Source organism: Bacillus sp. 123MFChir2 (assembly GCF_000383235.1).
Taxonomy (GTDB): domain Bacteria; phylum Bacillota; class Bacilli; order Bacillales; family Bacillaceae_G; genus Bacillus_A.
This window is the reverse complement of sequence record NZ_KB910949.1, coordinates 1-57,225: the sequence shown is the minus strand read 5'-3', so window position 1 is coordinate 57,225 and position 57,225 is coordinate 1. Positions and strand designations below refer to the sequence as shown.

Below are 57,225 nucleotides of genomic sequence, written 5' to 3'. Positions count from 1 at the left end.
GTTTGTTCTAACTTTTTTTGAGTGTTTTCTACATAAACAGGAAGGAGCTCTTTTTGAGAGGAAATGATGGTTTGTGCTTGTAAAACTGCATCTTCACAATAACGTTTATTTAAGGAATACACATGTTGTAATTTCTTGATCAATTCTTTATCGTGATGTCCTTCTGTTAAACGATTAAAACTATAACGTTTAGCACTTTCAAATGTACGAATCAAATCAAGAAGTTGTTCCCTTTGTTCTCCTGTGATGGTTTTTATTATCTTTTATAAATTTTTTTGAAACTGTCGAAACCTCCTCTACATACTGTATGTACATATTGTACCAAGCGCAATAAAAGGTGCAAAGGGGAGTGGTTCGTTATATGTCATGCGTTTAAGAATAATAAAAATGATAAGAAAACAAAGACCAAATAAGGATGAGAAAAAAAGTGACAACAGTATCATTTTTGTTCCAACGACAAACCCAAGTAAAGTAAATAATTTCACATCCCCTCCTCCAATTCCGTTTGGATAAATAGCTTGAATGATATATAAGAGCATAAACATAACCATTGCTGCTAACAATCCATCCCACCATAGCGAGGGCTGTATAAAAAAACGTTCTATTAGAAATAGTCCTGTAAAAAAGCATAAAATTCGATTTGGAATTACCATATAAAGAAGATCTGTAATGGAAACAATGAAAAGAAGTGATAGCAGCGTCCACACGATAATGAGCTGCTCGTTGAAACCAACAGAAACTGCCGCAAGAAGAAACAATATTCCTGCAATGCCTTCAAATAAAGGATGCAAATATGAGATTTTTATATTACAATGCGTGCACCTTCCTTTTTGGATACAAAATGATAAAATAGGGATCAACTCTTTGAGTTGTAATACGTGGGAACAATGAGAACAATATGAGCGTGGTTTTATAATGGAATATCCGAGTGGAATACGATAAGCAACAACGTGATAGAATGAACCTAATATCAAACCAGTGAAAAAAGCATATACATAAAATAGCATTTCATCCTCCCCTTTCGCGCCTAGTATAACAGGAAAAGGTAACACATTGTATTTTCAAAAATGTATCTTTCTTCATAAAAAAACAGGCCCTTATTAGGCCTGTCCTTCCATTTTATACAACAAAATAAAATGCTTTTAATGGTCCATGCACACCAACAACTAGGTTCATTTCAATGTCAGCAGAGTTACTTGGCCCTGTAATAAAATTAATACAAGAAGCTGGTGCCTCTCCATTTTCTACACGTTTATTCAAATCACATACCGCTTGTGTGATACGGGGCACGATTGTTTCACGTGGAATAATCGCTACATAAATAGTCGGTAAAAAGTGTAAGGAACGTCCTCTTCCTTTATGACTTTGCACAACAATTGTACCTGATTCCGCTAATGTATAATCACTAAACGAAATTCCGATATTTGCTTTTTCCGCTAACTTCATGTTTTCTTCTTTCTTTGCTGGATCCCAAGTATTTACTTCTACGCTTTCACCTGGAAGTTCCGTTTCAAACAATTGTCCAAGTCCATACTCTTCAAAACGATCATCTTGAGATAACATAATTGGGCCGCCGCCGTTTTCAGTGATAACACTCTTAATTGCAGCACTTAATTCATTTCGATTCGTTTCAACAACAGTCGTATGAATGTTGTTACATTGCTTTTTAAATACTTCTAATAATTCCTCTTGTGAGTAATCATTTAACGTTTCTACATTTATATTATTTTTCCATTTAGGACGCTGTACCCCTTCTGTTTTGCGTTCACGTCCAAGCTGTTTTGCGATATTTTCTAAAAATGAATCGCGGTTTTGAATCGTTCCTGCCATTAGTTATTCCCGCCTTTCTTATGCTCTTTATACCAATCGCGGAATCTTTCTTTGCTTGGCGCTGGGAACTCGCGAATTTCCGTCCAATTTTTCAGCGGTCCCACACCTTTAGAAACGCGGTTTCCGGATGTGAATGGGCTCATTGCAGCTGGCGCCATTTTCGATCCCATTTTGTATAAAGCAGCTGACGAAGCACCCATACTAAACATCTTCATCGCAAGCTTTTCTGCAAGTGGTGCACGTCCTTCTTTTTCCACAATTACTTGGCGGTGTTTTAATAACAAGTCATGTAATGGAATTTTTACTGGACAAGCTTCTGTACATGCTCCGCATAAACTAGATGCATATGGAAGTTCTTTATAATCATCGTATCCACCTAGAAGCGGTGTTAATACTGCACCAATTGGTCCAGGATAAATGGATCCGTAAGAGTGACCACCAACATGACGATATACAGGACATACATTGATACATGCTGCACAGCGAATACATTGCAGCACTTCACGGAACTCAGAACCTAAAATTTCAGAACGGCCATTATCGACAACAACTAAATGAAACTCTTCCGGTCCATCTACTTCATCTTCTTGAATTGGTCCTGCTACGGTTATATAACTTGTTAGTTTTTGACCAACAGCGCTGCGACATAGTAAACCAACAAGAACATCAAGCTCTTCCATCGTTGGAACCATACGTTCCATACCCATTACCGCAATTTGTGTTTTCGGAATAGACATAACAAGGTCTGCGTTTCCTTCATTTGTTACTAAACAAAGAGAACCTGTGTTAGCAACTGCAAAGTTACATCCTGTTACTCCGATTTCTGCATCCATAAATTTTTCACGAAGAATTTTACGAACAAATTTCGTCATTTCATATGGATCATCCGATTTTTCATATCCTAATTTTTCTTTAAATACATCACGAATTTGCGTTCTATTTTTATGTAGTGCTGGCGCAACAATATGAGATGGCGGATCATTATCTACTTGTAAAATATACTCTCCTAAGTCACTCTCAACGACTTCACAGCCAATTTCTTGAAGAACATGGTTCATACCAATCTCTTCTGTTACCATTGATTTTGATTTCACAACTTTTTTCGCTTGTTTCTTTTCAGCTACTTGTTTAATATATTCAGCTGCTTCTTCTTTCGTTTTCGCAAAGAAAACATGACCGCCTCGCTTTGATACATTTTCGCTTAGTTGCATTAAATAATAATCTAAGTTTTCTAGCGTATGCTGACGGATTTGTTCACCAAGATCTCGCCATTCTTCCCAGTTACCTAACTCTTCAGCTGCTTCTAAACGTTTTGTATATAAACGCGTTTGTGCAGATGATACTGCCCCGCGCATAAACGAATCTTGAAGATTTTCACCAACACGATCATTAAATTTTTTATCACTTGTTTTCATAGACATAGCTTACTTCCCCCTTCATCAGCGGCTATTCAATACTTCAGCAATATGCATTACTTTTACATTTTTTCCCAAACGCTCTATACGCCCGCCAATGTTTAACAAACACCCACAATCTGCTCCAATTAAATAATCAGCACCTGTTTCCATGACACTATCAACTTTTTCATCTACCATCTGTTCAGAAATTGGCGTCATTTTTACCGAGAACGTTCCGCCAAAACCACAACAATTTTGTACATTTGGTAGTTCTCTCACTTCTAAGCCCTTCACATTTGATAATAAAATACCTGGAGCTTCTTTTACTCCTAGTATACGCGTCATGTGACAAGATTTATGGACCGTTGCTACACCATCCAAACGAGCACCAACGTCAGTAACTTTTAGCACATCAACAATAAATTGTGTCAATTCATATGTTTTTTCAGCTACTTTTTGCGCACGCGGTGCCCATTCTGGATCATCTTTAAATACATGTGGATACTCGTGAAACATTGTCGCACAAGAACCAGAAGGTGTAACGATATACTCAGCATTTTCAAATGTGCTAATCATATGCTTCATTGCTTCTTTTGCCGCCTCTACATGGCCACTATTGTAAGCAGGTTGCCCACAACAAACTTGCGCTTCCGGAAATTCAATTTCACAACCTAATCGCTCTAAAATTTCAACCGTCGCTTTGCCGACATTTGTTTCAAACATATCGACTAAGCATGTAACAAACAATGTAACTTTCATATTATAGTTCCCCCTCATTTCAACTCAGCCAACATTCATATGGTCATCAGATGATTTGTTAAAAAAGAAAGAAGTAAGACATGAACTGCTCTTATTCCCCCTTTAGAAAACGCTTTCTTACACTTTCTCTATTTTATCAAATAAAGTTTTGAAAGCATAAAATTACGAATTTGTTTCTTCAATACCTGTGACCATACATTCTACATTCGTTAGGTGATCTTGCATTGCTTGTTGCGCTGCTGCAACATCATTCTCTAACACTGCTTCATAAATTTTTCGATGCTCTTCTAGAAGTCGTTCTGCTGTTGTTTGTTCACCATATAAAATAATTCGTCTTGTTTCACCGATTGCTTCAGCAATCATTTCAGAAACATGGTTCATCAATTCTAACAAAATATTGTTATGTGAAGCTTCCGCAATTGCCATATGGAAATGAAAATCTGCTTTTTCACCAGCTTGCTCATCTCCAGCCCCTTTTTGCATCTCATCTAACCAACGCTGCATATTTTGTAAATTTCCTTCTGTGCGTTTTACTGCTGCTGCACCAACCGCTCCTACTTCCAGCACTTTTCGCACTTCCAATAAATTCACAATATCTTCTTGTTTCATTAGCAACGTTGTATTTAGTGAGGATGTTAATGAAGAGGCATTAAAATTCTTCACATACGTACCTTCACCTTGCTTCATCTCAATTAAGCCCATTGCCCGCAATGCGCTTAACGCTTCACGCACAGCAGATCTACCAACTTGAAACTGCTCTGCCAATTGATGAACAGGAAGAAGTTTGTCACCAGGCTTTAATGTACCATTTTTAATCATTCCTAAAATGGCTTCCGATACTTCTTCGTAAATTTTTTTTGGTTTAATAGATTTGTATTCCAGTTGTATCACCCCAGTATCATCCAAACAACAATGACAACAATTTATTCCGCGCTAACGGACAGTAAAGCTCTCACCTTAAGATTCTGAGAAGTAAAAAAAGATAGGCAAGAGATACCTAAAGTTTCACTTTATACAGAAAATAGCATCCCTATCTATTTTAGAACTAAACGCACAGAAGTACAAACATTTTGTTCATAAAATAGACAAAAAAAAGTTATCTCACTACTTCAAGAAAAGAAAAACCATATCTCTTCATTATGATTCTGAAGAAATATATAAATACAAGTTGACTTTTTAACATCTAAGTCGCTGCTATGCAGAACAAAATATGGCCGCTACTTGCTTTCTACCTTTGTTTTAAACTTTGCACGTGGCAGGAAAAGGCCCTGACCGCTTCTATGCATGGCCAGTTGCTCTCGCCCATCTAAAAAAAGGGTTTTTATGTTAGTTTTTCAATTTGCATCTATATAACCGGTAGATAAATCAAAATCGTCGTTCCTTTTCCTTCTTCACTTTCAATTTGCCACGTTCCATCGTGAATGTGCACAATTTGTTTTACAATCGCAAGTCCAAGCCCCGTTCCACCGTTGTGACGACTTCTCGCTTTATCTACTCGGTAAAAACGTTCTCCTAACTTTTCGAGATGTTCAGCGCCAATGCCAATCCCAGTATCTTTCATTTGCAATTTACATTGCCCTGCTTGTTGTTCTAATTGAACATGTATCGTCCCATTCTCACTTGTGTAGCGAATCGCATTATCTATGATATTATGAAGTACTTGTTGCATCCTATCTTCATCAATGTTAACAATGACATCTGGATCAAGAGTTGTCTGCAATATAATTTGTTTTTCCGTCACTTGTAATTCATATGTCTCCAGTACATCTTCAATTAACTGCGCAAATACAATCGGCTGTTTTTTAAGAGGGAAACGTTCTCCTTCAAGCTGCGCTAAATCTAATAAATCATGAACAAGACGTTGCATGCGTCCTGCTTCTTTATGAACAAGCCCGGTAAATTTTAGCTGTTGCTCTCCTTTTGCTACGCCGTCAATAATGGCTTCGCTATATCCTTTAATATAACTAAGGGGAGTTCGCAGTTCATGTGACACATTTGCTAAAAATTCTTTTCGCTGCACATCCTCTTCTTCTAGTGAACTTGCCATCTTATTAAATGCTTTACCAAGCCGACCAATTTCATCCTCTGATGAAATTGTAATTCGCTGTGAAAAATCTCCTTTTGCCATATGATTCGCAACCTGCTCCATTTGTGAAAGCGGCTTTGTAATGGCAATGACAATCTTTCGGCCAATCCATACAGTTAACACAATCATGACAAGAGCAAGAGGTGCTAAAATAAGTCCCATTTCATAAATTAAATCTTTAATGCTCTTTAAAGGAATATAAGAATATACAATACCGACCAGTTTTTTATTATCTAGTACGGGAATAACAACACCCATAATGTTACGCTGAAAATGCTCTTCATATCCCATCTTTGTAATCGTCTTTCCTTCTAACAATGATTGCCGATCATCCTCGCTAATAATTGAATTGTAATGAACATCAAATGGAAGACATGCACTTAAATCGCGCGGATTATTCACAAACAATACATCAGCACTCGCAATTTTATCGAATAATTTTACTCTTTCCTCAAATACACCTATAGGTTCATCTGCTCTATATTGCGCTACAAGACGGTTTCCCTCTGCTTTTAATGTGTCTTCAATATTTTGGACATATAATTTTTCATACGAATATAATGAAACAAAATATAAAAACGAAACTGTTATACAAACCGCGCACGCAATAGTAAGCCATAACTTTTGTACCATCGTAAACATCTTACACCTCAAATTTATAGCCTACGCCCCAAACAGTTTGAATGCAATTTCCACGTTCTCCGAGCTTTAAGCGCATTGTTTTCACATGCGTATCAACTGTTCGAGTGCTACCGGCGTAATCATATCCCCAAACTTTTTCGAGCAACTGCTCCCGGCTAAATACTTGGCCGCTATGTTGACAAAGAAAATAAAGTAAATCAAATTCCTTCACAGTTAATGAAATACCTTCGCCATCTATTTCAACACGGCGACTTTTCTCATTAATAACAACTGATCCAAATTCTATTTCCTCTTGTTCCTCATATTTCGTATATCTCCTTAACACTGCTTCCATACGTGCAATTAATTCTCCTGGACTAAATGGTTTAACAATATAATCATCAGCCCCTGTACGCAATCCGTTTACACGATTCCATTCCTCTCCTTTTGCTGTCAAAAAGATAATCGGAATATCGGATGTTTTTCGGATTTCTTTACAAACTGTAATCCCATCCATTTCTGGCATCATGATATCCAAAATAACAAAATCAAAATTGTCTAGTTCAAGCATGTAAAGCGCCTGTTTTCCATTTTCAGCTTCTTTCCACTCATAACCGAAGTTGTCCAAATACATACCGACAAGCTGCCTCATATCACTTTCATCATCAACAAGTAGTACTTTATACTTACTCATTTCTTCTCCCCTACTCTTTGTGTAAATTGAAATGGACCTTTCCCAACGGAAATTGTCTGTTTTATCTTCATTTCATTTAAATCTAAAACATACACTTCATCGCTATCATAACTTGCAACATACCCTTCACTACCAATTTGCCAAAATGCAAATGGATTCGAACCTACTTCTAGCGATCCTACTTCTTTATATGTTTTCCCATCAAATTTTCTCAGCGTGTTCGACCCGTGACTAATTACATAAATAAATCGTTGATCTGTAGACAGGCTGACCGGCATAAACGGTGCATGTAACGATTGTAACATCTGCCCATCTTGTACAGAATACTCCAGCACTTTTTCATTTACTTGTTTCCCGTCACCATGTCCGCCAATAAATATGTCCTTTCCATCTTCGCTAAGAAAAGCGCCTGTTGAAGCTGGTGGAATCATAAAAGAGTTCACAACCTTCTTTTGTTTCACATCAATACTGGACAATTTCGTATCATAAAAATTAAGAACATATAACATATCATGATGTTGAACCATCGTCAGCGGACCCTTTCCAACCGAAATGCTCTCTATCTCTTTTCCAGCGGTTGTAAACATACGAATCTTTTGCTGTTCTTGATCCGCCGCAAATAACTCTTTTCCATTTTCAGATAATAAGATATTGGCTATGCCTTTTCCTGTATTCCATTTTTCAAGTTGCTTTCCATCTTTCAAAGAATATACATATATATACTCAAGCTGTTTTCCATATACAAGTAGACGATTCTTATCTGGTAACAACGTTGTTCCTGTAATTGTTTCATTTAAATGCCACGTTGTAATTGTTTTTTTCGTATCCGTATCAATAAAACTGATACTTCCTTCTTTTATATTTGTCGTTATAAGAAGAGGGGTTTTTGGATCAATAGATTGATATGCCCCTCCCTTGCACCCTGTAAGTAATAGTACGATACAAAGTGAAATAAGCCACCTTTTCAAAAGATTACCTCCATTATGGACAGTTTCGTTATACTTGTAAAATAGCAAATAATTGTGAGGAAAGTGTGAAATCTTTTTTCTTACTATATAATCTATAGATGCAAATTGAAAAACGGGCGTACCTTTCTCGATTAAAGGTACGCCCGTCTTTTTTATAGTCTACAACATTAAAAATATGTTACTGTATAATAAAAAAGAACGACAAAAAGATTACAATTGTGTTAAAAACAATCCATAATATTCCTCAATTTTCTTCTATAAACGTTAGTGTTATCCCATTCTCCTTCTCCTGAGATAGAAAATATATCCAATTGCCACTATGACTCTTCCACTATTAAAATATTAACTATCCCTTATGACATCTAATATTCCGTTATTTTGTTCCCTTTGAGTAGTTAGGATAAAAAAGGAAATCTTGTAACCTATGAATTTTTTTCCAACTTTTTTCCGACAAAATCTGTGCTACGATGGGTGTGTCAATCAAACAGGCAAACGAAAACAAATCTGTTTGATCATAAATCTATACTTACATGGGGGACAACTATAATGAAAAAACGTGCTTTACTATCTGTAGTAGCAGCAACTGCTCTTACTCTTGGAGTAACAACACATACTGCGAAAGCAGAAACAATGCAACCATCAACATCAAAAGTTCAAAACATTTCGCATTCTCCATTATTTATGCAATATATGAATCAACAAGACTTTCAATCTTTCTTCACATCTCTTTTTAATTCATATGCAAAATGGAATGTAGGTGCTTTTCAACCAGGCAACTGTGTTATTCCTGGCCAACCGACTTACACAACAATTACAACTCCTTGGGGGAATATTGTAATTACAAACCCAGTTAACAACGATGAAACAACTAAGCCGGAAGATAAACCTGCTGATAACAACGCAGCAGCTAAGCCAGAAGATAAACCTGCTGACAGCAACCAAGCAACTAAGCCTGCTGACAAACCTGCTAATAAACCTGCCGAAAACAACCAAGCAACTAAGCCTGCTGACAAACCGGTTAATAAACCTGCTGACAACAACCAAGCAACTAAGCCTGCTGACAAACCTGCTAATAAACCTGCCGACAATAACCAAACAACTAAGCCTGCTGACAAGCCAGCTGAAGAGTCAAAAGGTTCATTAAGCGCATTTGAACAAAAAGTTGTTGATTTAACAAATGCTGAACGTGCAAAACAAGGTTTACCAGCATTAAAAGTAGACGCTCAGTTAAGCAAAGTAGCTCGTATTAAATCAGAAGATATGCAAAAAAATCATTACTTCGATCACACTAGCCCAACATACGGTTCTCCGTTTGATATGATGAAACAGTTTGGTATTTCATATAAATCTGCTGGTGAAAACATTGCACAAGGACAACGTACTCCTGAAGAAGTTGTACAAGCTTGGATGAATAGTGCAGGTCACCGTGCAAATATTTTAAATAGCGGATACACACATATCGGTGTTGGTTACGTAGAAAACGGAAACTACTGGACACAAGAATTTATGTCGAAGTAAGACTTTAATCAATGGGGTTCGCCCCATTGATTATTTGTAACTACTCAGTTACTCTGTAAAAAAAAGAAAAGCATTTTTTTAGACGGTAGAGAGGGACTGGCCGTGCATAGTAGCGGTCAGGGCCTTTTCCTACCACGTGCAAAGTTTTAAAACAGAGAAAGGTAGCGAGGTGCATTACCATTTTCACCTTCATAACAACAATTATAGGTAAGCGTATTTCTGCTGGAGTTATCCCACCTACTAAACTTCTACATGCAATGTATGGCTGAATAGTTACGATTATTTTATTATATACATATTGAAAATCAGACCTAAGAACCTCTTTCTTTTTAGGTGAGCGAGAGCATCTGGCCATGCATAGCAGCGGTTAGGGCCTTTTTTTGCCACGCGCAAAGTTTTAAAACAAAGACAGGTAACAAGGTGTATGTCCATTTTTACCCCGCTATTCGTGGGCAGTAAAGACTGGGGAAGTACGGGGAAGAAAACTGCCCGTAAAAGCCCGATTGGTGAGAGCTTTCCATCAGTGAGGAAAGCGTCACTGATGGAAGTTTCACTTTATCTTCATGACAGCATGTAGTGGTCATGGTTTGTTCTGCATAGCAGCGATTTATGTAATGAAACCAATTGAACTTTCTTTTTACTTCATTTGGAGATAGGGGAGCCCGTAAATAACAAAATAAAGGGGCTGACCTAAAAGGCACATAAGTGCCTTTTGAGGTTAGCCCCTCTTTATTTTGCATTCATACAAGAATGTAAAACACGCGAAAAATCGTGAGGAAGAGAGATTTCTGCTTCCATTTTCTGTTTTGTAATTGGATGTAACATTGTAATATGAGTAGCATGCAATGCTTGACGAGAAAGCAGCCTCGTTTTACCACCATATAATACATCGCCAATAAGCGGATGACCGAGATAACTCATATGAACGCGTATTTGATGCGTCCTTCCCGTTTCTAATTGAACTTTAACAAGCGTTATGTTACTCTCTTTCGAATACTGCATGACCTCGTAATGTGTTACAGCACGGTCACCTTTTGGAGAAACACGGCGCCTTGATGCATGATGACGATCTCGTCCAATTGGAGCATCTATTGTCCCCCGCTTCTTTTGTACTTTCCCTTCAACAAGTGCCATATATGTTCTCTTAATTTTACGCTCTGTTAATAATCGGTCCATAATCACACCGGCTAAAGCGTGCTTCGCAAAAACGACTCCTCCTGTCGTGTCCTTATCTAATCGGTGAATGTGACGCACCTTTGTTTCAATTCCTTGCATTTGTAAATGAAAGGCTACATAGTTTGCTAACGTGCCTGTCCCGCCTTTATTGACAGGATGTGTGTCTACTTGAATGGGTTTATTAACAATTAATACATGATCATCTTCATATATAACTTCTATATCATAAAACTCCGGTTCTACATCATACTCTTCTTGCATAAACATATGAACTTGCAATTTATCTTCTTTTTGCAGTTGTTCACTCCACCGTTTTCCTTCTCCATTCACAAGAATACTTTTTTCCATACGATATTTATGTAATAATTTTTTGGGAACTTGCCATTCTTCTTTCAAAATAGAATCTATCGTTCGCCCAGCCCATTCAGAAGGAACCGTAATTTCACACCATTCTCCCATTTTCTTCACTTTCATATCATCACCTTATTCCTATTCATTTTCTTATTGTAACGGAAAATCGCTTCTCTTGCATAACGAAAGACAGTTCGCACTTGAACTGTCTCTCATTATCACTTTATGCATGAATCCTTTTCATTTCCAAAAGCATTTCTTCCGCCTTTCTTTCATATGATAAATCTTTAAAAAATTCAGCTAGCCGCTTGTAATCATTATAAGCATCTAATAATTGGTCTATCGTTTTATGATTATTTTTTTTCAGCGGTGTTTTTAGCTTAACAGGATAACGATATTCCCCCATATCACGAATTTTATAATACTCCTCTTCTACTTGAATCACTTTCACAAGCTCAGCTTCTTCTGCATCGAGTGTATATCCATCGAACTCGCGCAGTAATTCATAAATAATATGTGCCTCCTTTGAATAAAAACCTTTTTCTAACCGATAGCCGACAATGCGGTACATATGCCCATCATTTTCTGCAAATTGTACAGTATCATTCAATTTAAATTTAAAATAACGAAACATTGCCTTCCCCCCACTCTTATATGTAATCTCCTTATCTCATACTATTCGCTAAAAGGGGGGCAAGCTATTCATACAAGTAGCTCTCACCTACTAGATGAGAGCTGCACTTTATTACTCCATGTTTTTCTGTTTCCTTTTGCCAAATGGAAGCCACCAGTTCCACTCACCAAACATTTTCATTAAACTTGGTACAAGGATTAACCGAATAATAGTTGCATCAAGGAATATGGCTAGCGCAACGCCAAGTCCCATCTGTTTCACTGGCAAAATATCAGTAAAAGCAAATGCCCCAGTAACAACAATCATAATTAACGCAGCTGACGTAATAATCCGGCTTGTTGATACTAATCCTTCTAACGTTGCATAGTTGTTGTCTCTCGTCTCTCCGTACAATTCATGAATACGTGAAATAAGAAATACTTCATAGTCCATACTTAACCCGAATACTAATCCAAAGATAAATATCGGCAATACAAATAATACCGAGCTTTGTTCTAATCCAAAATGACCTCCTTCAAAAAGCCAAATGATAATGCCTATGGTTGCACTTAAACTAAGTACATTCATCACAATTGCTTTAATTGGAATCAGGAGCGAACGAAATGCTAGTAATAAAATCAAAAACGTTGACGCAAAAATAACAGACATCCCCACAACAACTTTATCTTTAATTTCATCTTCTAATTCTTGCTGGAAAGTTGTCATTCCGCCTAGATAATATGTTATATCTTCCGTTTTATAGTTCGTTTTAAACTCTCGGACCCATTGCTTTGCTTTTTCTGTTCTTGGCAATGCACCTAAAACAATTCCAATCGTTGTCTTATTCCCCTTCACATACGCCTCTAATGCCGGCTCTACTTGTGCACGATTTGGCGATTGCAACATTGCTGTCAGTTGTTCTGCAGACATATTTCCAAGTTGTTCATATATACTTTTCACTTCATATACATCTTTATCATTCTTTAGTTTCTGCACAACCTTTTGCAACGTCTGTAAATTCTCTTTTTCTGTTACCTTTCCTTTTGTCTCTATGACAAGCGTCACATCTGCATGAGTTTTTATCGTTTTATTAAATGCATCTTCATAACGTTCAAAGGCAATGCGTGCCTCGCTTTTCTCAGGCAATGCTTCTACACCAGGAAACTGTAAATCCGCACCTCGAAGCGGCAATAAACAAATAACAATAAATGTAAATGCCACAATCGTCATTACAATTGGATATTTCATTACAAACTGTGCAAATTTACGCCACATCGGTGCTGTGCGCTGAATATTTTGGTTCTTTCCTAATATACGTTTCCCCATTAAAGCTAACAGGGCTGGAAGCATCGTCAGTGAAAATAATATGCTCATGATTACAACAATCATCCCGCTAATGGCGACAGCTTGAATATAATCAATTTTGAAAAAGAACAAGCCGGACAAACCAACAAATACACATAAACCTGAAAAAATAATGGCACGTCCCGCCGTTTGATAAGTAACCATAATGGCTTCTTTAACAGAATGATGTGCCAACTCTTCTCGGAAACGATTCACAAATAATAAAGCAAAATCAATGGATAAAGCAAGCCCAATCATCGGCGCCACGTTCAGTACAAAAATAGAAAGTTCCTTTTGTTCTCCTACAAAATATAAAATCCCCATCGTACTAATGACACTTAGTGCTCCGTTTAAAATAGGCAAAACGGATGCAAAGAAGCTGCCAAAAGAAAGTAATAACACTAAAAATGCAATTGGCAGCCCAATCATTTCTGCTACTTTCAAATCATTTTGTGTTCTCGTATTGATTTCATCATTAATAACTGGATATCCAGTTGGAGATACTTTGACCTCTCCGTTACTTTCTTTTTGAATATCCTTTGCAAATGCTAACGTTTTTTCCATCCGCTCTTTGCTTGTTTTCCCGGAAAATAAAATTGTAGCATAAGCAATATCTTCCTTCAGCATTGTTTTATTTTCGATCGGTTCATGAAAAGACTCGTACGTTTCTTCTCTTTGAATTTTTTTTACAACCTCATCAATTCTCTCAATAAATTTTTGCTGAGATACACCTTTCTCTTTTTGAAAGACGAGTAACAATGCATCTTGTGACTGTTTAAAATCTTTATCGAGTATCTTTTTTGTCGTTTGATAATCACCTTGTGTTTGAAATCCATCTCCGCCTAATACACCAGGAAGCTTCGGTGCAAATATCCCAAGTAGCGCAGCTAATAATATTAATAGCGCAATCGTTGTATATCGGAATCGATATAACAAAGCGCCAATTTTCCCCCACATATCTACTTTATGTACAGTAGTTTTCACAGAGTCCCACCTACTCCTCTTCTCATATTCTTTCTCTTAGTGTATCATATCCACTCTTTCGTTCATGAAAAAAGCTATCCTTTTATCAAAAAGGATAGCTTTTTTTAACGCGCTGAATAGAAACGGTGTAAATAGATTGCGATAATAAGTAATACACCGCTCATGCAATAGCCTGCTAAAACATCAGTTGGATAATGCACAGATAAAATAATTCGGCTTAGTCCAATTAAAACAATGAGTACAATGGCTGCTATCGTTACAAAGTATTTTGCTGCTACACTTTTTACGTTTGCTGCGATTATATAGGCAAGAAATCCATACGTAACAATCGATAACATCGCATGTCCACTTGGAAAACTATACCCGAGCGCATCTAGCGCCTCATTAAGAGTCGGCCGATCTCTTTTCACAATCGCTTTAATTCCTTTATTAATAAGATGTGTACTAAGAATAGAAAGAGGATATATAACCATTGCTACGTAATAACGTTTCTTCCATAGACAGAACAAGCTTATTGCTAACACAATGGCCATCCCACTTCCAGAACCAAGTTTTGTCACATAACGAAAAAACGTAAGTGATGATTCTGTTTGCAGTCCTGTTACCATTCCCTTCACATATTCATCAACTGCCGTTACTCCGCCAGAATGTACTCTCCACGCAATGAGGCTAAATGCACAAAGCAAAAGTGCGATGCATACAATCTCATACAGATGTAGTTTCTTTTTCAACCTTCCGTTCCTCCTGCTATAAAAAAGCGCGATTTCCGCTAAGAAATCGCGCTTTTTATTACTTTTCTTTTCCCGTCTTCAGTTCTGTCCAGTAACGATCATAATCTTTTAATTTTCCATCCACATCAACAAGCCATTCTGTACGATCTAGCTCTTCTTTTGTTAAGAAAATCATATGATTGTTTTGATAATCTTTACTGTGAAGAGGACGAGCCTTTTCATTCGGATTACTATATCCAATGGATTCATAGTTTTTCACGCTGACTTTTGGATCCATTAAGTAGTTAATAAATTTCTCTGCAAGCTCTTTATGTTTTGCACCTTTTGGAATTGCTAATGTATCTGCCCAAATTGTGCTGCCTTCTTTTGGAACGACATATCCAACATCTTTATTTTCTTTTGCAATGTATGCCGCATCTCCGGACCATACAGTACCGATCCATGCCTCTTCAGTAATAAATTGTTGTTTAATATTATCTGTATCAAACGCTAATAAGTTTGGTAATAATTTTTGAATATCTGTAAAAGCTGTTTTTAACTCCGCATCATTTTTTGCGCTATTTGAAAACCCATTTTTCTTCAGCCCCATGCCAAGAACTTCACGAGAATCATTTAATAATGCGACGTGGCCTTTATATTTTTCATTCCATAAATCATTCCAACTTGTTGGTGCTTCTTTTACATATTTTTTATTATAAGCAATGCCCGTTACACCCCATGTATACACGATTGAATACTTATTTTCCGGATCAAACGGAGGTGTCTTAAAGTTTGAAACGAGATTCCCTACATTCGGAATGTTCTTTTTATCTAATGGTTCTAACAAATCCATTTTTGTCATTGTTTTTACCATATAATCAGACGGTTGAACTAAATCATACTTTGCACCGCCTGCTTGTAATTTCGCAAGCATTTCTTCATTACTTGCATATTTATCATAATTTACTTTCACGTCATATTTCTTTTCAAAGTCTTTAATGACTTGCTCATCAAAGTTATCAGCCCAGCTGTAAATATTTAATTCTTCTTTCTTTTCGCCGCATCCAGCTAACACACCAGCAGCAATTCCGAAAGTAAGTGCAGTACTTGCGACTACTTTCATCCATTTCATTTGCATTCCCTCCTAGTTTGAACTTAATCCTTCACCTTTTACTCGGTCATTTATTACAACGGAAGATGGCCGCCTTTATTTTCCTCGCCATCTGCACCTTTGCTACGGAACATTTCAGAAGCGAGCATTAATCCGACAATTACAACAATCAAAATTGTCGACAATGCATTAATTTCAGGAGATATACCACGTTTTACCATACTGTAAATATACAGTGGCAATGTTGTTGATCCTGGACCTGATACAAAGAAACTTATCACAAAGTCATCAATAGATAATGTGAATGTTAATAATGCCGCTGAAATAATACCTGGTGCGAGCCCTGGTAGCGTGACATAACGAAACGTTTGCCACGGCGTTGCTCCTAAATCATTTGCTGCTTCTTCTAAGTCGCGCCCCATACCCGAAAGTCTTGCTGATAAAACAACAACGACAAATGAAATACTAAATGTAATGTGGGCAATAATAATTGTCATTTGTCCAAGTTCAATACCAAGTTGACTAAACAAGATTAAAAGCGATAATCCCATTAAAATATCTGGAATGAGAATTGGTAAATAAACAAGTCCGTTAATTGCACCTTCAAAACGATATTTATAACGATGTAAAGCAATTGCGATTAACACACCTAACAGTGTAGAGACAATTGTCGTGACAACTGCAATCGTTAAACTGTTGATAAGCGCATCAATTACATCTTGTCTTTGAAATAAATCTGTATACCAATGAAATGTAAAGCCTTTCCACTCCGCATTAATACGTGAGTCATTAAACGAAAACAGCATAAGTACCATCATTGGTAAATAAAGAAACAATAAAATTAGCCAAGAATAAGTGACTAAAAACTTTTTCATCTTCGTTTATTCCCCTCCGTTTCCATAGTTATATACTTTCGTAGCTCGATAATATAAGTAAATTAACAGAACGGAGAATAACACAACAATCATAGATAGCGCTGAGCCAAACGGCCAATCGCGTGCACCTAAAAACTGATTTTGAATCACATTTCCGATTAATGCAACTTTCGAACCACCCATAACGTCTGATACAACAAACATACCAATAGACGACACAAATACTAAAATCGATCCTGTCGCGATTCCTGACATCGTCATTGGAACTGTTACATGCCAAAACGCTTTAAGCGGTGTTGCTCCTAAATCATATGCCGCTTCTAATTTTCTCTTGTCAAGTTGTTCAATCGCTGCATATACAGGCAAAATCATAAATGGTAAGAGTGAATATACCATCCCTAGAATAACAGATGGTATATTGTATAGTAAGTTTAAAGGTTCACTAATAATACCCAATTTAAGCAATAGTGTATTGACAAGCCCCTGCGAACGTAAAATAACAATCCAAGCATATGAACGGACTAAAAAGTTAATCCAAAACGGGATTGTAGCAAGAAGCAGTAAAAGAGAACGCCATTTACGATCAACAATTGTCACCGTATAGGCGAACGGATATCCAATCAATAAACAAAGTACTGTTGTTATAACGGCAATTTTTACTGTTTCCCATAACGTCTCCATATAGAGGGGATCAAATACACGTTTAATATTTTCTAAGGTAAAGCTCATTTCAACTGTTCCATACGTCCCGCGCTGCAAAAATGCAAAAGCTAACACAAACAAGAGAGGTACTAAGAAGAAGATCAGCAACCAAGCAACTGTAGGTAATGCAAGTAATTTCCCTTTTTTCAATTTAAGGTCACCTCATCCTCTTTTTCCCAGCCTACAGACACATTGTCGCCAATGTTCCACTGCATCGCTTCGTCTGCACTTTGATACGCCATAAACAACTCGCCTGTTTTCTCATCGCGAATATAAAGCTTCTCCATATTTCCGACAAATTCAATATCCTCAATATGACCAAAGTGATATCCCTCATTAGACGAATCTTCCACGGAACGTACTTTCACATTTTCCGGTCGTACTGCTACGTATGTTTCCCCTGTTTGAACAATATTATTTTCTCCAATAAACGTCGCAACGAACAACGTTTTTGGTTTATGATAAATTTCTTTTGGCGTTCCAATTTGTTCAATGTGACCTTTGTTCATAACCACAATGCGATCACTCATACTCATCGCTTCTTCTTGATCATGCGTCACATATATGAACGTAATACCCAGATTACGTTGTAAGTTTTTCAATTCACGCTGCAAATCTTTTCGAAGCTTAAAATCTAGTGCTCCTAGCGGCTCATCTAATAACAACACACGAGGATTATTCACGATTGCACGTGCAATCGCCACGCGCTGCTGTTGCCCGCCAGAAAGTTTAGATGGTTTCCGATTACGGAATTCTGTTAACTGTGTTAAACGCATCGCTTCATCAGCACGTTCTTGTTGCTCTGCTTCAGAAACCTTTTGCATCTTCATTCCAAAGCGAATATTCTTCTCAACAGTCATATGTGGAAACAATGCATAATGCTGAAACACTAAGTTCATATGACGTTTATAAGGGGGTAAATCGTTAATCGTTTCATCATCGAGCGAAATTACACCTTTTGTCGGTTTTTCAAAACCAGCAATCATACGAAGTAACGTCGTTTTCCCACAACCACTCGGACCAAGGATCGTTACAAACTCACCTTCTTTAATGTCTAACGAAAGCGGCGGAATAATAACTTGATCCCCAAAATGTTTTTCTACTGCTTCGACTTTAATAATATTTTTCATCTTCTCTTCCTATCTACCTCATATTTTTGATATTCATAAATAACCAAGTATTCTATATACAATAACTTTGTTTCAATTTAAACAAAAATGATGTTTGATCACGTAATGTAAACGTGATGAATGGTGGATGCCCACCACTGATAGAAGCTTCACTTTATGTAATATGTTCGGTTTCATTTCGTGCGATACATACCTTGAATAGAAAAACCCCTTCGTGTTGAAGGGGCTTTTATCATACGGACGAACCAATTGATAAACACCATCATCATTTTAACAATTTTCGGATGAATTTTAAAGCACTTTTTGTAGAAGAATAGCGGATTTTCATATCAAATGCTGTCGATTGAGACAAAATGCTTTTATAATGTGAAAATGTTTGAAAACTCTGCTCTCCGTGATAACTCCCCAGTCCACTTTGGCCAACACCGCCAAACGGTAAATACGGCGTTGCTAGATGATATACAACATCATTAATACAACCGCCTCCATAGGAAATGGATTGCGTTACTTGCTTTTGCACATCTCGTGCTTCAGAGAAAACATACAGTGCAAGCGGTTTCGGATGACGCTGAACAGTTGTTATCAAATCTTCTATATTCTCATACTCTAATAATGGTAAAATGGGACCAAAAATCTCATCTTCCATAACAGCATCATTCCATGTTACATCTGTAAGTACTGTTGGTTCAATTACTAGTTTATCTTGATCATAATTCCCGCCTACGACAGCCTGACCATCTTCTAAAAATGAACATAACCTTTCAAAATGCCGCCTGCTCACAATCCGAACATATTTCTCATTTTGCAGTGGCTTCTCTCCGTATTGTTCATGCACAGTTTTTCTTATCGCTTCTATAAATTGATCTTTAATTGAAGAATGAACGTATACATAATCAGGTGCCACGCACGTTTGCCCCGCATTTAAAAATTTCCCCCAGACAATTCGCCGCGCTGTAACATCAAGCTTTGCATCTTTATGTACAATACACGGACTTTTGCCACCAAGCTCAAGTGTAAGGGGCGTTAATTGTTTTGCAGCTGCCTCCATAACAATTTTTCCAACTCCGACACTACCAGTAAAGAAAATATAATCAAACGGTTCCTTCAGTAAAGCTGTGCTCACCTCGGCGCCGCCTTCAATCACAGCGACAAACTCTGGTGGAAATAACTCCGTTAACATTTTTGCAAGAACGCTCGAAACATTGGGTGTTAACTCTGAAGGCTTTAAGACAACTGTATTTCCAGCCGCAATTGCTCCAACTAAAGGAGCAATCGCTAGTTGAAACGGATAATTCCACGGAGCAATTACTAACGTTACGCCATACGGCTCTGGGATAATTTTCCCTGTTGATCCAATATGAGTCATTGCCGTTTTCACGCGCTTTGGTTTACTCCATTTCGAAAGATTTTTTATCATAAAAGAAATCTCTTTTAATGTATAACCAATCTCTGTTGTATACGATTCATGCTCTGATTTATTTAAATCCAGCTTTAGCGCTTCAAAAATTTCAGACTCATAGCGCTGAATACTTTCATATAACGCGCGCAACTGTTTCCTTCTTTCCTCTATTCCTCTTGTCTTCCCACTATAAAAATAGGATTTTTGTCGTTCCACAATAGAAGCAATCGTCATAAAGCTTCCCCCCTTTACTTCATCATATATTATAATACATTTCTTGTTTTTTCTTATTAAAAATGAACTGATATGTAAAATTTTATTATATATTATTTTATTAATAGCTTAAACTATATGTTCCTATAAAAAAACTGTTGAAAGGAATCCCCTTCAACAGCTTCTCCATCATTAACGATATAAACGACTGCACCCGCAATTCTACCTGCCCAGCTGTCGCCGTGAGCGTAGACAGCACCTTAAAAGGCCTTTTCTTTATCCCTATTCCTCCCTAACATCAAATACATTCCAACGTTTAGATAATAAAGAAAATTTAATGGATTTGCGATATATCATCTTAACTTGTAATATTTTTGAAAAAAATCCTTTATTTTAGATTGATATATATTCGGATTTAACAATGTTTTCAGAAAATATTGATAAAATTTGATAAAACTATTAAAATTTCTGTATGTAATTGCAAAATATTAGTCCTACTTGATTAAATTTCTAGAAATATACAAATTTTTCATTATTTTAACGTGATTTTATTTTTCCATACTTATGATAGTGTTAATGAATTATATAAATCAACTTTAATCTTTCGACATATAAGTTGCTGTTATGCAGACTGCAACACGACCTGCACTTGCTTGCGCCCTTTGTTTTAAAACATCGTATGTGGCAGGAAAAGGCCCTGACCGCTTCTATGCACGGCCAGATGCTCTCGTCCTCCCCTAAAAAGGAAGAGGTTTTTTATGTCGTTTTTTTAATTTGGATATATATAGTTTTCTAGCTTTTATAACCGCAATTATTAGGGAGGCGTCATTTGTGCAAACGGATAACAAAGAAATACTTGATTCAGAATGGATTGATTTATTATTAGAAGCTTTAGATATGAATATGACCAGTTCAGAGGTATCTAACTTTTTGCAACACGGAAGTCAACCCTCACAGAACTAACCGACATTGTTCTTTTTAGAGAAAAATGTGTTATAATAATTTACATCTTAAGTCGAATACATACAGTAAGAAAGGTGCGCTAATATGATTGGAGAACGTATAAAACGACTGCGTCTACAAAGAGGCATCTCCTTAACAGAACTTGCCGAAAAAGCAGGCGTTGCAAAGTCATATATTAGTTCCATTGAACGAAACTTACAAAAAAATCCTTCGATCCAATTTCTCGAAAAGATTTCTAACGTTCTGCACGTTCCTGTTGATGTACTTCTTCATGATGAACCAACTAAGGAACATACAATGGACTCTGAGTGGATTAAACTCGTTAAAGAGGCCATGCATTCCGGTGTTTCAAAAGAGCAATTTCGTGAATTTTTAGAGTTTAATAAGTGGAAACAACAAAAAAAATGATGCAGGAAGAGTGCTTTCAATGAAGGTGCTCTTTTTATTTATATATAAATGCAAATTGAAAAACCAACCTCTTTTTTATCAATGCGGACAGATAAAAAAGAGGTTCAGACATAAAAACAAGCTGTTGAAAGGAATCCCCTTCAACAGCTTTTCTATCATTAACGATATAAACGAACTGCACCTGCAGAATTATCATCTGCTTGTCCAACTACTTCAAATTTCAATCCAAGCTTTGGTACTTTACGTCCTGCATCTGGGATTAAATTGTTCATATACGTTTTAGAATCATCAAACTTCGCTACACCTGGTAACCCTTTGTAATCAAATGTTCCGCGTGATGGAGATGCAACTTTCCATGCTGGCGTTTGGTTAAAGGAGAACGCAGCATCTGCAATTTGATAACGTGTGCTATTTGCAACAGTTGGTTTGCCGTTTACTGTTCCCACAATTGCCTCTGGATGAGAATCAACAACACCTAAGAATCCATCTCCTGGGTGAACACCAACCCAGTTATCTGTGTAACTAGTGTCTGCATACCATACAACAAGACCTGTATTGTACACTGGACCACGAGCATGTTTTAATGCTTCATCTGCACCAGCGTAGTTTCTCCACTCTAAATAGTAGTTATGTTTCTTCTTATCAAAACCATCTGCTACAACGAAACCGTTTAATTTCAATTTTGTTTCGCCTTCTGCATCATCAGAGAACACAACATTTCCATCAACAGTTAATGCCGCATTATCAAGAGTAAAACCGTTTGGTGCTAAACCACCATCTGTAATGTATTCGAATACTAGTTTTACTTTTTGACCTTTAAATTGGCTTAAGTCATATGACTTATCTACCCATTTACCATCTGTTGTATCCATACCATTTTTCACATTCTTTTCGCCAATTCGATCCACTAACGTTTTTGCACCATTTTCTGTCACTGCATGTACTTCAAGGAAGTCATAACCAGTTTCAATTTCATACAATGATTTGTAATCAAACTTCGCATTTGTCGCATTTGTTAAATCAAATACTGGCGTTTCTAGTGTCGTATGAAGGTCATCACCTTTTGTACTATAGTAATATTTCTTACCAAATGCAGGCTGAATACCTTTTACATCTTTGTCTGGTAAGTTAACACGAATCATACCAGGACGAGCTGATTTCGTTACACTTTGATCTAAGAATGTTGCATAACCAATACCTTTATTTAACTTATCATAATCGACTTCAACAATATTTGCCCAGTTCCCACCGATTGTTTTTTGGAAAAACTCTTTATTTTGCGGTGAGAAACTTGTTGGTGTTGTACCTGCAATGTTACCTGCCCAGCTGCCGCCACTCATAATAGACCAAGATTGAATTGGCTCACCTGCACCAGAATACTTTGTATCATATTCATCTGGAAGACCTAAATCATGACCATATTCATGTGCAAATACGCCGACTGCTCCGTCTTCTGGCTCAACTGTATAATCGTATGCAGCCATTTTACCGCCCCAGTTATCAACTTTTGCCTTTGTGCCATCAATTGGATATGGTTTTCCAAGATTCCAGCGATGTGACCAAATTGCGTCATCACCTAATTTACCACCGCCTGCTTCTTGCCCAACTCCAGCGTGAAGAATCATTAAATGATCAATAAGACCATCTGGCTGATCTTTATTTCCGTCTTGATTGACATCGTATTGATCAAATTGGTCAAATTCAGATAAATCAATACCGCTATCTACAGCTGCTTTTAATGCATCTTTTACAAGATCGCGTGGTCCTTTTGGTCCTTTATTATCATGGCCGCCATCGCCAGCATCTGCACCGTAATCCGCTGCTTTACCTGGAACTGTCAACCACTTTGTTACTGTTCCATCGACCGAATAACTACCACCAGATTGCTCTTCATAATAGTGTTTAAATGTTGGGATTTTTGAGCCATCAAAGAGTGTAAATGGCTCATCACCAAATAACATTTTTTGATAATGTTCTTGATTAAAATCGTTTGAATACATATAACCTGGTTCTTGATCAATATTGTTATGTTTAAAATCAGCATATTCTACTAGTAATACAAGTACTTTATCTTTACGAACATCACCATTATATCCTTTTTGCTTCGCTGAACTAGTTGGTACTTTTCCGTTTAATCCCCCTTTAACCGGAGCTTGCCCAGCTGCTGGCCCTCCAGCAGGTTGATCTGCTTTTTCTTTCGCATCTGCTTTTGCATCTTTCACCTTTTTCAAAAAGTCAGACGCTTCTCGTGTAACACTATCCCCTGCTGCTGGTTCTTTCCCAGCATTTTCACCTTTTTTCTTCTCTACGTATTTTTCAACAGCTTTTAATGTGTCTTCTTTCGACGCAGATTCACTAATTACACCGCGTTTCTTGAGTGCGTCTGCTAAACGATCGTCTGGAATTAAATGATCGTCGATTGGACTTAAAGATCCTACATTAGACGGTGTTGCCGCATAAACAGATTGACTACCAAACCCAAATGTGCAACTAAGTACAGCTGTCGCCGCAAGCGTAGACAGCACTTTAAAAGGCTTTTTCTTCATCCCTATTCCTCCCCAAATTAAAATATGTACCAATGTTTTGATAATAAAGAAAATTCTATTATTTTGCAATATATCGTCTCAATTTGTAATATTTTTGAAAAATTACGTTTTTTCCAGATAAATATATATACAAATTAGCTAATATCAATGAAATAAAGGCGTCATTTGTGCAAACGGATAGCAAAAAATACTTGATTCAGAATAGATTGATTTATTGTAATAAGCTTTAGATATGAATATGAGCAGTGCGGAAGTATCTAATATTTTGAGGCATGGAATTAAAAGAACAATTTCGTAAATTTTTAGAGTTTAATAAGTGGAAACAGAAACAAAAATGATGCGGGAAAGGTACTTTCTATATAAATCCAAATTAAAAAACTGACATAAAACCATCTTTTTAGGTGGGCCCATGCATAGAAGCGGTCAGGGCCTTTTACTGCCACATGCGCAGTTTAAACAAAGTCAGAAAGCGAGTGGAAGCTCCTTTTTTTCTGCATAGCAGCCATCTATATGTCGGAAAATCAAAATGGATTCATATATATAAGTGCTCTTTTTATTTGTATTATAAAAAGCGGAGGAAATCCTCCGCTTTTATTATATTACTTACTTCTCTTCACCATCAGTTTGTGAAGCATTGAAAGTCCATTCTAAGTTCAATTTATCGCCTTGGAAGATGTTTTGGTCTTGTCCATTATCTTCGAAAACGAATTGTACCCATAAATAATCCTCTGTACCAGCTTTTAAGCCGCCTTCTTCAGCCCATTCAGGAGCAAATACATCTTTTGCAATTACATCTGGATCTGCGTTTTGCAGATCAGCTAACGTAGTTTCATAGACTGGCTCGCTTTGTTTATCCCAGTTCCAGATAAACTTCACTTTAATGTGCTTACCAAAATCTTCACCATTATTATCGCCTTTGCTATCGATTACTGCATATTTAGTTGCTAACTTTACATCTTTAATTGCTAATGAACCTTTATTTTGTAATAAAAATTCTTTTTTCACGGAATCGCCAGGTTTTAAGTTGTCGATATCAACGATAGTTTTTGGATTAAGCGCAAGATCTAACGTACCTGCCGCAAATGTATTGTTAGATACTTCTTTATCGCTAAAGTATGCAAACGTTCCTCCACCGATTAAAGATAACCCTAATGCTGCTGATGCTACTCCCATGCCTAACTTTTTCTTAAGACCCATTCTAAATTCCCCCAATTTTCTTTTTATTGTTAGCTCTTATGTAGATAAGAGATGTAACTAATAAAATAATTGCTTCGTTTCGACATAATCGTTGCACGTCTGCTACCAAAATTGCTCCATGTATGTTCTTTACTAAGTCTCTTTCGTTCATTATAAAGAACATGAAGTGTAAAAATAAAACCTCAAAAAGTTCTGTATTTTCTGTTTTTTTAACGTTTTAATTTACTTTTCTTTCTTTTCCGTCACTTTCCTTACAATTTCTCTTTTTTTATACATATATAATACTTTCTTTTATTTTCGCTTCATTCGTTTTCCATACACAAAGAATCCCATCACCATCATTCCAATTCCGATTAAAACGGAATACATATAATCAGCACCTGTACGCGGTAATAGTTTTATATGATTTTCTGAATCATTTCCATTCGTACTGCCATTAGAATCTTTCGGTTCGCCAATATGACCACCGTCTTCTTCAGCATAAAATACAAACTTAACTTGTGTTTCTAATCCTTGATACTCATTTCCTAATTCCTCAGGAAAGCGCACAATATATTGTAATTGTTCACTCTGCCCCGCAGATAATGTACGTCCTTTTAGCTTTGTAAAACCACTTAAATTCCCTTTATAAAGAACCTGTTCTTGCTGATCCTTTATCTCTAATGTTAATCCATCATATAGCTTTTTCGATCCTTCTGTAAACTCAGCAGACATCGTATATAAAAATCCCGCTGCCCCGTCATTATTCACACGGATGCTCCGCTTCGCCCAGTCCCCAGGCTTCATATCCTTCGTTACATCAAATAGCATCTCTTTTGGTGTTAAACTTAAATCAATTTCCTTACGCTCCTTAGCGAGCACTTTTTCCATACTTGTTGTAATCCCAATGATGAATGCAACTATACAATATACGATCACGATATACCACAGCTTTTTCCGTTTCATAATCATCCCTCATAAAATATGAAATAAGAAAAGGCAACTCGCCTTTTCAATTAACAACGCTATCTTTGCCTGTATCTTATCAATGTATGGAATGTACATCTGAAATTCAGTTTTCATCTTGGAAGGTATTTTTAGTCGTATCTACATTCGCGTGAAATCTATTTTTTTAGCCTTTCCTTACAAGTATGTGTTACTGCTTTGTTTCTGTAACTGATCCTTCTTTCTTTTCCTCAGGTTGCGCTGGCGGGGTAACTGGTTGTTTTTGTTTCAACTGCTCTTCATTTGAATGATTCTCCTGCTTTTTCTCTTCTTGTTTTGGAAGCTGCTCTGTTTGCTGAGAAGAATTTGAAGGTTGTACAGGTGATATGATTTGAACACTGTTTGCTTGTTTCTTTTTCTCTTCATTTATTTGTTTTTCTAATGCTCCAATGCGTTCATCTACTTTTTGTAAAACTGCTTGTTTCTCAACTTCACTGCGAATACTTTGCACTTCATTAAAACCAGTTTGGACATATTTCAATACTTCTTGTGCAGAACTCTCTTTATTTTTCTTTACACCTTCTACTGCTGTTTTATAATAGGAATCGATCTCCGTAAAATTAGCTTGCAGCGCTGCGATTTCCGTCTTGATTGCTTCGCGGTGCTGCTTCCATAGAGCGAGCTTCCCATCTAATTCTGCAACTGTTCCTTTTCCTTCATGATTGATCGCATTGAAATGATTGAAAATCGCTTCTTTATGTTGCTTTGCTTCCCCTGTTAACTTTTCAATTGTTTTCGGAAAAACTATCGCAGTTGATAAGGTTGCCTCTACTTTTGGCTGACTTACATAAGATGCTTCTGTATGTGTCACAACTTGAGATCCCATATAAAAAGCTATAGAACCGATACATGGTAATATAAGTATATTCCTTACTTTCCTTGATGATTTTTTCATATTCACACCTGCCATTAGATGAATTTATATTCCTTATAAAGGATTATAACATTCTTTATAAAGAACAAGACCATCTAGTAAAGATAGTCTTGTGGATTCCTTAAACTTTACCTTTCCTCACCAGCAGTTTGCTGCGCATCAAAAGTCCATTTCAATTGAAGTTTATCGCCTTGGAATTCATTTTGATTCTTGCCATTATCAACAAATTCAAATTTCACAGTGAATTTATCAGAATTCCCCGCAGAAATACCTTTCTCATCCCAAAACCAGGCAATAAGATCATTCGTGTCGTTCTTTAATTTATCTAACGTTGTTTCTTTCACGACTGTTTCATGTTTATCAACATTTTTTAAGAAAATAACTTTAATATGTTTACCAAAGTCCTCTTTATTATCTCCCTTTGTATCTACTACACTATAATCTGTTTGAAGTAGTACTTTTTTAATATCTAAAGAACCTTTATTCTCTAGTTTAAAATCACGTTTAATTGTATCACCAGGTTTAAGATTGTCTACATTAACAATTGTCGTTGGATTTGCTACTAAATCAAGCGTACCTGCTGCAAACGTATTATTTGATACTTCTTTGTCACTAAAGTACGCAAATGTTCCTCCGCCAACCAGTGCTGCTCCAAGTACTGCTGACGCTACGCCTATTCCTAACTTCTTTTTTAATGTCACTCCACTTCTCCCCCCTAAGCTCTACATATATTGTTAACCTTCAATAATTGAAGAGTATAACCATTCTATACTGATTGCCCTGCATCGGAAGACTTGCTTTTCTTTTCAGAATCAATGTTGCGTATTGCTCCAAAAATAGTAACCACAGAATATCCTAACAATAAAACCCCTGGAATAATTAATAACAATGCTGCCCCGGCTTTTGAATTTGCATAACTTAATAAATAACCAACATACGGAGCAGTAATATCCGCATATTTTCCGATTACATTTTCAGGAAGAACCGGGTTTAAATCAGGACCATTATTATTGTCTCCTTTTGTTTCATAGGCCACTTTTCCATTTATATTTTTCACATCAATAATGCGGTGCGTCACAATCTTGTTATCTTTCTCTTTAAACGTAATAACATCGCCTTTTTTATACTTTGAACCATCTTTTGTCGGTTCAATTGCAATAACAGATCCTGTTAAAAACGTAGGTTCCATCGATCCTGATAATACCGCTTTGAATTGGTATCCCATCACCGTTGGATCACTGCCACTCGCCTTTGACGAAATAACAACAAACGCTAAAACAACCATAATCGTAAACAAAACAAAAGAAATGATATTACTAATCACTTTCCATACTAACTTCATCTGTTTCCTTCCTTTCTTTTATTTCGTCTTTATATAAGCAAATCGCAAAAAACATTCATATTCGACGTTCTTTTTAAAGAACTCACAACTATATTATAACGAATATTCAAAAAACACAATAAAAAATAGGCAAAATGAATTTGCCTATTTTCATCGCGACAACATCTTCTGTCTCTTACGATTCCAAAGAAATACCCCAATACTAATAATAATAAGAATAACTGCGCCAATGCCAGCTATTAGCTCATACGAAAAAGTAGATTTTGTTATAATATTCGCTTTTGGCTTCTCAAACGCAACATCTTCTTTCGAAAGAACATTAATACTTTCTATCGTTTGATCATTCTTTTTCAAATCTACAGTCCCAATCACATCACCACGGTGAAGACCTGTTTTATATAAATTCGCTTCATCGACATGCTTTTCTTTAAAAACAGCTTGGACATTTTTCGCTTCCCCTTGTTTTAATTCAAGATCAACGCTTCGCTCCAACTCACCATCTACTGATTTATTCAAGTAAAGCATTTGCTTTGTCCAATTGTTTTTATCTAACACTTGCTGCTTTGCAAACTGCGGAAATGCATAATCAGCAAGCTTTCTCATATCTTCATAAATTTCTGGCCTTTGTGAAGCCATTACGACATTCACAATACGATTTCCATCTTTTTCATTCATTTGTACAAGTGTATTACGCGCCTCATTTGTAAAACCCGTTTTCCCGCCAATACAATTTGGATTTTCAAAATATTGTCCTTTATTAAAAATAGACGCACTTTGTCTTGACGTTGTAACATTTGTTCGCTTCGTATTCATTGCCTTCATAATTTCTGGATGCTTCATCACACCCCTTGTAATCATCGCCATATCATATGCCGTTGTATAATGATTTGGATCATGAAGACCATTTGGCGTAACAAAATGACTATCCTTTGCACCTAACTGCACTGCCTTCTCATTCATCATCTTAGCAAAATTTTCCGGACTTCCTGCCACATGCTCCGCAATCGCATATGCTACATCATTTGCACTCAGCACCATCAAAATCATAAGCGCCGTATCACGATCTATCGTTTCACCTGGTTGAAATTCAATTTGATAATTACTTTTATCCTGTTCAAGAGCTTTTTGAGAAAAAGCAATTTGCTCTCCAGGCTGTACATTCTCCATCAACAAAATACCCGTCAACACTTTCGTTATACTAGCTGGAAAAGCGTGTTGATGCGCATTCTTATCATATAAAACATCACCTGTTTTCGCATCAATTGACACCGCAAACTGTCCAAATACCTCCGGCGCTGGTACACTCTCTGCATACAACTTAACAGGCGAAAGTAAAAATAACAAACTCACAATAATAAGAGCCGAAATTTTCTTGTAATTAAACATACACTTCTCCTTTTTCTTAACTCTATATGTATACGTTCTCTATTATAAAAATCAAAAGGAATACGACACTACCTTTTATTTACCGTTTTCCAGTATATCATAATTTTACAAAAAAAGACAGAAAAACAATGGATAAAAAATAGGAGGAATCACTCCTCCTTATCTTCCTCATCACTAAAAAGATCCATAAACCTTTTTTTCGCTTCCTCTTCCGTTATCTCCTCCGTCACCCCAATAAATGACCAATCCTTTGACTCCACCCACTTCAAAAACTCAGTTGCAAATTCTTCCTGAGACACATCTACATCTAAAACTGCTCCAGTAATAGAAATCGTTCTAAATCTCGGCACATACATTTTATAAACCCTTCTTACCATTTACACCCCTTCATTCATATATATATTCTTATAAACATATTAATTATTCCTTTGTATAATATATTAATAAAATGGTAAAAAATGAACTCTTTATATGCCTCAAAAACTACTATTTATATTGAAAACTTCTTTCTATTTAAGAGGAAAAGAGAGTGACTTATGTACCAATATCGTATTTATATAAATCCAATTTATTTTTTTACATATAGATTGCTACTATAAAAAAAGGAACCTGCACTTGTTTTCCCTTTTTGGTTTTCGCTGCGCATGTGGCAGAAATAGGTCCTAACCGATTCTATGCATGGCCAGTTGCTCTCGCCCACCGAAAAAGAAAAGGGTTTTTATGTTAGTTTTTCAATTTGCATCTATATATTTGCCGTGCTGTTTAATATATTCATCGTAAACAGGCACTTCGCTACCATTCCCCGCTCCAGCCCTTGCACTATTAAAAACCTTAACATCCTTCACGTCCAATTCATTTATTTTAATATCAAGGTCATGAACAATACGATGAGCATATCTTAAAGCCTCAGTATCATGATGTTTCACTGCAATATCTTGTAACTTCTCAGCTCGTTCCAAATCCTCCTTCAACCCACCCTCAGACAAAGAAGCAGCTTCCTTCAGCGTAACAGCAATTAACTCAAAAGAACTTTTAGAATCTTCCCATGACGGACTGTTCACATCTTCATATTTTTCATACTTCTCCCAGCCTGTTATATTATTTAAATCACTATGTATCGCTGTTATTTTGTGCGGAACATTCTTTAATAGATCCTCTTCTTTTATTTGTTCAGCCTTCTCAATTTTACTTTCTTGTTGATCTGTTTTATAAAACAACTTCAAGCCGCCAAATATGACTCCTACTAAAACAAGGCTGCCAACAACAAATACAATCCCCTTTTTAAACATCATGCTCCCCCTATACATCCGTATCCTATTGATTTCCATCATATCATATTTTCTAGAATATACCTTTTCCTACCTTATTGTGTAGAACATATATAATGAAGTAAAATGAAAAGCAGCACCCTTTTGGTTTTTATTTGAAATTTTCAAATAAAAAGTCTTGTAGAGTTTACATCATTTCATTTATAATAGAAACCATAAAATAACAAAGATGTTTATCCATCACCATTTATCATGATCCCGTAGCTCAGCAGGGAGAGCGCCACCTTGACAGGGTGGAGGTCGCTGGTTCGAACCCAGTCGGGATCATAGTTATAGAAACCGTGTCAAATTAACGTTTGATGCGGTTTTTATTTGTGTACTCTCATACTCCGCAAAATCAGTCTCTTCTATTTTGTTAACTGCATCCTCTTGCATCGTTAGCAGTACATGTAAATAAGTGTCTAATGTAATTTTGATGTTACTACGTTCTAAACGCCCAGAAATCACATTCACATCTTTAGCTAGTAGTAGAGTTGCATGTGTATAACGTAAATCATGAAACCTAATCTTTGGCACAGCCGCTTTCTCAATCAAAGCGTTTAAACTTCTTCTAACAGTAGCAGGATTGATTGGCTTTCCAGAAAGAGTACACATCACCAAGTCATTATCTTGGTATTCCTCACCTTGACTCAGCTTCTCTTTTAATACGACTGCTCTATGTTTCTTTAGCTTTGCTATTGTTGATGCAGGCAATAGTATCTTTCTTAAACTTGATTTCGTCTTTCCTTCAAGCAAAAACGACTTCCCATCATGGCTTAATGTTTGGCTAATGGTTAAATGTCCCTTTTCTAAATCAACATCTTTCTACCGTAACCCTAGCAATTCACCTTGTCGCATTCCAGTTACAAGAGCCATATGAAAGACAATAGAATACCTGCTTTCCTTCGCAGCTTTTAAGAACAACTGTACTTCCTGTTCGTTCCACACCGTTAATTCTTCTTTATCAGCTTTAGACAATTTATTCTTAGCTGCAACACCTTTAGGAATTAGCTCCAAATCTATTAAGTTATGACACTTAAACCGAAAAAAAGACCATCTATTGACAGTCCTGTTCTTGAGTAATTGAGTTTAGTTTCATTTATTATGCTTTTTTATTGCTGTTTTGATTCCTAATGCAACACATACAATTCCTATTATTTTCATTAGGGTGTTGCCTATGTCCCCAAGACTATCAACTGTTAAACTAATCAAAAAGCTTCCCAATAAAAAAAGAAATATACCAAATAATGTTTTCAATAAATTTAGCACCTAAATTCTTTATGATATTTTCAAAAATTCACCACTCTCTTTAAGGATTGGATGTTTTTATTTATTCTCCTTCTTGTGCTAAACAGTTCCGTAGCACTTAAGTTATGACACTTTTTTTATGGAAACTATCAATCATAACTCAAAACATATGAGTGAGGCATGAGAGCAGCACAGGGGACGAGGGCCTATATATGGGGTGGTCTAGTATTTACAAAATATACAGCATATTTTGTAAATTTTTATGGAAAAATTAACCACATTCGATATACTATTAAGTATGAATGAGGTTTTTTTGAAGCTAGATGAATTGGAGGAATTAAAACGTATATGGAACAAAAGATACTTGAATTACTTAACGAAATATATCCAGTGAATTTTATTAAAGTTGAATCAGTAACAAATGAAATGTATCGGTGTACTGCAAAACAAGGTGATTTCTTCGCTAGAATAACAAACTATAAAACATATGATGAACAGTTAGAAGAGGTTACATATACAAACTTTTTATATAATGAAGGATTTGGAGTCTCACCTGCCATATCTTCTTTAAACGGTAATTTAGTAGAAAAGATAACACTTGATAAGGACGTTTTAACTGTTTTATATAATACAGCTTCCGGTGTACACTTACCAAGAAGTCAATGGAATGCCAATGTATTAAAAGAATTAGGTCGGCAAATTGGTAGATTACATCGTTTATCAAGGAAATTTGAAAGTATAATGCCGACTAAATATATTAACGATTGGCATGATAATGAGGAATATGATTTTTATAAATATATCCCTAAAGAAGAAAGTACGATTAGAGAAATTGCACATAATGTTTTATCTACAATTAAAAATTTGCCAAAATGTCATTCTACATATGGTTTACTACATGGGGATTTATGGTTAGAAAATATATTAGTAGATAGTGATTCGAAATTGACAATGGTTGATTTTCAAGATTGTGAAAAACATTATTATATATTTGATTTGGCTGTTCCGATATATAGTGCGTTGGAGTATTCGTTTGTAGGGAATGGCAACATAGTTGACTATGGGCGTTCTATTACGAAAGCAATAATCGACGGATATCAAGAGGAAAATGATATATCTCCAGAGATGTTAGGAAAACTTTCTCTATTTATTAAGTTAAAGGAAATTTTTGAATATAATTTAATGCATATGTACTGGAATAAAGAGAGGTTAACTGAAGACCAAATACGAATAATGAACCACTTTAGAATAAGGATTGAACACAATTACTCTATTCTGAATTTTTAATTAACTATTGTTATTAAACTACAGCACGTCAATCATATTCAGGGACCTGACGTAAAACTTCCAATGGCACTTGCTATACTTGTGCATTGAACTAGCCTCAAGGTTTATATGAAAATTAGTTTTTAGCAACCGTTTGACATAGAAAGGAAGTATTATATGAACCAATCAATTCAACTCAAAAACGTTCAAAAACAATTTACAGGAGATGGCGTTATAACGCCGGTATTACATAATTTAAACTTAACCATTGAAAAAAAGAAGTTTACTTCCATCGTTGGACCTTCAGGATCAGGAAAATCTACTTTATTAAGTTTAATTGGCACATTAGATCAACCAACAGCGGGAGAGATTTTGTACGGAGACCAAGACATTACAAAAATGAATGCGAAGCAACTGGCTAATTTTCGCTTTGAGGCAATCGGTTTTATTTTTCAACAGTTTTATTTGCTGCCGACGTTAACCGCGCTTGAAAATGTAATGGCACCTTTATTTTCACGGAGTGTTTCGTTTGCTAAAAAGGAACGCGCTATTCAATTGTTAGAACAAGTGGGCTTAGCTAATAAATTACATGCTTTACCGTCCCAATTATCTGGAGGACAACAACAGCGCGTTGCAATTGCTCGGGCATTAGTGAACGAACCGAGTTGGATTCTAGCTGATGAACCGACAGGAAATTTGGATACAGAGAACGGTAAAATTGTTTTCGAGTTGATCCAGCAGCTAAATAAAGAAAAAGGCTGTAGTGTATTATTTGTTACGCATGACTTAAGCTTGGCTGCGGAGGCGGATCGGGTGATTGAAATGAAAGATGGTTATATCATCCGTGACAGTCAGGGGGAAGTACCGTGCTTCGCTTAATATGGAATAATTGGAAACGACAAAAAGAGCGCTTTCTTCTCCTGTTAATTGGTGTACTTTTAATGAGTTCTGGACTGAATTATTTATTAGGGTTAACAGAGACAAACCAAGGAACAGTTGAAGAAACATTAGGAAAAAAATGGTCGAGTGCGTATGATATTGTAGTACGCCCAGCCGGAACAAAGAAAGACGTCCAAAATTTATTAGAACCAAACTATTTAAACGGAATTGCGGGCGGGATTACGCAGGCACAATATGAAACGATTCAAAAGATGCAAGAAATTGATGTGGCAGCCCCTATCGCGGTAATGGGTTATGGGTATATCGGAGCGTTTTGGAAAAATGAAAGTAATGAACCTAAGTTAGAACCGGGGATATATCGTGTCCATACGAAGAGGGCTCAAAATAATGGTTTACAACAAACTGTTATGAATGAATCGACGAACTATTGTATTCAAGGAAAAGAAACAACAGATGCACAATTTACATGTGATAATGTATATGATCGTGGAAAAGGATTCTCTGATCCGATGTTAATTGTCGGAATAGATCCTGAACAAGAAGCGAAACTTGTTGGCTTAGATAAAGTAACAGCTTCTCTACCTCAAAGTCGCTATTTTGATAAAGAAGATGCGCCAAAATTGTTAAGACGAACTGAAGTGCAAGATCATATCGAGATTCCTATCATTATAAACGCAGCTAGCTTTAGCAATAGTAAACAAACAACAACATTGGAAAAATTGTCTCTTCCGTTTGAAACGAAAGAGCAGCAACAACAAACAATCGAACAAATAAAATCTACCAAAGACAGAAAAGAAGATGATTCCTCTTTAGCACAAGCAAAAGGGAAACAAATTGAAGAAACTTCAACAACAAGTAAAGAAGTAGAAGAAGTATATTACAGTTCTATTTTTGGAATGAATCCAGAGACAGGATCAACGAGTCAAGTGGATTCAAAAAAGAATGCTAAAGTGTTCGAGGAATCTCATATCGTATTTAAGCCAACACCGTTGTCTTACAAAGAAACAAAAAGTCCTTACCAAGAACAGTGGGAAAAGGCTTTTCAAATTGAAGAACACCCACTTAGTAAAATGCAAGACGATATGATAGATGGTTACATACCAAAGAGTGGATTTCGGGCAATAGAATTTACTAAACATACAGTCGATGAGAGCAAAGTGCCTATATTCCCTGCAATTACGTACCGAGTTGTTGGTTTTTATAACCCTAGTGAATTATCCGTTTCGAAGGATCCATTAAATGAACTCCCGCTTGAAACGTATCGACCAGCCAAAGCGAGTTTAGTATTAGATGAGAATAATCTCCCAATCAATCCTGCACGTGACATTACAGGAATTGGTCATCCTGCTGGACTACTCACGAATCCACCCAATATGCTGACGACGATTCAAGCCTCCCAAACGGTGATGGGTGATAATGCCATTTCTGCGATTCGCTTGAAAGTGAAAGGTGTTGAAAGTTTCAACGAGAGTTCGCAAAAAAAGCTAGAAGCAGTAGCAAAACAGATTGAAGAAGCTACAGGACTTGTAACAGATATTACGCGCGGATCTTCACCGCAGCCTGTTCTAATAGAAGTAAAAAAAGAAGGAAAAACACTTGGATGGATGGAGCAGCCTTGGATTAACTTAGGAGCTGCGATTACAATTTTAAAAGAAACAACCCTTGGATATTCTGGGGTATTGATTGTCTTAATTGGAGTTGCGATTTTGTATGTTCTAGCGACAAATATAGTTTCTTTGCTCGCAAGGCGCAAAGAAATGGCAGTATTGTTAGCCCTTGGTTGGCAAGCAAAGCATTTGATAAAGATGCTGTTTTTTGAATCTGCAATTTTATGTAGCATCGTCATCCTTGTTTCTTGTGTCGTAGAAGGCATCATGTATTTACAAACGGGAACATTTCTGATTGGGAAGTTATTACTGATTGCAATTTGTAGTATATTAATTTACCTACTTGGCACCTTAATTCCAGCCTTTTTGTTAACAAAAATCACTCCCTACGAGACGATGCGCCAAGGAGAAATTTCCACAAAAACAAAACGATGGATGCGTACAACGAACATGTTCATGATGGTTGGAAATCAAGTATTGGCAAAATGGCAGCGAAATATATTATCTATTCTATCTATTGCATTACCGACGACACTACTCTCCTTTTACTTATTTGTAACCTTTCGTCTAAAGGGGATTCTATATACGTCTTGGCTCGGTCAGTATGTAGCCATGAAGGTAGATAGCACGCATTATATTACAATGGGTATTGCAATTTGTGTAGCGGTTGTAACAACTGCAGAAATGCTATGGCAAAATATTTCGGAGCGCAAACCAGAAATTTCAGTGTTAAAGTCAATTGGGTGGACGAACAGTTCAGTCCGACTTCTCGTCGTATTGGAAGGAGCCCTTCTTGGCTTTTTGGCAGGATTGCTTGGCTTCATGTTCTCTATTATCGGCGTTTATGCAATGTATGGCATTTTTCCACTAGAATCATTGCCAATAATGTCTATCACGATTATTATCCCAATTACGGTAGGAATGCTCGGCGCTCTTATTCCTGGAGAAGTAGCCGTGCGTGTAAAACCTTTTCTAGCAATGAAAAAAATATAAGTATGAATTTAACGATAATATCCTCTCTTTAGGAATTGACCAATTTTTATACATTAAAGAATACTTTTTACCATTTAAATAACCACGTTGCATCGCTAGTTCTATCCGCTTCTCTAATCGCCGTGGTAGGGTAGTATCTGTCCCGTCCTTAATTAAGTTAAAGAAAATCCGACTCACAAGAGCCGGATTTCTTCATTTATCTATCTAAGCCACTTAATTCTATTTTATTTACTCTAACGTACTTTATGTTATATTCCTATTTCAAAAAATCTACCCGTTGCTTTAAGGTCAACTTATACCATCCTTAATAAATTCACAACTTCCCTACTACAACTGCCTGTACAACTTTAATTGAATTTTAATAAGATATTCTGAAGGGCAAGTCTGGAAGTTCCAGCTCTTCTAGTTACAGATCATTCATTACGGTTTCAAGCAGAAAGAAGAAAATTGTAAAAAACAAAATAAAGTGTAAAGAAGGTGATAAATAAAATGGTAAACAATGAAGAAACACTTTGTCGTAAGTTTGCAAAAATTATAGGCGGTCAATCGGGATTTGCGGGTGGAAAGTGTGTCGCTACAATATCTCGAGATCAAATAAGTGCAACGATTTTGAAAAAAAGATTTGGGGTGACTTCTTCTTTCTCATTCGAATCAATAGATAGTTTAAGTGGCAAAGCTTTATGTTTAGGAAGAGTAGCACTTTTACAAAATGAAGTGGAGCCATTTATTACTGTAATTCGTGCTCAAGAAATAATAGTTTCGTCTATCCACAATGAATGGTTATTCGATAACCCACGCTTAGTTTATGTTAATATCGAATCTGTTGAAGAACCACTTACTTTTGCCAAAAAAGTAAGGAAAGCATTAAAAGCTATCTGATCATAATGTTTGTACCAGTTAAAGGGACATCTTTCAACTACCAACACGAAACTAGCGCTGTCATCTTTCAATTTCTAGCTATGGGCCCTGCTATTCCAACTGTGTCCTCTCACTGTAACATTCCACTCGAAAAATCGTTCTTCACCGCAGTTCAAAAATATATAAATACAAGGTGACTTTTTAACATCTAAGTCGCTACTTGCTTTCTACCTTTGTTTTAAACTTTGCACGTGGTAGGAAAAGGCCCTGACCGCTGCTATGCATGGCCAGTTACTCTGATCTCCTTCCCTAAAAAAAGGTGGTTTTTATATCATTTTTTCAATTTGTATTTATATATACACAATTCATTTTTCCTAGACAAGCACACACTCCCTTCTCTCTCAATCACATACAATGATAATAAGAGTAAATGAGGAGGTGCATAATCATGCCAAAACCAGCCTATGGTTACGTTACACTTGTTGGTAGCAATCCTATAGGAGTCAGATCAGGTGAAAACATAAAGTTTAATAGAAACGGTCCATTAAATCATATAGTGTTTAATCCTCCTAGTGACACTTTATTTATTCCTAGAGCGGGAGACTATAAAATCGAATTTATCTTATTAATTGATGGCCCTGCTTCTACTTCTGTATATGGTTTAATTTTAAATAATTCTTTAGTAGGTGAGCGACTTACTAATTATGGAATACAAAGACAAGTTACTGGTGCAAGTCTGATGCTCACTGGACAAGCTATTATCCATATTCCTAGACGTTCAACACTCCAACTTAGAAATATAGGATTAACTACCGATGTGTTACTACCAATTTTAACTGGACAGAAAGTTAACGCTGCATCATTAACAATTGAGAAGCTTAACTAGTAAAGTATTTGTTCAGCAGAATAAATACTTAAAAAAGTGGTTCACATTCAATATATAAAAGCGACAAAATAACTATTAGATTGCTTGTTCGAAGTTGTCGTAATCATACGAGACAAAAAGCCTCAATCCTTTTTTAAATGGATTGAGGCTTTTTGCATTCCTGGTTCATATTCAATTTAATCTACTTAACCTTTACTTCTCTGCCTAACTAAATATAGCTTATCTTATCCCTGGGAATCCCCTATGCCTGGAAAACCTATAATACGTTGCGAACCTAACCGCATGTTTTCACCTACTTTTCCATAGCCTTTTACATACTATGCTTCAAAAAATAAAGGAACTTATTATCCTTTAAATCACTCTTGTTTTTCTTGGCATTTTTTCACTAAGATAACATCGCATTCCCTTCTGTTGATTTTGTTAATTTTTCGGTAGTATTTGCAATTGAATTCGTGTTATCAGAAAGATAAAAAAGCATGTTATTTATTTTCAGAATTGACATGACATTATATTGATTTTATACTGTTAGTAACATATCACTGTCAATGACAGTAATATGTTACTAACAGTAATAATTTTAATGTTATGATGACAAAAAATATTTTTTACATTTCATTCAGGAGGAGATATATTTCATGAAACATACAGGGAGACATACAGCTGCATTTCTTTTGCTGTTTTTAACAGAGGGAGATAGCTATGGAGGGAAACTTCTGCAGAAATGTGAAGAAGAGCTTCCCGTCAATCCAATCGATAGTGCCATCATCTATCGCACACTTAAGAAATTAGAAAAAGAGGGTGCTGTTGAGTCTTATTTGGATACATCTGATCAAGATAAGCCGATAAAAATGTACAAAATTACTACCGTTGGGAAAAGAACATTAGAAGATTTTCAAATGGATATTGAAGAAAAAATTAAGAATTTATCATTTTTCTTAAATAAATATGAAAAATGGAAGGGGTATAATCATGATTAATGGTACTATCCTTTACACTATAGCTATTATTCTTACCAGTATTTCTTTTATAAAAGATCGAAATAAAACAAAAGATGCTCTATTAAAGTCATGGAACATGTTTCGTAATCTTATCCCTTCTATATTATCGATTATGCTGTTCGTTGGACTATCACTCTCTATATTAACTCCTTCCTTCATTTCTTCCATCATTGGGGAAAAATCTGGATTTATCGGTATTGTTTATTCAGCAATAATTGGCTCTGTTGCACTCATTCCAAGCTTTATTGTGTTTCCTCTTGGAAATACATTAGTTCAAAATGGTGCGGGCCTTCCTCAAGTTGCGGCATTAATGTCTACATTAATGTCAGTAGGAATCACAACTTTACCGATGGAACAAAAGATATTTGGGCGAAGTTTTGCTTATTCTCGTAATGCATCTGCATTGTTAATGTCTCTCATATTTTCATATATTATTTGGGTGGTGATGGCATGAATGAATTAAGAAGATATCGTTTCTTTTTCATTTTACTATTTGGACTCATTATACTAACTTTTGTAAACCAATCGCTGGGATGGAATGCATTTCAATTAACAGGAAAAAGTATTTTAGATATGCTGTTTCTACTTCCCCCTGTCTTACTATTCGTAGGGTTGCTTGACCAGTGGGTGAAGAAAGAAACATTAATTAAATATATGGGAAAAAAATCTGGTATCTATGGCATCTTGTTCTCCCTATTATTAGGAGGGATTGCAGCTGGCCCCCTCTATGTTGCTTTTCCAATCGCGGCACTTTTATTAAAAAAAGGAGCGAGCATACGATACATTGTATTTTTTCTAGGAGTTTGGACAACTGCAAAATTACCTGTTATGGTGTATGAATTTGCTTCATTTGGAGCTAAATTTACACTCATTCACATTTGTTTTGGTCTAATATTTTTCTATTTAATGGGTATTATTTATGAGAAGTTTTACGACCAACGACAATTGTTAAAGTATGATATAACGAAAGAAAATTAGATTTAGATCAATAAATATTTATGCCCCTCAATCCCAAATCCTTTTGTAGTTATAGCTCTTAAATAACATTTGATCAAAAACACCATATAAACCAGCATGTTAAAATAAGTAAAAAGAGCGTCCGTATTTGGACGCTCCTTTCCTTCGTATGCTTGACTTGTCGCAAAAGTAATATCTAAAAATACACTGAAAGATCGGACGCAGAAATTAATCATAAAAAGAAACAATATCGCGCTCCTACGTCTTACAGTTTAGCGGTGCTGTGCGATTTCCATCAATGGAGAATGAAGAAAATCCCCACTGATGAATGCTTCAGTTTATTTCTTCCCCCTACGGAATAAATCAAGTGTTTTATACCCTTGCGAAAGGATATCAACCATTTGTTGATAACGCTTGTCGCGTGTTTGTTGTTGCTTTGCCGAGAAGATGTGACGTGCCCAGTCTTTTTGATATCCATGGGTTAAGCTTTGGTAAAACTTCAGTTCGTTTGGATGGTCGGCTAGTAATGCTTCGACATCTTTTACATTGTTCTCATAATCTGCAACGCACTGGCTCACAGCTGCTGTTTTCTTTTCTTTCTTTTTTTCGCGTTTTAGTCCGACTACAGTGAAAACGTCATCCATGCTTACCATACGTGCGAACTTGATATCGCTACTTCCTATATATCCGTCTTCACCAACGTTCATTGCTGGGAACATTTCATCTCTGTGAATAAAGGTTTCATAACGCTTATTCCCTTTTTTCGGATATGCAAAAAATATATAGCCTTTTTCAAGTAGAAGTTGGTCATTGTTTAGGATATTATTTGTGTGCGTAACCATCTCATCCAGTGTTTCTACAAAAATGAAAATCGCATCATGTTCTTTTGAAAGGGTCGTTTTTTGTTCCGTAAAGATCTTGTAGTCGCTTGGTTGATTAATTACGGTCATGTTTTTGAATTTCGTTAGTTTTAATTTATCAATAATTGTCATGACAAGCTCCTTAATTTTTAAGTTTATTACAGTTTAAGTTCTTTTCTATTCAATCATTGCACTTGATCACTACATTACTTCCAATAAAGTGTACCTTATTAATAGAAAAATGTCTGTAAGAGTGGTCGCTTATACTTTCTTACACTATAAAGGCAGACCATACAACGGTCTGCCTTTAGTATTACTATACGTTTTTCTTTTTTCCTACAAAAATAGAACATAGAATTAAGATCATTAAAATGCCTAAACAAACAAAAATACTCGCTCTATTTTGATCGCTGAATGTAAATGCCACGCAGCAAATACTTAATGTGACTGCAGTAAATAAAGTTGCATATGGAAATGCCCATACTTTAAAATGCGGCAATTTTGTATATGTTTTGCGAAGCTTCAGTTGTGCTAAACATATACATGTCCACACCACTGATACTGTAAATCCTGGAATTGCCATTAAGTACCCAAACACACGGTCAGGTGAAACGTATGCGACAAATGTCCCACTAATAAGAACAATAGAGCTCAATATAACGCTATATACTGGAACACCGTTCTTTGCAACAAATGAAAATTGTTTCGGCGCTTCTCCTTCTGCCGCTAAGGAATGCAGCATACGTGTGCATCCGTAAATACCAGAGTTTGCCGCAGACAATACTGCTGTGATCAGAACAAAGTTCATAATATGAGCTGATCCTTTAAATCCAACTACAGATAACACTTGTACAAACGGACTTGCTTGGTTGCCAATTTCATTCCATGGAATTAATCCACAAATGATAAGAATTGGAAGTGTATAGAATAATACGATTCTCCAAAATACTCCTTTAATCACTCTAGGCAATACTTTCTCTGTATCCTTCATTTCCGTTACAGTCAATCCGATTAGTTCGGAACCACCGTAAGAAAAAATAACGATTAATAATGCAGAAAATACTCCTGACCAGCCGTGCGGGAAGAATCCCTGATGCTGTACGTAGTTTTGCATATAGTTTGCTTCATTACTTGGAATTACTCCGAATAAAATAGCCCCGCCTAAAATAAGAAATAGAACAATCATCGTAATTTTAATTCCGGCAAACCAAAATTCAAACTCGCCGTAATGTTTTACATTCATAAAATTAATAGCCACAATGAAAATTGCACTAATAAAGCTTAAAGACCATAAAGACATGGAAGGAAACCAATATTGCAGAAAGCTTCCGGCAGCGATTACTTCAATGACGCATACAACTAATAACATGAAACAGTACATCCATCCAATTACAAACGACACGTTTGATCCAAATGCTTTACGAATAAACCCTTTCATATTCATCCCAGGATAAGCGATAGCCATCTCTGCGATTGCACTCATGACAACAAGAAGCAATAATCCTGCAAACAGATAAGAAAAAATAACTGCTGGCCCCGCTATTGATACTGTTTCAGAAGTTCCTTTAAATATCCCTGTACCGATTGCTCCTCCGAGTGCCATCAAACGGACATGCCGCGGCAATAACTTTTTTTGTAATTCCATGATGTTCTCCTCTCGTTTATATAAGATTTTAATATTACAAAAGATTTTATAGGATCAATTGTAGTTTTTCTTTTAATAAAAAAAAAATCATCCCTGTCCTACATGACAGGGACGATTCACACCGCGGTACCACCCTAATTGCAAACTAAAGTCTGCCTCTTCATTTTGTTAACGATCTATTGACCGCCCTTTCCTTTATAAAGGAAAGAGATGCTCCGGGATTGAATTTCACACTTATTTATGTACTGATTCACACCTTCCATCAGCTCTCTGAAACAGGGAAATAAGTATTACTGTATTCCTTTCATTGCATTTCCAATATTATGTTTTCTGTATAAGGTTCAACTAACCATCAGTGGGGATTTTTTTATTCCCACTGATGGTTAGTTGAACCAATCGGGCTTTTACGAGCCATTATCCCCCACCTATCTTCCTTGTTTCTTTTTAACTTTTGAAATGGGGGTTACTGCCCACGAATAGCGGGATAATAAAAAAGTCCCTACTGATTATATCAGTAGGGACGAATATATCGCGTTACCACCCTAATTGCAGACTGCGTCTGCCTCTCAACTTTGATAACGATCTCATATTTGACCGTCTTTCCCTCATAAAGGTCTTCCTTTACTTCGAAAAAGATGCTCCGGGATCGAAATTCATCCTTATCTTTGTACTGATTTGCACCTTCCATCAGCTCTCTAAAACAGTGAGATAAGCACTACTAAAATTCCCTTCATTGCTCAATTATATTTTAATTTATATGACTCTTTTATAAGTATGTTTTGTATTATAGGGGTTGCATTAATATTCTGTCAATAGTTTTTCGCAATACTTATTTAGGTATGTTTTACGAAATGAAAAGAACCACGAATCCGTGAAGAAACAATTCCCAATTATGATAGTTCATGTTACATGTCCATAGAAGATTTTTGTTTTAAATATTCAGAATTGATATTAAAATGAATATTAATAAGATTGTATTGAATTATATATAAATTCATTTTTCACATATAGATTGCTACTATAAAAAAATGAAACTGCGCTTGTTTGCTCTTTTTGGTTTTCGCTGCGCATGTGGCAGAAATAGGCCCTGATCGATTCTATCCATGACCAGTTGCTCTCGCCCATCGAAAAAGAAAAGGGGGTTTATGTTAGTTTTTCAATTTGCATCTATATAAATAAAAAAGATTGGAGGTTAATAGCTGATTTTTTCGTTTTATTTTCCAAGGTATCATAGTTTAATAATTTCTTAGAATCATGTTCTTGAAGATTACAAAATAATTTATAGCTTACGAGGAAATAAAGATGAAACTTCAATTGAAAGCTGATTTAATGCTACTACTAGTTACATTTTTTTGGGGTGCCTCCATCTTGCTTACAAAGGTCGGACTCACTTACATACAAGAATATAATTTAATCGCATTACGTTTTATCATTGCCTTTCTTTTATCAGGCATCGTATTTTACAAACATGTAATCAAAATTGATTTTCAAACTGTAAAATATGCGTTTATATTAGCTTCTATTTTATTTATCGTTTATATTTGTGCGACTTTTGGTACAAAGTATACAACGGTTTCGAATGCTGGTTTCTTAATGAGTCTCACCGTTATATTCATCCCGATACTATCATCTATCTTTTTAAAACAACAGCCTGAAAAACAAGTTGTATTGGCAATTGTTTTAACGATAGTAGGAATCGGACTATTAACAATCAATAGTGAATTAAAGATCGGTTACGGTGATATCTTATGCATCTTATGCGCTTTATTTTATGCCGTTCATATCATCGTTACTGGAACTATGACTAAGCATGTGAATTCCATTGCTCTTGGCGTGTTACAGCTCGGTTTTGTCGGCTTATTTAGTATCATTTTCTCCATGTTTATGGAAACCCCAAAACTTCCTAACACTTTGGAATCATGGTTTTCCATTTTAGTATTAAGCATATTTTGTACAGCAATGGCTTTCATTGTCCAAGTCATTGCGCAGCAACACACGACTCCTACACATGCAGGTCTTATTTTTTCATTAGAACCTGTATTTTCTGCAGGGTTCGCTTTCTTTTTCACAGGTGAAACTCTCACATTGAAAGGTTACTTAGGTGCAACACTTATTTTATTAAGTGTATTAGTTGCTGAACTAGATTTGAAAAGTTTATTAAAGCTAAGTTATAAGAAAAATATATAAAATATAGTAAGAAATACTGTTCTATCTTTTATTTTCTAAGAAAAGCTTCCTTCTACTCTACTATCTTCTCTTTTAATAAACGGAATTGATAATAAATTCACAATTTTATCTTTTTTCCTATTATCCACTGTGATATTGTTGTATAATATTTTTGAAAGCGCTTATTATTGTAATATACATAATTTAAAACGTTTTTACTTGAACATTCTTAATTTCCTACACATTTTATAAGTAGTAATTATTTTTCCATTTTATCCCTAGATTGAACTTGTCCTACTATTTTCAATGGTTTTATTGTAAAAGTTTTACTTGGTAATCATAGTAAATTTCTGGGTGATAAGTAATTGTGAATGTTTTTTTACAAAACAGATAAGTAATAACGTTTTGTATTATGTAAATTATCGTAATAACATAAGAATATAAAATGAATTGCACTCGTTACTGGTTCTAACGAGTAGGAGGTTTTGTCAAATGACGACGAAGAATACAAATACAAACAGCCCTTGGGCTAAGTTCCATGGTCCTAACCTTGGCTATGTCATTGAACAGTACGATCGTTTTGTAGCCGGGGAAGGTTCTGTTGATCCAGAGTTAGAAGAGCTTTTCGCAAGATGGGGTGCTCCTCCTTTTCATGCAGATTTTACAGAGGACTCGCATTTTTCTTCTCCAAACAATACAGATATAGAAAAAGTTCTAAAAATCGCAAAGGTTTTAGAAAATATTCGTTCTTATGGTCACCTTTCTGCACATATTAATCCGCTTGAAGAAAAAGTGGATGGGCAGTTTTCTTTAGAGGGACTAGGTGAAAATGATTTGAAAGCGATTTCAGCTAAAATGGTTTGGGCAGATGCACCTGCAGATGTACAAACAGCGTTTGATGCTGTTAATAGATTAAAAGAGATTTATTCAAAATCTTTAGCTTATGAGTTCGCTCATGTTCAAGATAGTGAAGAGCGTGCATGGCTACAACAAATGGTTGAATCAACTTCCTTGTATCACCCACTATCAAATGAAAAACGCATTGCTGTTTTAAAACGATTGACAGCAGTTGAAGGTTTCGAGCAATTTTTGCATAAGACATTTGTTGGGCAAAAACGCTTTTCTATCGAAGGCGTTGATATGCTAGTTCCTATGCTTGATGAAATGGTTTCTGAAGGCGCTAAGGGCGGCGTGAAAGATATTATGATCGGGATGGCTCACCGCGGACGTCTTAGCGTACTCGCTCATACATTAGAAAAACCATATAGTCACATGTTCACTGAATTTAAACATTCAGCACCGATGCAGGGCACTGATAAGAACAATATCGGCTGGACTGGCGATGTGAAGTATCACTTAGGTAAAGAGCAATTAGTTGGATCTGAAGGAGCTCTTACACGAGTTACTTTAGCAAATAACCCAAGTCACCTTGAATTTGTAGATCCAGTTGTAGAAGGATTTGCACGTGCTGCTCAGGAAAATCGCGAACAAGCAGGTTATCCAACGCAAGATGTTTCTAAATCTTTCGCAATTTTAGTACACGGTGATGCTGCGTTCCCTGGTCAAGGTATCGTACCTGAAACACTGAACTTAAGCAGGCTGAAAGGTTATCAAACAGGCGGAACGATTCATGTTATTGCGAATAATGCAGTCGGCTTTACAACTGATAGCTATGATTCCCGTTCAACAAGATATTCAAGTGACCTTGCAAAAGGATTTGATATTCCGATTGTGCACGTAAATGCTGATGATCCTGAAGCTTGTCTCATTGCAGCTACTCTTGCTTTCCAATACCGTACGCTATTCAAAAAGGATTTCCTAATTGACTTAATTGGATATCGCCGCTATGGTCATAACGAAATGGATGACCCAGCAGTTACACAACCGAAAGTATACAAAAAGGTTAGCAAGCATCCGACTGTAAGAGCTTTATATGCTGAAGAGTTACAGACAAAGGGCATTCTAAATGCTGAAGAAGTAGAAACAATTACGCAATTTATACAAGAGCATTTAAAAGCTGAATATAATCAAGTTTCTTCTGATAAAAAAGAAGTATCTGCAAATGTTGCAGTTCCAGAAGTAGTTGCAAATGGCATTCCAAAAATGATGACAGGTGTTCCATTAGAAACACTTAAAGAATTAAATACAAGTCTTCTTGAGTGGCCAGAAGGTTTTAACGTATATCCAAAATTAAAGAAAATCCTTGAACGCCGTGAGAACGCATTTAAAGATGGCGGTAAGCTAGAATGGGCAAATGCCGAAGCGTTAGCGTTTGCATCAATTTTACAAGATGGTACGCCAATCCGTCTGACAGGACAGGATTCAGAGCGCGGTACATTCGCACAGCGCCACGTTGTATTACATGATACAGAAACGAACGAAACGTATTCGCCAATGCACCGTCTGCCACAAGCACGCGCTTCTTTCGCGGTTCATAATAGTCCGCTTTCTGAAGCTGCTGTTGTAGGATTTGAGTATGGATATAACGTATTTTCTCCTGAAACATTAACAATGTGGGAAGCACAATACGGAGACTTCTCAAATACAGCGCAAGCATTGTTTGACCAGTTCGTTTCAGCAGGAAGAGCAAAATGGGGTCAAAAATCCGGACTTGTTTTACTTCTTCCGCACGGTTATGAAGGGCAAGGTCCTGAGCATTCTAGCGCTCGTCCAGAACGTTTCTTACAGCTTGCTGCAGAAAATAACTGGACAGTTGCAAACTTAACAAGTGCAGCGCAATATTTCCATATCCTGCGCCGCCAAGCAGCAAGTCTTGGAACTGATTATGTAAGACCGTTAGTAATTATGACGCCAAAGAGCTTATTACGTCATCCACTTACATCTTCACCTGCTTCTGAGTTAAGTGAGGGCAGCTTCCAAACAGTTGTAGAAGAGCCGAACCTTGGAACAGAAACAAGTAAAGTGAAGCGTCTTGTATTAACGACAGGTAAGATGGCAATCGATTTAGCAGTAGATGTTGAATCAAATAAGAAAGAACATACACTTGATGAAGTGCATATCGTTCGCGTTGAACAGTTATATCCATTCTCTACTGAGAAAATCCAAGCGATCGCTGAGCGTTTTGAAAACTTGGAAGAAATCGTATGGGTACAAGAAGAACCAAGAAATATGGGTGCATGGCATTATATCGCACCAATTCTATTCGAACTTGCTACAGACAAAGTGAAAGTGAACTATATTGGACGTCCAGACCGTTCAAGTCCATCAGGCGGCGATCCTCATGTTCATAGAAAAGAACAAGAATTGATTATTAATCAAACGCTTAATATCAATTTCAAATTACAACAAGAACAAGAATTTGTTCACAATAAGTAATACTGTTAACTTCCTGCGGATGGGGGGTCTCCCCCATTCACGGTTAGAGAAGATTATTTATACAACCATACCAAATCAATTGTTAGGCAAAATAGGGGAGGACATTTAAAATGATCGAAATTAAAGTACCTGAGCTTGCAGAATCTATTACAGAAGGAACTATTTCACAATGGCTTATCAACGTAGGTGACAAAGTTGAGAAAGGCGCAAGCGTTGTTGAGCTAGAAACAGATAAAGTCAATGTAGAAATCATTGCAGAAGATTCAGGTATTGTATCACAATTACTAGGAGAACCTGGAGATACAGTTGAAATCGGCGATGTTATCGCAGTTTTAGATGTAAACGGAGCGGCAGCAGTAAACACACCTGCCCCGGCAGCAAAACAAGAAGTTACAGAAGCACCAAAAGCTGAAGCTGCAGCGCCAAATAAAGCACCGATGCAAGGTCTTCCAAATACGGATCGTCCGATCGCATCACCTGCTGCTAGAAAAATGGCACGTGAATTAGGAATCGACTTAAATGACGTACGCAGCACTGATCCACTTGGCCGCGTTAGACCGCATGATGTTCAAGCACATGCTACTGCGCCAAAAGCAGAGCCAAAACAAGAAAAACAAAGTCCAAAACCAGCTGCAACTACTGAGTTTGAAAAACCAGTTGAGCGCGTAAAAATGTCCCGCCGCCGTCAAACAATTGCAAAACGTCTTGTAGAAGTTCAACAAACATCTGCAATGTTAACAACATTTAACGAAGTTGATATGACAGCTATCATGGAATTACGTAAAGAACGTAAAGATGCGTTCGAAAAGAAACATGGTGCTCGTCTTGGCTTCATGTCATTCTTCACAAAAGCAGTTGTAGCAGCATTAAAACAATTCCCATTATTAAATGCTGAAATTCAAGGTGATGAACTTATCATTAAGAAATTCTACGATATCGGAATCGCTGTAGCAGCTCCAGATGGATTAGTTGTTCCTGTTGTACGTGATGCAAACCAATTAAACTTCGCTGAAATTGAGAGCGAAATTAGTAATCTTGGTAAAAAAGCTCGTGATAACAAACTTACACTGAAAGAACTACAAGGTGGTACATTTACAATTACAAACGGAGGCGTGTTCGGTTCTCTTATGTCAACACCAATCCTAAACAGCCCACAAGTAGGTATCCTTGGTATGCATAAAATCCAATTACGCCCTGTTGCAATCGATGCAGAGCGCATGGAAAACCGTCCAATGATGTACATCGCCCTTTCTTACGATCACCGTATCGTAGACGGAAAAGAGGCTGTTAGCTTCCTAGTTGCGGTTAAAGAAATGCTTGAAGATCCAAAATCATTATTATTAGAAGGTTGATTCTTTTATCAATCGAAGAACCCTCTTGCATTTGCAAGAGGGTTTTCTTTGTTTCTACTTCCATACCAAAAATAATAGTAGACTATTGCTATGGAATTCATGTAATCTACTACTTATAAAAAACATATATATGAATCCATTTTGATCTTTTGACATACAGATTGCTGCTATGTAGGAATAAAGAGCCCTCACTCGCTTTCTTTCTATGTTTTTACTTCGCATGTGACAGAAAAAGGCCCTGACCGCTTCTACGCGCGGCCAGATGCTCTCTCCCATCGAAAAGAATGGTTTTTATGTCGTTTTTTAAAATTTTGATTTATATAGAAAAGGTGACAAAATGGAATTAGGAAACTTCTTTTTTACAACGCTTATAACAACCTTTATGCAGTTAGCTTCATTAGTAGGATGTATTATTGTAGTTGGATTTCTATTAGGATATTTAGAAAATCGTTCGCGGACATATTGGACACGAGCTTTCGGAAGAAATGGCTTCCTCTTAACTTCATGGATTGGAACACCTATTCACGAATTTGGCCATGCCTTTATGTGCATCTTATTTCGGCATAAAATCGTAAATATTCAATGGTTTCCAACGAATACAAGTAACGGGTATTTAGGATATGTGCAACACCAATATAATCCGAAAAGTATTTATCAAAAAACAGGTAATTTCTTTATTGGTATTGCTCCTATTTTTTCAGGAATTGCCGCATTAGTTGGATTAATGTATTTCTTTATCCCCCACTCATACTCAGTATTTATGAATGGTGTTGATACAAATATTCAGCCCGGCGGCGCTATGAATGATATTATCAAACACACTGCTTTATCTTCACTGCTACTATTAAAAAGCATTTTTACAATTAGCAATCTATTAAATCCGTATTTTTGGCTCTTTCTGATCCTAGCAATTTGCATCTCTACGCATATTGCTTTAAGTAAGCCTGACATACAAGGTGCATTAGATGGACTGATCACCATCTTCTTATTCCTATTTCTCTTCAACGTTATAGGAGGTCTTCTTCATTTTGATAGCCATGCAATGATCGCAAATATAGCAAAATATAATGCTTACTTGCTCGCTTTTTCTAGCATTGCTATTTTATTTTCTTGTATTACTGTGGTGATAAGTTATATCTTTTATCGAATTAAAAAAATGTAGATAGATCATCCTTACATGAATATAGAATAATCAGAAATTTTCACCTTCTTGCATCCTTTCGTTGGTATAATATGGTGTATGAAATGATATAACCAACAGGAGGCAGACCATGAGAAAAAATGAATTGTATGTTTATCATATTGTTACTAGGAAAAAAATGAGTCTTGGACAAATCATTAACTTTAACGAGAATCAAAATAATGCTTTATATCGCTTCTTTTTTGAGAGAGAACAATTGAATTCTAAAGGTGAAGACTTCATTCGGATTTTACAAGGTCATGATACAAATGAAGGATTGAACTTGAATAAAGAAAATACCGAAGTAGCTCTTAAATATGTAGATCAAACAATTAGAGCGATTCGAGAGGTGATCGTAGAAATGGTTAGATTACAAGAATATCCTGAATACCCTTCAAGATTGTCTTGCTTATACGCCGCGAAAACCTATGAGGACGCTTTGAAATGGAAAGAATTATTTGATTCTTACAATCGGAATATTTTGCAGATTGTTAAGCTTCGAGTGATTGGGAATTCTTTTGAGGGCGATGGAAACCTTTTACCAAAAGAAGATGGAGCTCCTTTCTCTCAAAAAATTGAACAAGCTAAAGAATATTGGAACGGTAATGTAACAAATGAACTTCCCGAGCTTTTGATTAACGGAAAAATTGAAGTGGTAGAAATTATTCATGATTTCTCTGCTTAGATCCTATCCATCAGCTGGGGATGAGACCCAACTGATGGAAGTTTCACTTTATTCCCCTCTTCTCGCTGCTTGCTGCAACGGATCCCATACACTGTTGAACGGCGGAGAATAACTTAAGTCCACGTCTTCTAAATCATGAATCGTCATTTTATGAAACAATGCCATCGCGAGGACGTCTATTCGTTTATCTACGCCCTGTTCGCCGATTACTTGTCCGCCTAACAATTGTTTCGTGTCCTTGCGATACAATAATTTCACGTGAAGTGGTTTCTTACTTGGATAATATCCCGCTATGTTTGTCGAATCTATTTTTACAATTTCATATGGCAACTGTAATTGCTCTGCTTCTTTTTCATTTAAACCCGTTCGTCCTAATGTGATGTCCATAAATTTCATAACCGCTGTTCCGACAATCCCTTTAAACGCTCTTCGTTTATTCACCATGTTCAGTCCAGCAATTCTTCCTTGTTTGTTTGCCGTTGTTCCAAGCGGAATATGGTCATGTTTTTCTTTTATAATATGGTACTGCGTAGCGCAGTCTCCTGCCGCATAAATGCCCTCTATATTTGTTTGCATATAAGCGTTAACTTGGATCGCACCTTTTGGATTTTTGATAATCTCTGTTCCTTCTAGAAAATCAGTGTTCGATTTCACTCCAACTGATACTAAAACAAGATCTGTTTCATACATTCCTTTCTCTGTTTCCACAAACTCAACTTGTTCTTTTCCTTGAAACGCTTTCACATTTTCATTTGTCAGAATTTCAATGTTATGTTTTGTTGCTTCTTCATGAATGTATGCTGCCATATCCTTATCGAAAACGGTACCGACATGATCATTCCGCTCAATCATGCGCACTTTTTTTCCAAGCTCTACAAATGTTTCCGCCATTTCTATACCAATTGCTCCGCCGCCAATAATAGTAACATGTTCAACCTTCTTATTTCGAAGCGTCTCCATAATGCGCTCTGCATCCGGGATCGTTTTTAATAGATGAACGCCTTGCAGATCACTGCCTTTCCAGTTCGGCATAACTGGTCGCACTCCCGTTGCAATTAATAAACGATCATATTCGAATTCAAATGGTTCTGATGTTTGCGTATGTATGCCATATACTTTTTTACTTGCTGGATCTACACGTGTCACTTCATGATTCACTTTCGCATCAATATGATATTTATTCCGAAACGTATCAACGCTTCTAGCAATTAACTTTTCAGTAGAGGCAATGACCCCGCTAATCGCATAAGGAAGACCGCACTGTGCATATGAATAGATTTCGCCTTTTTCTAAAGTGATTACATTTGCTTCTTGGTCGTTGCGGACAATTTGCATAGCCGCACTCATTCCAGCTGCATCTCCGCCTATAATAATATATTTCATCGTCTCACTCCCTTCTATCGTTTACAATTCCCATCTTGTGCATTTATCAATCATTATGGAGGTTTTTATCTCCCTTCATCCTTCTTAAATGGTAACTTATATAAACATTCCCCATCAACTGTTCTACCTGTATCTTCAAAACCAATGCTTTCATACAGCTGTTTTGCAACAATATTATTCGGTTCAAAAGACAGAAAAATCTCATGACAATTCGCATCTTTTCTCATCTCATCTATTACGTATAAAAGTGCCGTTTTCCCATACCCTTTTCCTTGGTGTTTATGATCAATCATGAGCCTACATATTTCAAAAAAATTATGTTGTTCACAATATCCATACATTGTAAAGCCAACCATTGTTTCATCACTGTATATTGCCTTTGTAATCCAACCTTTTTGAATTTTTGACTGTGCCAATGATAATGCATTTGAAGCTACAAACTCTTCGCAAACAAAGTGCTTGTCTTCTTTATTTGTAGTTAAGAATATACACTCTATCCAATTCTCATTTGTAATATCTCTTAAATTAATAGTCATTTTACGCTCACTCTTTCTCTTTTTATAAAATTACTTATTTCTACAAACAAAAACACTTCTCCTATAAGAGAAATGTTTCTTTACACAATAAAATGCCACACAAAAACTTCCATCACCACAATTAACACCGCTACGAAAATCATAAGTGTCGTCTTCTTCAATAACTCATTTTCCCGAAATGGAATGTTACATAAATAAGCACCAAGTGTAATTCGTGATGGACACGCAATTGTCGCAAAAGAAGAACTTGTATTTTGCACGATTGTCACAAACTGCCACGGGAGTCCTACGTTCTGCGCCGTTTGCATTTGCAGTTTCATAAACATCGCATTTGATCCAGCGTTACTTCCTGTTAAAAAACCGCCTATACCACCTATAAACGGGGCGATGAAAACAAACATCGTTCCAAACATATGACCAGCGGATTCCGCTAATAAAGCATGCATCCCCGCTGCACTCATTAGTTCTGAAATTGCAATAAACATTGTCGTTGTAATCGCAAAAGGTATCCACTGTTTCACCGTTTGCAATAATGACTGCATTATTATAATAGAAGGAATCCGGAAGAAAATAATGGTAAATAAACATGTAACCCCAAGCCAAAATCCTGGTGAATACAATAATTCAAGCTTGTAAGAGTACGATGGTAAGTTAATAACAGCGTATGATTGAAGTGCACTATGAAACGACGGAATCAGGCGAGAAAGCAAGATGCATACTGTTAAAAATAAGTACGGGCTAACTATTTTTACAATGGATACCTCTTTCTGCTCAGCAGCTGCTTGCTCTGAATACACTTCCTTTTGCTGTTTTTCCGTCATTTTAATAATGACAAACCCAAACGTTATCGTTACAATTGCACTTAAAATTCCTGCTAATTCAACACTTACATATGTACTAGATAAATAGATAGAAAAAGAAAATAATAGAAAAAGGCCTGTTGCTTCTTTCCATTTTTGTCTTACTGCTGCAAAGCCGCCGACTATATACAAGGAAAGGATAATAAAATATGCAAAGATTGGCACACTTAATACTGCTGTACCAGAACCGAGTTGTACTAAAGGCATATTAATTAGCCCCGAACCAATAATCGTTCCTGTCGCCATTGCGCCCCATGAGCTTGCTAATAAACCGATAAATGAAAGTAAAACGGCTTGAAACGGCTTATAACCGAGCGAAAGAAATATAGGAGCAGCCACCATAAATCCAATTCCAAAACCACTTACCGATTCAATAAGGGGACAAATCCCAAAACACATAAGGAGCATTTGCAGTAAACGGTCATGTGTAACATGTTCCATAAAGCGAGCAACTTGATCGATATACCCCATTTTATTCATAAGGTGAAATAAAAAAATACCAAAAAACAATACATATCCAACGATAAAACAAATTAAACCACCCTTTATTGTGGCATGGGCAATCTCCCCCATTTGCAGGCGAAATAGCGGTGATAGTAAAACAACTCCGCTGCACACGACATAAGAAATTATCGATGCTTTCAGCGATGTTTGCTTGAAGACAAATAAACAAATGAAAATCATCATGATTGGAATAAGAGCCAGTAGTATTGCCATACCATCATCTCGTTTCTTGTAAGGTACAATTTTATAAAACCCTTTTCTTTTAGATGGGCGAGAGCATCTGGCCATGCATAGTAGCGGTCAGGGCCTTTTTCTGCCACTTGCGGTATTAAAACAAAGGGAGACAACGAGTGCGGGTTCCTTTTGTTTGGCGTGACTGGGACTTGTGTGTTAAAAAATATTATATAACATAAGACAGAATATTCAATTCGTTTTATGTCGGTTTTTATCCACTTCTTTATCTGGTAAATTATTAGAAACGTGTTACACTACTAAAAACATCTTTTTTAGAGGAGTGATCGCAATGAACCAGGAACAATTTTGGCAACTTATTTCAGATATGAATTCAAAAAACGAAACAGTTGAATGGTTAATTGAGCAGTTAGCTGCAAAATCCGCAGATGAAATTGCAGATTATGAAATGCATTTCCAAACTGCATTAGGGCAATCCTACACTTCCTCTTTATGGGCAGCTGCTTATATTATTTTAGGTGGATGCTCCGATGATTCATTTGATTACTTTAGAGGTTGGCTCATCGCATGTGGAAAAGAAACATTTGAATCCGCTTTGCAAAAACCTGAAAATCTAGCAAATTTAATTCCTGCTTATTATGAAGAGGAAGAACTCATTCCAGAACTTGAGGAAATGTTAAGTACTGGACTTGAAGCGTTCAGCCTAAAAGAAACAGGAGATACAGAGTGGGATAATGAAATATGGAACAAATTTTCATCGTTACTTGATGAAAAAGGTTATGAGTCATTTAAACAAGACATCGAATTTGACTGGGAAGAAGATGAGGATGAATTAGCTAATCGTTTTCCAAAACTATGGGAACGTTTTGGTGAAGATCCATTAGGTTAATATATACATACAAATTGAAAAAATGACATAAAAACCACGTTCTTTTTAGAGGAGGACGAGAGCATCTGGCCATGCATAGAAACGTGCAAAGTTTAAAACAAAAAGAGAAAGCCACTAGTGGTCATGTTTTGTTCTGTGTAGTAGTAACTTAGATGTAAAAAAAACAAAGTGGATTTATATAGAGGCCACTGAAAAAGTCTTCATAGAAAAAACGAAAGCTTCCTCGATGAAATCGAGGAAGCTTTCGTTTTTTTCATGTATAATAGTTGTAATAATTCTAGGTGGTGTCTCGGATGATTTCAAAACAACAATCTCTTAACCTTAGCCCATTCATGGCGATTTACGATATCGTCATACCAAAAGATAATATGCTCCGTCAATTTAATGAAATGGTAGATTTTTCTTTTGTTTTAGAGGAACTGAAAAGTAAATATTG

The 57,225-nt window shown here is 36.4% G+C and carries 48 protein-coding genes, 1 tRNA gene, 3 pseudogenes and 2 other annotated features; of the genes and pseudogenes, 19 read left to right on the top strand and 33 right to left on the bottom strand.

Features of this window, described 5'->3' with window-relative positions; genetic code table 11:
• The 9 genes and pseudogenes from H280_RS0114205 to H280_RS0114165 all read right to left on the bottom strand — a co-directional run.
• Positions 1 to 215 (bottom strand): annotated as a pseudogene (locus tag H280_RS0114205) (hypothetical protein); the annotation flags it as partial.
• 81 nt (positions 216 to 296) lie between these two features.
• On the bottom strand, positions 297 to 1,007 hold the full coding sequence (locus H280_RS0114200) for an A24 family peptidase (RefSeq protein WP_020061800.1): 711 nt from the start codon (positions 1,005 to 1,007) through the stop codon (positions 297 to 299).
• A gap of 112 nt (positions 1,008 to 1,119) precedes the next feature.
• Complete coding sequence (locus tag H280_RS0114195) at positions 1,120 to 1,830, bottom strand: LutC/YkgG family protein (protein WP_020061799.1); 711 nt, start codon at positions 1,828 to 1,830, stop codon at positions 1,120 to 1,122.
• A complete protein-coding gene (locus H280_RS0114190) occupies positions 1,830 to 3,251 on the bottom strand; it encodes a LutB/LldF family L-lactate oxidation iron-sulfur protein (protein ID WP_020061798.1) in 1,422 nt (473 codons plus the stop codon). The genes H280_RS0114195 and H280_RS0114190 overlap by 1 nt, the downstream gene beginning before the upstream one ends.
• 18 nt (positions 3,252 to 3,269) lie before the next feature.
• A complete protein-coding gene (locus H280_RS0114185; protein ID WP_020061797.1) occupies positions 3,270 to 3,986 on the bottom strand; it encodes a (Fe-S)-binding protein in 717 nt (238 codons plus the stop codon).
• A gap of 162 nt (positions 3,987 to 4,148) precedes the next feature.
• Entirely contained in the window at positions 4,149 to 4,838 is a 690-nt protein-coding gene (locus H280_RS0114180; protein WP_269208754.1) for a FadR/GntR family transcriptional regulator, read from the bottom strand.
• Between the two features lie 493 nt (positions 4,839 to 5,331).
• The gene (locus H280_RS0114175) at positions 5,332 to 6,714 is read right to left on the bottom strand and encodes a sensor histidine kinase (RefSeq protein ID WP_020061795.1); all 1,383 of its coding nucleotides are present in this window, start codon (positions 6,712 to 6,714) and stop codon (positions 5,332 to 5,334) included.
• A 1-nt stretch (position 6,715) separates the two neighbouring features.
• Entirely contained in the window at positions 6,716 to 7,387 is a 672-nt protein-coding gene (locus H280_RS0114170; protein ID WP_020061794.1) for a response regulator transcription factor, read from the bottom strand.
• Positions 7,384 to 8,355, bottom strand: a complete 972-nt coding sequence (locus tag H280_RS0114165) for a hypothetical protein (protein WP_020061793.1) — start codon at positions 8,353 to 8,355, stop codon at positions 7,384 to 7,386. The genes H280_RS0114170 and H280_RS0114165 overlap by 4 nt, the downstream gene beginning before the upstream one ends.
• A 546-nt stretch (positions 8,356 to 8,901) precedes the next feature.
• On the opposite strand from H280_RS0114165, the gene H280_RS0114160 reads away from it, so the two are divergent.
• Positions 8,902 to 9,873 carry a CAP domain-containing protein gene (locus tag H280_RS0114160; RefSeq protein ID WP_020061792.1) on the top strand — a complete coding sequence of 324 codons (972 nt, stop codon included), beginning with the start codon at positions 8,902 to 8,904 and terminating at the stop codon, positions 9,871 to 9,873.
• A gap of 729 nt (positions 9,874 to 10,602) precedes the next feature.
• Here H280_RS0114160 and H280_RS0114155 read toward each other — a convergent pair.
• The 9 genes from H280_RS0114155 to H280_RS0114115 form a co-directional block, all read right to left on the bottom strand.
• The gene (locus tag H280_RS0114155; RefSeq protein ID WP_020061791.1) at positions 10,603 to 11,523 is read right to left on the bottom strand and encodes an RluA family pseudouridine synthase; all 921 of its coding nucleotides are present in this window, start codon (positions 11,521 to 11,523) and stop codon (positions 10,603 to 10,605) included.
• Between the two features lie 100 nt (positions 11,524 to 11,623).
• Positions 11,624 to 12,034, bottom strand: a complete 411-nt coding sequence (locus H280_RS0114150; protein WP_020061790.1) for a hypothetical protein — start codon at positions 12,032 to 12,034, stop codon at positions 11,624 to 11,626.
• 111 nt (positions 12,035 to 12,145) lie between these two features.
• Complete coding sequence (locus tag H280_RS0114145) at positions 12,146 to 14,341, bottom strand: MMPL family transporter (protein WP_020061789.1); 2,196 nt, start codon at positions 14,339 to 14,341, stop codon at positions 12,146 to 12,148.
• Between the two features lie 104 nt (positions 14,342 to 14,445).
• The gene (locus tag H280_RS0114140) at positions 14,446 to 15,072 is read right to left on the bottom strand and encodes a phosphatase PAP2 family protein (protein WP_020061788.1); all 627 of its coding nucleotides are present in this window, start codon (positions 15,070 to 15,072) and stop codon (positions 14,446 to 14,448) included.
• Positions 15,073 to 15,130: 58 nt separating this feature from the next.
• Positions 15,131 to 16,183: a polyamine ABC transporter substrate-binding protein gene (locus tag H280_RS0114135; protein WP_020061787.1), complete on the bottom strand. Its 1,053-nt coding sequence runs from the start codon at positions 16,181 to 16,183 to the stop codon at positions 15,131 to 15,133.
• A gap of 53 nt (positions 16,184 to 16,236) precedes the next feature.
• Positions 16,237 to 17,037 carry an ABC transporter permease gene (locus tag H280_RS0114130; protein WP_020061786.1) on the bottom strand — a complete coding sequence of 267 codons (801 nt, stop codon included), beginning with the start codon at positions 17,035 to 17,037 and terminating at the stop codon, positions 16,237 to 16,239.
• A 6-nt stretch (positions 17,038 to 17,043) separates the two neighbouring features.
• The gene (locus H280_RS0114125) at positions 17,044 to 17,889 is read right to left on the bottom strand and encodes an ABC transporter permease (RefSeq protein WP_020061785.1); all 846 of its coding nucleotides are present in this window, start codon (positions 17,887 to 17,889) and stop codon (positions 17,044 to 17,046) included.
• Complete coding sequence (locus tag H280_RS0114120; protein WP_020061784.1) at positions 17,886 to 18,869, bottom strand: ABC transporter ATP-binding protein; 984 nt, start codon at positions 18,867 to 18,869, stop codon at positions 17,886 to 17,888. The genes H280_RS0114125 and H280_RS0114120 overlap by 4 nt, the downstream gene beginning before the upstream one ends.
• A gap of 265 nt (positions 18,870 to 19,134) precedes the next feature.
• A complete protein-coding gene (locus H280_RS0114115; protein WP_020061783.1) occupies positions 19,135 to 20,502 on the bottom strand; it encodes an aldehyde dehydrogenase in 1,368 nt (455 codons plus the stop codon).
• A gap of 810 nt (positions 20,503 to 21,312) precedes the next feature.
• On the opposite strand from H280_RS0114115, the gene H280_RS25135 reads away from it, so the two are divergent.
• Together H280_RS25135 and H280_RS0114105 are read left to right on the top strand one after the other, a co-directional pair.
• Entirely contained in the window at positions 21,313 to 21,444 is a 132-nt protein-coding gene (locus H280_RS25135; protein WP_020061782.1) for an anti-repressor SinI family protein, read from the top strand.
• An 84-nt stretch (positions 21,445 to 21,528) separates the two neighbouring features.
• Positions 21,529 to 21,852, top strand: a complete 324-nt coding sequence (locus tag H280_RS0114105; RefSeq protein ID WP_020061781.1) for a helix-turn-helix domain-containing protein — start codon at positions 21,529 to 21,531, stop codon at positions 21,850 to 21,852.
• Positions 21,853 to 22,010: 158 nt separating this feature from the next.
• Here the strand turns inward: H280_RS0114105 and H280_RS0114100 are convergent, their stop codons facing one another.
• The 9 genes from H280_RS0114100 to H280_RS0114060 form a co-directional block, all read right to left on the bottom strand.
• On the bottom strand, positions 22,011 to 24,398 hold the full coding sequence (locus H280_RS0114100; RefSeq protein WP_020061780.1) for an immune inhibitor A domain-containing protein: 2,388 nt from the start codon (positions 24,396 to 24,398) through the stop codon (positions 22,011 to 22,013).
• 603 nt (positions 24,399 to 25,001) lie between these two features.
• On the bottom strand, positions 25,002 to 25,595 hold the full coding sequence (gene calY / locus H280_RS0114095) for a biofilm matrix protein CalY (RefSeq protein WP_020061779.1): 594 nt from the start codon (positions 25,593 to 25,595) through the stop codon (positions 25,002 to 25,004).
• A 291-nt stretch (positions 25,596 to 25,886) separates the two neighbouring features.
• Complete coding sequence (locus H280_RS0114090) at positions 25,887 to 26,540, bottom strand: LPXTG cell wall anchor domain-containing protein (protein WP_020061778.1); 654 nt, start codon at positions 26,538 to 26,540, stop codon at positions 25,887 to 25,889.
• Positions 26,541 to 26,730: 190 nt separating this feature from the next.
• Entirely contained in the window at positions 26,731 to 27,474 is a 744-nt protein-coding gene (locus H280_RS23645; RefSeq protein WP_196810728.1) for a DUF4047 domain-containing protein, read from the bottom strand.
• A 107-nt stretch (positions 27,475 to 27,581) separates the two neighbouring features.
• A complete protein-coding gene (locus tag H280_RS0114080) occupies positions 27,582 to 28,154 on the bottom strand; it encodes a CalY family protein (protein WP_020061776.1) in 573 nt (190 codons plus the stop codon).
• 65 nt (positions 28,155 to 28,219) lie between these two features.
• Entirely contained in the window at positions 28,220 to 28,795 is a 576-nt protein-coding gene (sipW, locus tag H280_RS0114075) for a signal peptidase I SipW (protein ID WP_020061775.1), read from the bottom strand.
• Between the two features lie 150 nt (positions 28,796 to 28,945).
• Complete coding sequence (locus H280_RS0114070) at positions 28,946 to 30,181, bottom strand: D-alanyl-D-alanine carboxypeptidase family protein (RefSeq protein ID WP_020061774.1); 1,236 nt, start codon at positions 30,179 to 30,181, stop codon at positions 28,946 to 28,948.
• Positions 30,182 to 30,330: 149 nt separating this feature from the next.
• On the bottom strand, positions 30,331 to 30,558 hold the full coding sequence (locus H280_RS0114065; protein WP_020061773.1) for a hypothetical protein: 228 nt from the start codon (positions 30,556 to 30,558) through the stop codon (positions 30,331 to 30,333).
• Positions 30,559 to 30,912: 354 nt separating this feature from the next.
• Positions 30,913 to 31,473 carry a hypothetical protein gene (locus tag H280_RS0114060; protein WP_231401784.1) on the bottom strand — a complete coding sequence of 187 codons (561 nt, stop codon included), beginning with the start codon at positions 31,471 to 31,473 and terminating at the stop codon, positions 30,913 to 30,915.
• Between the two features lie 230 nt (positions 31,474 to 31,703).
• Between H280_RS0114060 and H280_RS0114055 the strand changes: the two genes are divergently transcribed.
• Positions 31,704 to 31,776 (top strand) — tRNA-Val (locus H280_RS0114055).
• A 75-nt stretch (positions 31,777 to 31,851) separates the two neighbouring features.
• Here H280_RS0114055 and H280_RS26845 read toward each other — a convergent pair.
• A pseudogene (locus H280_RS26845) lies at positions 31,852 to 32,514 on the bottom strand (site-specific integrase); the annotation flags it as partial.
• 570 nt (positions 32,515 to 33,084) lie between these two features.
• On the opposite strand from H280_RS26845, the gene H280_RS0114035 reads away from it, so the two are divergent.
• From H280_RS0114035 to H280_RS0114000, 8 genes are all read left to right on the top strand, one after another.
• Positions 33,085 to 34,023, top strand: coding sequence for a phosphotransferase enzyme family protein (locus H280_RS0114035; RefSeq protein WP_020061768.1), 939 nt, complete (start codon positions 33,085 to 33,087; stop codon positions 34,021 to 34,023).
• A gap of 156 nt (positions 34,024 to 34,179) precedes the next feature.
• Complete coding sequence (locus tag H280_RS0114030) at positions 34,180 to 34,881, top strand: ABC transporter ATP-binding protein (protein WP_020061767.1); 702 nt, start codon at positions 34,180 to 34,182, stop codon at positions 34,879 to 34,881.
• Positions 34,869 to 37,502 carry an ABC transporter permease gene (locus tag H280_RS23640; protein ID WP_020061766.1) on the top strand — a complete coding sequence of 878 codons (2,634 nt, stop codon included), beginning with the start codon at positions 34,869 to 34,871 and terminating at the stop codon, positions 37,500 to 37,502. The genes H280_RS0114030 and H280_RS23640 overlap by 13 nt, the downstream gene beginning before the upstream one ends.
• Positions 37,503 to 37,991: 489 nt before the next feature.
• Positions 37,992 to 38,381: a DUF1259 domain-containing protein gene (locus tag H280_RS0114020; protein WP_020061765.1), complete on the top strand. Its 390-nt coding sequence runs from the start codon at positions 37,992 to 37,994 to the stop codon at positions 38,379 to 38,381.
• A gap of 427 nt (positions 38,382 to 38,808) precedes the next feature.
• On the top strand, positions 38,809 to 39,246 hold the full coding sequence (locus H280_RS0114015) for a hypothetical protein (RefSeq protein WP_020061764.1): 438 nt from the start codon (positions 38,809 to 38,811) through the stop codon (positions 39,244 to 39,246).
• 635 nt (positions 39,247 to 39,881) lie between these two features.
• Complete coding sequence (locus tag H280_RS0114010; RefSeq protein ID WP_020061763.1) at positions 39,882 to 40,223, top strand: PadR family transcriptional regulator; 342 nt, start codon at positions 39,882 to 39,884, stop codon at positions 40,221 to 40,223.
• Positions 40,216 to 40,698: a hypothetical protein gene (locus tag H280_RS0114005; protein WP_020061762.1), complete on the top strand. Its 483-nt coding sequence runs from the start codon at positions 40,216 to 40,218 to the stop codon at positions 40,696 to 40,698. The genes H280_RS0114010 and H280_RS0114005 overlap by 8 nt, the downstream gene beginning before the upstream one ends.
• The gene (locus tag H280_RS0114000) at positions 40,695 to 41,222 is read left to right on the top strand and encodes a permease (RefSeq protein ID WP_020061761.1); all 528 of its coding nucleotides are present in this window, start codon (positions 40,695 to 40,697) and stop codon (positions 41,220 to 41,222) included. The genes H280_RS0114005 and H280_RS0114000 overlap by 4 nt, the downstream gene beginning before the upstream one ends.
• A 317-nt stretch (positions 41,223 to 41,539) precedes the next feature.
• Here H280_RS0114000 and H280_RS0113990 read toward each other — a convergent pair whose 3' ends face one another.
• Both H280_RS0113990 and H280_RS0113985 read right to left on the bottom strand, forming a co-directional pair.
• A complete protein-coding gene (locus tag H280_RS0113990) occupies positions 41,540 to 42,193 on the bottom strand; it encodes a YdeI/OmpD-associated family protein (protein WP_020061759.1) in 654 nt (217 codons plus the stop codon).
• A gap of 184 nt (positions 42,194 to 42,377) precedes the next feature.
• On the bottom strand, positions 42,378 to 43,706 hold the full coding sequence (locus H280_RS0113985; RefSeq protein WP_020061758.1) for an amino acid permease: 1,329 nt from the start codon (positions 43,704 to 43,706) through the stop codon (positions 42,378 to 42,380).
• A 104-nt stretch (positions 43,707 to 43,810) separates the two neighbouring features.
• Positions 43,811 to 44,023 (bottom strand) — a binding site (T-box leader).
• A 196-nt stretch (positions 44,024 to 44,219) separates the two neighbouring features.
• Positions 44,220 to 44,449: a binding site (T-box leader), on the bottom strand.
• Between the two features lie 559 nt (positions 44,450 to 45,008).
• Between H280_RS0113985 and H280_RS0113975 the strand changes: the two genes are divergently transcribed.
• The 5 genes from H280_RS0113975 to H280_RS0113955 all read left to right on the top strand — a co-directional run bounded on the left by H280_RS0113975 (position 45,009) and on the right by H280_RS0113955 (position 52,425).
• Complete coding sequence (locus tag H280_RS0113975; protein ID WP_020061756.1) at positions 45,009 to 45,893, top strand: DMT family transporter; 885 nt, start codon at positions 45,009 to 45,011, stop codon at positions 45,891 to 45,893.
• Between the two features lie 471 nt (positions 45,894 to 46,364).
• Positions 46,365 to 49,208 carry a 2-oxoglutarate dehydrogenase E1 component gene (locus tag H280_RS0113970; RefSeq protein WP_020061755.1) on the top strand — a complete coding sequence of 948 codons (2,844 nt, stop codon included), beginning with the start codon at positions 46,365 to 46,367 and terminating at the stop codon, positions 49,206 to 49,208.
• A gap of 110 nt (positions 49,209 to 49,318) precedes the next feature.
• Positions 49,319 to 50,560: a 2-oxoglutarate dehydrogenase complex dihydrolipoyllysine-residue succinyltransferase gene (gene odhB / locus H280_RS0113965; RefSeq protein ID WP_020061754.1), complete on the top strand. Its 1,242-nt coding sequence runs from the start codon at positions 49,319 to 49,321 to the stop codon at positions 50,558 to 50,560.
• Positions 50,561 to 50,897: 337 nt separating this feature from the next.
• Complete coding sequence (locus H280_RS0113960) at positions 50,898 to 51,722, top strand: hypothetical protein (RefSeq protein WP_020061753.1); 825 nt, start codon at positions 50,898 to 50,900, stop codon at positions 51,720 to 51,722.
• Positions 51,723 to 51,831: 109 nt separating this feature from the next.
• A complete protein-coding gene (locus H280_RS0113955) occupies positions 51,832 to 52,425 on the top strand; it encodes a DUF2441 domain-containing protein (RefSeq protein WP_020061752.1) in 594 nt (197 codons plus the stop codon).
• Positions 52,426 to 52,473: 48 nt separating this feature from the next.
• Here the strand turns inward: H280_RS0113955 and H280_RS0113950 are convergent, their stop codons facing one another.
• From H280_RS0113950 to H280_RS0113940, 3 genes are all read right to left on the bottom strand, one after another.
• Entirely contained in the window at positions 52,474 to 53,808 is a 1,335-nt protein-coding gene (locus H280_RS0113950; RefSeq protein WP_020061751.1) for an FAD-dependent oxidoreductase, read from the bottom strand.
• A 65-nt stretch (positions 53,809 to 53,873) separates the two neighbouring features.
• The gene (locus tag H280_RS0113945; protein ID WP_020061750.1) at positions 53,874 to 54,344 is read right to left on the bottom strand and encodes a GNAT family N-acetyltransferase; all 471 of its coding nucleotides are present in this window, start codon (positions 54,342 to 54,344) and stop codon (positions 53,874 to 53,876) included.
• 80 nt (positions 54,345 to 54,424) lie between these two features.
• Positions 54,425 to 55,921, bottom strand: coding sequence for an L-lactate permease (locus tag H280_RS0113940; RefSeq protein WP_020061749.1), 1,497 nt, complete (start codon positions 55,919 to 55,921; stop codon positions 54,425 to 54,427).
• 310 nt (positions 55,922 to 56,231) lie between these two features.
• Here H280_RS0113940 and H280_RS0113935 point away from each other — a divergent pair, with 310 nt between their 5' ends.
• Both H280_RS0113935 and H280_RS25785 read left to right on the top strand, forming a co-directional pair.
• Positions 56,232 to 56,789 (top strand): DUF4240 domain-containing protein, encoded by a 558-nt coding sequence (locus tag H280_RS0113935; RefSeq protein ID WP_020061748.1) that lies wholly within the window; start codon positions 56,232 to 56,234, stop codon positions 56,787 to 56,789.
• Between the two features lie 293 nt (positions 56,790 to 57,082).
• A pseudogene (locus H280_RS25785) lies at positions 57,083 to 57,225 on the top strand (IS5/IS1182 family transposase); the annotation flags it as partial.

Excerpts from the sequence above, each read along its gene's own strand:
- H280_RS0114200 (WP_020061800.1), bottom strand. The coding sequence starts at position 1,007 with ATGCTATTTTATGTATATGCTTTTTTCACTGGTTTGATATTAGGTTCA.
- H280_RS0114195 (WP_020061799.1), bottom strand. The coding sequence starts at position 1,830 with ATGGCAGGAACGATTCAAAACCGCGATTCATTTTTAGAAAATATCGCA.
- H280_RS0114190 (WP_020061798.1), bottom strand. The coding sequence starts at position 3,251 with ATGTCTATGAAAACAAGTGATAAAAAATTTAATGATCGTGTTGGTGAA.
- H280_RS0114185 (WP_020061797.1), bottom strand. The coding sequence starts at position 3,986 with ATGAAAGTTACATTGTTTGTTACATGCTTAGTCGATATGTTTGAAACA.
- H280_RS0114175 (WP_020061795.1), bottom strand. The coding sequence starts at position 6,714 with ATGTTTACGATGGTACAAAAGTTATGGCTTACTATTGCGTGCGCGGTT.
- H280_RS0114170 (WP_020061794.1), bottom strand. The coding sequence starts at position 7,387 with ATGAGTAAGTATAAAGTACTACTTGTTGATGATGAAAGTGATATGAGG.
- H280_RS0114160 (WP_020061792.1), top strand. The coding sequence starts at position 8,902 with ATGAAAAAACGTGCTTTACTATCTGTAGTAGCAGCAACTGCTCTTACT.
- H280_RS0114155 (WP_020061791.1), bottom strand. The coding sequence starts at position 11,523 with ATGAAAGTGAAGAAAATGGGAGAATGGTGTGAAATTACGGTTCCTTCT.
- H280_RS0114150 (WP_020061790.1), bottom strand. The coding sequence starts at position 12,034 with ATGTTTCGTTATTTTAAATTTAAATTGAATGATACTGTACAATTTGCA.
- H280_RS0114135 (WP_020061787.1), bottom strand. The coding sequence starts at position 16,183 with ATGAAATGGATGAAAGTAGTCGCAAGTACTGCACTTACTTTCGGAATT.
- H280_RS0114130 (WP_020061786.1), bottom strand. The coding sequence starts at position 17,037 with ATGAAAAAGTTTTTAGTCACTTATTCTTGGCTAATTTTATTGTTTCTT.
- H280_RS0114120 (WP_020061784.1), bottom strand. The coding sequence starts at position 18,869 with ATGAAAAATATTATTAAAGTCGAAGCAGTAGAAAAACATTTTGGGGAT.
- H280_RS0114115 (WP_020061783.1), bottom strand. The coding sequence starts at position 20,502 with ATGACGATTGCTTCTATTGTGGAACGACAAAAATCCTATTTTTATAGT.
- H280_RS0114105 (WP_020061781.1), top strand. The coding sequence starts at position 21,529 with ATGATTGGAGAACGTATAAAACGACTGCGTCTACAAAGAGGCATCTCC.
- H280_RS0114100 (WP_020061780.1), bottom strand. The coding sequence starts at position 24,398 with ATGAAGAAAAAGCCTTTTAAAGTGCTGTCTACGCTTGCGGCGACAGCT.
- calY (WP_020061779.1), bottom strand. The coding sequence starts at position 25,595 with ATGGGTCTTAAGAAAAAGTTAGGCATGGGAGTAGCATCAGCAGCATTA.
- H280_RS0114090 (WP_020061778.1), bottom strand. The coding sequence starts at position 26,540 with ATGAAACGGAAAAAGCTGTGGTATATCGTGATCGTATATTGTATAGTT.
- H280_RS23645 (WP_196810728.1), bottom strand. The coding sequence starts at position 27,474 with ATGAAAAAATCATCAAGGAAAGTAAGGAATATACTTATATTACCATGT.
- sipW (WP_020061775.1), bottom strand. The coding sequence starts at position 28,795 with ATGAAGTTAGTATGGAAAGTGATTAGTAATATCATTTCTTTTGTTTTG.
- H280_RS0114070 (WP_020061774.1), bottom strand. The coding sequence starts at position 30,181 with ATGTTTAATTACAAGAAAATTTCGGCTCTTATTATTGTGAGTTTGTTA.
- H280_RS0114065 (WP_020061773.1), bottom strand. The coding sequence starts at position 30,558 with ATGGTAAGAAGGGTTTATAAAATGTATGTGCCGAGATTTAGAACGATT.
- H280_RS0114060 (WP_231401784.1), bottom strand. The coding sequence starts at position 31,473 with ATGATGTTTAAAAAGGGGATTGTATTTGTTGTTGGCAGCCTTGTTTTA.
- H280_RS0114035 (WP_020061768.1), top strand. The coding sequence starts at position 33,085 with ATGGAACAAAAGATACTTGAATTACTTAACGAAATATATCCAGTGAAT.
- H280_RS0114030 (WP_020061767.1), top strand. The coding sequence starts at position 34,180 with ATGAACCAATCAATTCAACTCAAAAACGTTCAAAAACAATTTACAGGA.
- H280_RS0114020 (WP_020061765.1), top strand. The coding sequence starts at position 37,992 with ATGGTAAACAATGAAGAAACACTTTGTCGTAAGTTTGCAAAAATTATA.
- H280_RS0114015 (WP_020061764.1), top strand. The coding sequence starts at position 38,809 with ATGCCAAAACCAGCCTATGGTTACGTTACACTTGTTGGTAGCAATCCT.
- H280_RS0114010 (WP_020061763.1), top strand. The coding sequence starts at position 39,882 with ATGAAACATACAGGGAGACATACAGCTGCATTTCTTTTGCTGTTTTTA.
- H280_RS0114005 (WP_020061762.1), top strand. The coding sequence starts at position 40,216 with ATGATTAATGGTACTATCCTTTACACTATAGCTATTATTCTTACCAGT.
- H280_RS0114000 (WP_020061761.1), top strand. The coding sequence starts at position 40,695 with ATGAATGAATTAAGAAGATATCGTTTCTTTTTCATTTTACTATTTGGA.
- H280_RS0113990 (WP_020061759.1), bottom strand. The coding sequence starts at position 42,193 with ATGACAATTATTGATAAATTAAAACTAACGAAATTCAAAAACATGACC.
- H280_RS0113985 (WP_020061758.1), bottom strand. The coding sequence starts at position 43,706 with ATGGAATTACAAAAAAAGTTATTGCCGCGGCATGTCCGTTTGATGGCA.
- H280_RS0113975 (WP_020061756.1), top strand. The coding sequence starts at position 45,009 with ATGAAACTTCAATTGAAAGCTGATTTAATGCTACTACTAGTTACATTT.
- H280_RS0113970 (WP_020061755.1), top strand. The coding sequence starts at position 46,365 with ATGACGACGAAGAATACAAATACAAACAGCCCTTGGGCTAAGTTCCAT.
- odhB (WP_020061754.1), top strand. The coding sequence starts at position 49,319 with ATGATCGAAATTAAAGTACCTGAGCTTGCAGAATCTATTACAGAAGGA.
- H280_RS0113960 (WP_020061753.1), top strand. The coding sequence starts at position 50,898 with ATGGAATTAGGAAACTTCTTTTTTACAACGCTTATAACAACCTTTATG.
- H280_RS0113955 (WP_020061752.1), top strand. The coding sequence starts at position 51,832 with ATGAGAAAAAATGAATTGTATGTTTATCATATTGTTACTAGGAAAAAA.
- H280_RS0113950 (WP_020061751.1), bottom strand. The coding sequence starts at position 53,808 with ATGAAATATATTATTATAGGCGGAGATGCAGCTGGAATGAGTGCGGCT.
- H280_RS0113945 (WP_020061750.1), bottom strand. The coding sequence starts at position 54,344 with ATGACTATTAATTTAAGAGATATTACAAATGAGAATTGGATAGAGTGT.
- H280_RS0113940 (WP_020061749.1), bottom strand. The coding sequence starts at position 55,921 with ATGGCAATACTACTGGCTCTTATTCCAATCATGATGATTTTCATTTGT.
- H280_RS0113935 (WP_020061748.1), top strand. The coding sequence starts at position 56,232 with ATGAACCAGGAACAATTTTGGCAACTTATTTCAGATATGAATTCAAAA.